Annotated in this window: 58 protein-coding genes; 20 read left to right on the forward strand and 38 right to left on the reverse strand. The window is 53.8% G+C overall.

What is annotated here, in order from left to right:
* The first annotated feature begins 282 nt into the window (after positions 1–282).
* The 5 genes from hexR (at position 283) to sseA (ending at position 6,095) form a co-directional block, all read left to right on the forward strand.
* Entirely contained in the window at positions 283–1,131 is an 849-nt protein-coding gene (gene hexR / locus AXE65_RS00025; protein WP_068386205.1) for a transcriptional regulator HexR, read from the forward strand.
* Positions 1,132–1,208: 77 nt separating this feature from the next.
* On the forward strand, positions 1,209–3,041 hold the full coding sequence (glmS, locus tag AXE65_RS00030) for a glutamine--fructose-6-phosphate transaminase (isomerizing) (RefSeq protein WP_068386212.1): 1,833 nt from the start codon (positions 1,209–1,211) through the stop codon (positions 3,039–3,041).
* 136 nt (positions 3,042–3,177) lie between these two features.
* Complete coding sequence (locus tag AXE65_RS00035) at positions 3,178–3,555, forward strand: DUF2726 domain-containing protein (protein ID WP_068386213.1); 378 nt, start codon at positions 3,178–3,180, stop codon at positions 3,553–3,555.
* Between the two features lie 11 nt (positions 3,556–3,566).
* A complete protein-coding gene (locus tag AXE65_RS00040) occupies positions 3,567–5,216 on the forward strand; it encodes a SulP family inorganic anion transporter (protein WP_068386215.1) in 1,650 nt (549 codons plus the stop codon).
* Positions 5,217–5,246: 30 nt separating this feature from the next.
* Positions 5,247–6,095, forward strand: a complete 849-nt coding sequence (gene sseA / locus AXE65_RS00045) for a 3-mercaptopyruvate sulfurtransferase (protein WP_068386217.1) — start codon at positions 5,247–5,249, stop codon at positions 6,093–6,095.
* 8 nt (positions 6,096–6,103) lie between these two features.
* Here the strand turns inward: sseA and AXE65_RS00050 are convergent, their stop codons facing one another.
* Complete coding sequence (locus AXE65_RS00050) at positions 6,104–6,349, reverse strand: glutaredoxin family protein (RefSeq protein ID WP_068386370.1); 246 nt, start codon at positions 6,347–6,349, stop codon at positions 6,104–6,106.
* Positions 6,350–6,470: 121 nt separating this feature from the next.
* Here AXE65_RS00050 and dacB point away from each other — a divergent pair, with 121 nt between their 5' ends.
* Positions 6,471–7,916, forward strand: coding sequence for a D-alanyl-D-alanine carboxypeptidase/D-alanyl-D-alanine endopeptidase (gene dacB / locus AXE65_RS00055; RefSeq protein WP_068386373.1), 1,446 nt, complete (start codon positions 6,471–6,473; stop codon positions 7,914–7,916).
* Here dacB and rlmKL read toward each other — a convergent pair.
* Positions 7,913–10,066 carry a bifunctional 23S rRNA (guanine(2069)-N(7))-methyltransferase RlmK/23S rRNA (guanine(2445)-N(2))-methyltransferase RlmL gene (gene rlmKL, locus AXE65_RS00060; protein WP_068386220.1) on the reverse strand — a complete coding sequence of 718 codons (2,154 nt, stop codon included), beginning with the start codon at positions 10,064–10,066 and terminating at the stop codon, positions 7,913–7,915. The two genes, dacB and rlmKL, sit on opposite strands and share 4 nt — an antisense overlap.
* A 299-nt stretch (positions 10,067–10,365) precedes the next feature.
* Between rlmKL and rmf the strand changes: the two genes are divergently transcribed.
* The 3 genes from rmf to AXE65_RS00075 all read left to right on the forward strand — a co-directional run bounded on the left by rmf (position 10,366) and on the right by AXE65_RS00075 (position 14,197).
* Complete coding sequence (rmf, locus tag AXE65_RS00065) at positions 10,366–10,581, forward strand: ribosome modulation factor (RefSeq protein ID WP_068386225.1); 216 nt, start codon at positions 10,366–10,368, stop codon at positions 10,579–10,581.
* A gap of 415 nt (positions 10,582–10,996) precedes the next feature.
* The gene (gene ggt / locus AXE65_RS00070) at positions 10,997–12,727 is read left to right on the forward strand and encodes a gamma-glutamyltransferase (RefSeq protein WP_204376489.1); all 1,731 of its coding nucleotides are present in this window, start codon (positions 10,997–10,999) and stop codon (positions 12,725–12,727) included.
* A gap of 333 nt (positions 12,728–13,060) precedes the next feature.
* Complete coding sequence (locus AXE65_RS00075) at positions 13,061–14,197, forward strand: DUF3426 domain-containing protein (RefSeq protein WP_068386227.1); 1,137 nt, start codon at positions 13,061–13,063, stop codon at positions 14,195–14,197.
* Positions 14,198–14,202: 5 nt separating this feature from the next.
* On the opposite strand, the gene AXE65_RS00080 is transcribed toward AXE65_RS00075, so the two are convergent.
* The 5 genes from AXE65_RS00080 to AXE65_RS00100 form a co-directional block, all read right to left on the reverse strand.
* The gene (locus AXE65_RS00080; protein WP_068386230.1) at positions 14,203–14,703 is read right to left on the reverse strand and encodes a type VI secretion system-associated protein TagO; all 501 of its coding nucleotides are present in this window, start codon (positions 14,701–14,703) and stop codon (positions 14,203–14,205) included.
* Positions 14,704–14,897: 194 nt separating this feature from the next.
* A complete protein-coding gene (gene scpB, locus AXE65_RS00085) occupies positions 14,898–15,578 on the reverse strand; it encodes an SMC-Scp complex subunit ScpB (RefSeq protein ID WP_068386233.1) in 681 nt (226 codons plus the stop codon).
* Positions 15,575–16,342 (reverse strand): segregation and condensation protein A, encoded by a 768-nt coding sequence (locus AXE65_RS00090; protein ID WP_068386236.1) that lies wholly within the window; start codon positions 16,340–16,342, stop codon positions 15,575–15,577. Before AXE65_RS00090 ends, scpB begins: the two co-directional genes overlap by 4 nt.
* Positions 16,335–16,961, reverse strand: a complete 627-nt coding sequence (locus tag AXE65_RS00095) for an L-threonylcarbamoyladenylate synthase (protein ID WP_068386239.1) — start codon at positions 16,959–16,961, stop codon at positions 16,335–16,337. The genes AXE65_RS00090 and AXE65_RS00095 overlap by 8 nt, the downstream gene beginning before the upstream one ends.
* Positions 16,958–17,842: a PHP domain-containing protein gene (locus tag AXE65_RS00100; RefSeq protein WP_068386241.1), complete on the reverse strand. Its 885-nt coding sequence runs from the start codon at positions 17,840–17,842 to the stop codon at positions 16,958–16,960. Before AXE65_RS00100 ends, AXE65_RS00095 begins: the two co-directional genes overlap by 4 nt.
* Before the next feature lie 66 nt (positions 17,843–17,908).
* Here AXE65_RS00100 and AXE65_RS00105 point away from each other — a divergent pair, with 66 nt between their 5' ends.
* Positions 17,909–18,505 carry a septation protein A gene (locus AXE65_RS00105; protein WP_068386247.1) on the forward strand — a complete coding sequence of 199 codons (597 nt, stop codon included), beginning with the start codon at positions 17,909–17,911 and terminating at the stop codon, positions 18,503–18,505.
* 3 nt (positions 18,506–18,508) lie between these two features.
* Complete coding sequence (locus AXE65_RS00110) at positions 18,509–18,799, forward strand: YciI family protein (RefSeq protein WP_068386250.1); 291 nt, start codon at positions 18,509–18,511, stop codon at positions 18,797–18,799.
* Positions 18,800–19,066: 267 nt separating this feature from the next.
* On the opposite strand, the gene AXE65_RS00115 is transcribed toward AXE65_RS00110, so the two are convergent.
* Positions 19,067–19,627, reverse strand: a complete 561-nt coding sequence (locus AXE65_RS00115; protein WP_068386254.1) for a nitroreductase family protein — start codon at positions 19,625–19,627, stop codon at positions 19,067–19,069.
* A 151-nt stretch (positions 19,628–19,778) separates the two neighbouring features.
* Here AXE65_RS00115 and AXE65_RS00120 point away from each other — a divergent pair, with 151 nt between their 5' ends.
* The 4 genes from AXE65_RS00120 to AXE65_RS14250 all read left to right on the forward strand — a co-directional run bounded on the left by AXE65_RS00120 (position 19,779) and on the right by AXE65_RS14250 (position 24,577).
* Positions 19,779–21,239 (forward strand): TrkH family potassium uptake protein, encoded by a 1,461-nt coding sequence (locus tag AXE65_RS00120; protein ID WP_068386256.1) that lies wholly within the window; start codon positions 19,779–19,781, stop codon positions 21,237–21,239.
* Between the two features lie 60 nt (positions 21,240–21,299).
* Complete coding sequence (locus AXE65_RS00125; protein WP_153015342.1) at positions 21,300–22,178, forward strand: DUF6685 family protein; 879 nt, start codon at positions 21,300–21,302, stop codon at positions 22,176–22,178.
* 6 nt (positions 22,179–22,184) lie between these two features.
* On the forward strand, positions 22,185–24,296 hold the full coding sequence (recQ, locus tag AXE65_RS00130) for a DNA helicase RecQ (protein ID WP_068386261.1): 2,112 nt from the start codon (positions 22,185–22,187) through the stop codon (positions 24,294–24,296).
* 158 nt (positions 24,297–24,454) lie between these two features.
* Complete coding sequence (locus AXE65_RS14250) at positions 24,455–24,577, forward strand: hypothetical protein (protein WP_275574846.1); 123 nt, start codon at positions 24,455–24,457, stop codon at positions 24,575–24,577.
* A 5-nt stretch (positions 24,578–24,582) separates the two neighbouring features.
* Here the strand turns inward: AXE65_RS14250 and vapC are convergent, their stop codons facing one another.
* The 3 genes from vapC to AXE65_RS00145 all read right to left on the reverse strand — a co-directional run bounded on the left by vapC (position 24,583) and on the right by AXE65_RS00145 (position 25,558).
* Complete coding sequence (gene vapC / locus AXE65_RS00135) at positions 24,583–24,984, reverse strand: type II toxin-antitoxin system tRNA(fMet)-specific endonuclease VapC (RefSeq protein WP_068386265.1); 402 nt, start codon at positions 24,982–24,984, stop codon at positions 24,583–24,585.
* Between the two features lies 1 nt (position 24,985).
* Positions 24,986–25,216, reverse strand: coding sequence for a type II toxin-antitoxin system VapB family antitoxin (gene vapB / locus AXE65_RS00140; RefSeq protein WP_068386268.1), 231 nt, complete (start codon positions 25,214–25,216; stop codon positions 24,986–24,988).
* Positions 25,217–25,375: 159 nt separating this feature from the next.
* Positions 25,376–25,558 (reverse strand): hypothetical protein, encoded by a 183-nt coding sequence (locus AXE65_RS00145; RefSeq protein ID WP_068386271.1) that lies wholly within the window; start codon positions 25,556–25,558, stop codon positions 25,376–25,378.
* Positions 25,559–25,739: 181 nt separating this feature from the next.
* On the opposite strand from AXE65_RS00145, the gene imm9 (AXE65_RS00150) reads away from it, so the two are divergent.
* From imm9 (AXE65_RS00150) to imm9 (AXE65_RS00170), 5 genes are all read left to right on the forward strand, one after another.
* Positions 25,740–27,386, forward strand: coding sequence for an Imm9 family immunity protein (imm9, locus tag AXE65_RS00150; RefSeq protein ID WP_068386274.1), 1,647 nt, complete (start codon positions 25,740–25,742; stop codon positions 27,384–27,386).
* A gap of 88 nt (positions 27,387–27,474) precedes the next feature.
* On the forward strand, positions 27,475–27,960 hold the full coding sequence (gene imm9 / locus AXE65_RS00155; RefSeq protein WP_068386278.1) for an Imm9 family immunity protein: 486 nt from the start codon (positions 27,475–27,477) through the stop codon (positions 27,958–27,960).
* Between the two features lie 155 nt (positions 27,961–28,115).
* On the forward strand, positions 28,116–29,717 hold the full coding sequence (gene imm9 / locus AXE65_RS00160) for an Imm9 family immunity protein (RefSeq protein WP_068386281.1): 1,602 nt from the start codon (positions 28,116–28,118) through the stop codon (positions 29,715–29,717).
* Positions 29,718–29,740: 23 nt separating this feature from the next.
* The gene (imm9, locus tag AXE65_RS00165; protein WP_068386284.1) at positions 29,741–30,223 is read left to right on the forward strand and encodes an Imm9 family immunity protein; all 483 of its coding nucleotides are present in this window, start codon (positions 29,741–29,743) and stop codon (positions 30,221–30,223) included.
* A gap of 83 nt (positions 30,224–30,306) precedes the next feature.
* A complete protein-coding gene (gene imm9 / locus AXE65_RS00170) occupies positions 30,307–30,846 on the forward strand; it encodes an Imm9 family immunity protein (protein WP_068386287.1) in 540 nt (179 codons plus the stop codon).
* 45 nt (positions 30,847–30,891) lie between these two features.
* Here the strand turns inward: imm9 (AXE65_RS00170) and AXE65_RS00175 are convergent, their stop codons facing one another.
* From AXE65_RS00175 to pocA, 27 genes are all read right to left on the reverse strand, one after another.
* Complete coding sequence (locus AXE65_RS00175; protein ID WP_068386289.1) at positions 30,892–32,520, reverse strand: NAD+ synthase; 1,629 nt, start codon at positions 32,518–32,520, stop codon at positions 30,892–30,894.
* Between the two features lie 2 nt (positions 32,521–32,522).
* Positions 32,523–34,541, reverse strand: a complete 2,019-nt coding sequence (locus AXE65_RS00180; RefSeq protein ID WP_068386292.1) for a transglutaminase TgpA family protein — start codon at positions 34,539–34,541, stop codon at positions 32,523–32,525.
* The gene (locus AXE65_RS00185; RefSeq protein ID WP_068386295.1) at positions 34,538–35,476 is read right to left on the reverse strand and encodes a DUF58 domain-containing protein; all 939 of its coding nucleotides are present in this window, start codon (positions 35,474–35,476) and stop codon (positions 34,538–34,540) included. Before AXE65_RS00185 ends, AXE65_RS00180 begins: the two co-directional genes overlap by 4 nt.
* Positions 35,473–36,387 carry an AAA family ATPase gene (locus AXE65_RS00190; RefSeq protein WP_068386379.1) on the reverse strand — a complete coding sequence of 305 codons (915 nt, stop codon included), beginning with the start codon at positions 36,385–36,387 and terminating at the stop codon, positions 35,473–35,475. The genes AXE65_RS00185 and AXE65_RS00190 overlap by 4 nt, the downstream gene beginning before the upstream one ends.
* Positions 36,388–36,428: 41 nt before the next feature.
* Positions 36,429–36,725, reverse strand: coding sequence for a type II toxin-antitoxin system RelE/ParE family toxin (locus tag AXE65_RS00195; RefSeq protein WP_068386298.1), 297 nt, complete (start codon positions 36,723–36,725; stop codon positions 36,429–36,431).
* Positions 36,713–36,991, reverse strand: coding sequence for a CopG family ribbon-helix-helix protein (locus AXE65_RS00200; RefSeq protein ID WP_068386301.1), 279 nt, complete (start codon positions 36,989–36,991; stop codon positions 36,713–36,715). The genes AXE65_RS00195 and AXE65_RS00200 overlap by 13 nt, the downstream gene beginning before the upstream one ends.
* Positions 36,992–37,047: 56 nt before the next feature.
* Positions 37,048–38,238, reverse strand: a complete 1,191-nt coding sequence (ccmI, locus tag AXE65_RS00205) for a c-type cytochrome biogenesis protein CcmI (protein WP_068386304.1) — start codon at positions 38,236–38,238, stop codon at positions 37,048–37,050.
* Positions 38,231–38,731, reverse strand: a complete 501-nt coding sequence (locus tag AXE65_RS00210; protein WP_079213969.1) for a cytochrome c-type biogenesis protein — start codon at positions 38,729–38,731, stop codon at positions 38,231–38,233. Before AXE65_RS00210 ends, ccmI begins: the two co-directional genes overlap by 8 nt.
* Positions 38,728–39,264 carry a DsbE family thiol:disulfide interchange protein gene (locus tag AXE65_RS00215; RefSeq protein ID WP_068386306.1) on the reverse strand — a complete coding sequence of 179 codons (537 nt, stop codon included), beginning with the start codon at positions 39,262–39,264 and terminating at the stop codon, positions 38,728–38,730. Before AXE65_RS00215 ends, AXE65_RS00210 begins: the two co-directional genes overlap by 4 nt.
* Positions 39,261–41,252 carry a heme lyase CcmF/NrfE family subunit gene (locus AXE65_RS00220; RefSeq protein WP_079213970.1) on the reverse strand — a complete coding sequence of 664 codons (1,992 nt, stop codon included), beginning with the start codon at positions 41,250–41,252 and terminating at the stop codon, positions 39,261–39,263. Before AXE65_RS00220 ends, AXE65_RS00215 begins: the two co-directional genes overlap by 4 nt.
* An 11-nt stretch (positions 41,253–41,263) precedes the next feature.
* The gene (gene ccmE / locus AXE65_RS00225) at positions 41,264–41,716 is read right to left on the reverse strand and encodes a cytochrome c maturation protein CcmE (protein WP_068386312.1); all 453 of its coding nucleotides are present in this window, start codon (positions 41,714–41,716) and stop codon (positions 41,264–41,266) included.
* Complete coding sequence (gene ccmD, locus AXE65_RS00230; RefSeq protein ID WP_068386314.1) at positions 41,713–41,901, reverse strand: heme exporter protein CcmD; 189 nt, start codon at positions 41,899–41,901, stop codon at positions 41,713–41,715. Before ccmD ends, ccmE begins: the two co-directional genes overlap by 4 nt.
* Positions 41,894–42,646: a heme ABC transporter permease gene (locus tag AXE65_RS00235; protein ID WP_068386318.1), complete on the reverse strand. Its 753-nt coding sequence runs from the start codon at positions 42,644–42,646 to the stop codon at positions 41,894–41,896. Before AXE65_RS00235 ends, ccmD begins: the two co-directional genes overlap by 8 nt.
* A 19-nt stretch (positions 42,647–42,665) precedes the next feature.
* Positions 42,666–43,334: a heme exporter protein CcmB gene (gene ccmB, locus AXE65_RS00240; protein ID WP_068386320.1), complete on the reverse strand. Its 669-nt coding sequence runs from the start codon at positions 43,332–43,334 to the stop codon at positions 42,666–42,668.
* The gene (gene ccmA, locus AXE65_RS00245) at positions 43,331–43,930 is read right to left on the reverse strand and encodes a cytochrome c biogenesis heme-transporting ATPase CcmA (RefSeq protein WP_068386323.1); all 600 of its coding nucleotides are present in this window, start codon (positions 43,928–43,930) and stop codon (positions 43,331–43,333) included. Before ccmA ends, ccmB begins: the two co-directional genes overlap by 4 nt.
* A gap of 132 nt (positions 43,931–44,062) precedes the next feature.
* Positions 44,063–44,605 carry an oligoribonuclease gene (orn, locus tag AXE65_RS00250; RefSeq protein ID WP_068386330.1) on the reverse strand — a complete coding sequence of 181 codons (543 nt, stop codon included), beginning with the start codon at positions 44,603–44,605 and terminating at the stop codon, positions 44,063–44,065.
* A gap of 8 nt (positions 44,606–44,613) precedes the next feature.
* Positions 44,614–44,856: a hypothetical protein gene (locus AXE65_RS00255; protein ID WP_068386333.1), complete on the reverse strand. Its 243-nt coding sequence runs from the start codon at positions 44,854–44,856 to the stop codon at positions 44,614–44,616.
* A gap of 74 nt (positions 44,857–44,930) precedes the next feature.
* Positions 44,931–47,537, reverse strand: a complete 2,607-nt coding sequence (topA, locus tag AXE65_RS00260) for a type I DNA topoisomerase (protein ID WP_068386385.1) — start codon at positions 47,535–47,537, stop codon at positions 44,931–44,933.
* A 289-nt stretch (positions 47,538–47,826) separates the two neighbouring features.
* Positions 47,827–49,836: a TonB-dependent receptor domain-containing protein gene (locus AXE65_RS00265; RefSeq protein WP_068386336.1), complete on the reverse strand. Its 2,010-nt coding sequence runs from the start codon at positions 49,834–49,836 to the stop codon at positions 47,827–47,829.
* 223 nt (positions 49,837–50,059) lie between these two features.
* Positions 50,060–51,109 (reverse strand): class II fructose-bisphosphate aldolase, encoded by a 1,050-nt coding sequence (gene fba / locus AXE65_RS00270; protein ID WP_068386339.1) that lies wholly within the window; start codon positions 51,107–51,109, stop codon positions 50,060–50,062.
* A gap of 340 nt (positions 51,110–51,449) precedes the next feature.
* Complete coding sequence (gene murB, locus AXE65_RS00275) at positions 51,450–52,463, reverse strand: UDP-N-acetylmuramate dehydrogenase (protein WP_068386341.1); 1,014 nt, start codon at positions 52,461–52,463, stop codon at positions 51,450–51,452.
* Complete coding sequence (locus tag AXE65_RS00280) at positions 52,460–52,924, reverse strand: low molecular weight protein-tyrosine-phosphatase (protein ID WP_068386346.1); 465 nt, start codon at positions 52,922–52,924, stop codon at positions 52,460–52,462. The genes murB and AXE65_RS00280 overlap by 4 nt, the downstream gene beginning before the upstream one ends.
* A complete protein-coding gene (kdsB, locus tag AXE65_RS00285) occupies positions 52,921–53,676 on the reverse strand; it encodes a 3-deoxy-manno-octulosonate cytidylyltransferase (RefSeq protein WP_068386348.1) in 756 nt (251 codons plus the stop codon). The genes AXE65_RS00280 and kdsB overlap by 4 nt, the downstream gene beginning before the upstream one ends.
* Positions 53,673–53,858, reverse strand: coding sequence for a Trm112 family protein (locus AXE65_RS00290; protein ID WP_068386351.1), 186 nt, complete (start codon positions 53,856–53,858; stop codon positions 53,673–53,675). The genes kdsB and AXE65_RS00290 overlap by 4 nt, the downstream gene beginning before the upstream one ends.
* The gene (gene lpxK / locus AXE65_RS00295; RefSeq protein WP_068386358.1) at positions 53,839–54,855 is read right to left on the reverse strand and encodes a tetraacyldisaccharide 4'-kinase; all 1,017 of its coding nucleotides are present in this window, start codon (positions 54,853–54,855) and stop codon (positions 53,839–53,841) included. Before lpxK ends, AXE65_RS00290 begins: the two co-directional genes overlap by 20 nt.
* Before the next feature lie 3 nt (positions 54,856–54,858).
* Positions 54,859–55,290 carry a flagellar polar localization protein PocB gene (pocB, locus tag AXE65_RS00300; protein WP_068386361.1) on the reverse strand — a complete coding sequence of 144 codons (432 nt, stop codon included), beginning with the start codon at positions 55,288–55,290 and terminating at the stop codon, positions 54,859–54,861.
* A complete protein-coding gene (gene pocA / locus AXE65_RS00305; protein ID WP_068386363.1) occupies positions 55,287–55,922 on the reverse strand; it encodes a flagellar polar localization protein PocA in 636 nt (211 codons plus the stop codon). Before pocA ends, pocB begins: the two co-directional genes overlap by 4 nt.
* Between the last annotated feature and the right edge of the window lie 81 nt (positions 55,923–56,003).

Consider the following 56,003-nt stretch of genomic DNA (forward strand, 5'->3'; position numbering starts at 1 on the left):
CAAAAATTGCCTGAACTCGTCAAATCCTTCTTCAGACAGCCAGAATGCCTATATATAAAAATGTGACTTTATTTTATGAAAATTTAGTATAATGCACGGTGTCCGTTTCACTCACGAAACCGATGCGGTCGTTCCTCTATTTTTGTTCTCCAAGAGGGGGTATTTCTTTCCCACGGTTTTTCATATCGCTCTATGCTGGCAAAAACGGGGTAACCCAACGACTGCAATAAAGTCTGTAGTATAACTACAAGCTCACTACCCGCCATCTTGGAGACATTGCGTGTGAACCTGCTGCAACAGATTGCCAAGGTGCAGCCTGCGCTGCGCAAATCCGAACGTAAAGTGGCCGAGCAAGTGTTGCAAGAACCGGCGGCGCTGCTGCACAGTTCAATGGCCGCATTGGCGCAGCGCGCAGGTGTCAGCGAGCCTACCGTGCTGCGTTTTTGCCGCGCCGTGGGTTGCAGCGGTTTTCTGGATTTTAAATTGTCGCTCGCACAAAGCCTTGCCGCCGGCGCGAGTTTTGCGCAGTTTGCGGTTAGCCCCGAGGATTCGGTGGCTGATTTTTCGCGCAAGATTTTTGATACCACGCTGCACAGCCTGATGGCGCTGCGTGAGCAATTGGATACCAAGGCACTGGAGCGTGCCATTGCGCTTTGTGCTAAAGCGCCGCGCATTGAGTTTTACGGTTTTGGCGCCTCCGGTGTAGTGGCCGCTGATGCGCAGCACAAATTTTTTCGTCTGCTGCTGTCGGCAGCCGCCTATTCAGATCCGCACATGCAGGCGATGAGTGCGGTGACGCTAAAGCCGGATGATGTGGCTCTGTGTATCTCGCAGTCCGGCCGTTCCAAGGATTTGCTGACCACCGCCCATCTGGTGCGTGAAGCCGGTGCAGGGCTGATTACCCTTTGCCCCGGGCAAACGCCGTTGGCTGAACTTGCCAGCGTTAATCTGGCCATTGAGGTCGAAGAAGACACCGAAATCTACACGCCGCTCACCTCGCGCATTGCTCATCTGGTGGTAATTGACGTGCTCGCCGTGGGGGTTGCCATGGCGCGCGGGCCGGATTTGGTGGAACACCTTAAAAGCGTCAAACGCAGTCTGCGCAGTCTGCGCCTTGCACCCAAGCGCTAAAACCTTCGTGCTTGCGCTACACTGCGCAGCTTTGTAAACGCTCAATGTTTAAAGAAAGTTCAAAGGAGTAGCGGTTTATGTGTGGCATTGTGGGTGCCATTGCCGAGCGCAATATTACGGCGATTTTGCTCGAAGGTCTGCGCCGCCTGGAATACCGTGGCTATGACAGCGCCGGTATTGCGCTGGTGGACGGAGAGGGTGCTTTGCGCAGAAGCCGTCGCAGCGGCAAAGTCGCCGCATTGGAGCAGGCGCTAAAAGAGCAGCCGCTCAGCGGCCAGCTTGGAATTGCCCATACGCGCTGGGCGACTCATGGCGCACCGACGCAGCGCAATGCCCATCCGCATTTTTCAGGCAGCGTGGCGCTGGTACACAACGGCATTATCGAAAACCACGAAGCACTGCGGCAGCGCCTGCTGGCGCAAGGTTATGCGTTTTCCTCAGATACCGATACCGAGGTTATCGCCCATCTGTTGACCGAACAGCTTAAAACGACGGCGGATTTGACCGATGCATTCAAAGCGGTGGTTCGCCAGTTAGAAGGCGCATACGGCCTTGCGGTGATTTGCGCCGCACAGCCTGACCGTCTGCTCGCTGCGCGCAGTGGCAGCCCATTGGTGATTGGCTTGGGGCATGGGGAAAACTTCCTCGCCTCCGACCCTTTGGCGCTGCGCCAAGTGACTGACCGCTTTATTTATCTGGAAGAAGGCGATTTGGCCGAAATTCAGCATCAGCGTGTGCAGATCTGGAATGCAGACGGCGAGCCGGTGAGGCGCGAAACGGTCGAATACCCGCAAGGCGAACAGTCCGCCGACAAAGGCGCTTATCGGCACTTTATGCTTAAAGAAATTCATGAGCAGCCCGCCGTCATGCAGCGCACGCTGGAAGGTCGCCTGCAAGAAAACGCCGTTTCGCTTGAAGCTTTTGGCAAAGGCGCAGCAGAATGCTTTGGCAAAGTCACCAACGTACAGATTGTCGCTTGTGGCACCAGCTTTAATGCCGGATTGGTGGCGAAGTATTGGCTGGAAGCGCTGGCCGGGATTAGCTGCCAGGTCGAGGTCGCCAGCGAGTTTCGCTACCGCGATACGGTCACGCCCAAGGACTGCCTGTTGGTCTGCATCTCGCAATCCGGCGAGACCGCCGACACCTTGGCTGCGCTGCGCAAGGCCAATAGCGGCGATTATCTCGCAACGCTCGCGGTATGCAATGTGCCGACCAGCTCACTGGTACGCGAGGCGGATTTGCACCTGCTTGCCCAAGCAGGGCCCGAAATCGGCGTCGCTTCGACCAAAGCCTTTACCACCCAACTGATCTGCCTGCTGCTGCTGTGCTTGGCCTTGGGACGCGCACGCGGGCACTTGGATAACGCGGTTGAAGCCGAACTGGTCGCCGAACTGCGCCGCTTGCCTGCGCGTGTCGGTGAAGTGTTGGCGATGGAAAAAAAGATCGCCCTGCTCGCCGAACGTTTTGCCGAAAAACACCACTGCCTGTTTGTCGGGCGCGGCACGCAATATCCGGTGGCGCTGGAAGGGGCGCTGAAACTCAAGGAAATTTCCTATATCCACGCTGAAGCCTATCCAGCGGGCGAGCTTAAACACGGCCCGCTGGCCTTGGTCGATGCCGATATGCCGGTCATTGCCGTTGCGCCCAATAACGAGCTGCTCGAAAAACTCAAATCCAACCTGCAAGAAGTCCGCGCCCGTGGTGGTGAGTTGGTGGTGTTTGCCGATGCGCACAGCGGCCTGGAAAGCAGCGAAGGCGTTTCTGTCCTGACACTGCCCGCCATCCATGACGGCCTCACCCCAGTGCTCTATACCGTGCCGCTGCAACTTTTGGCCTATCACGTCGCTGTGCACAAAGGCACCGACGTAGACCAACCGCGCAACTTGGCAAAATCGGTGACGGTGGAGTAGGGCGGTAGTTTATGAGCGAGAACATCGACATCTAATGCCAGGGCTACTTTCACCGATGCTATCAATCCTATTGTTTGGGATATTGCTGTCGCTTATCCCTGTGTTGATTAAAAGATGGCTTATCAGTAATGGAAAAATGGATTTTAACTATCGAGCCAAACGCATTATGACCAGCAATGAGGTGGAGTTTTTCCAAAGACTGCGGCGTGCCAATCCCGGCGGTTATGTTTTTCCACAAGTCGCTTTTTCCGCATTACTTGAACCATCGTCAAGAAATAAATGGGCAGCTTTTAAACATATCTCGCAAAAACGGGTGGACTACGCCATTTATAACAATCGACTTGAGCTGCTTTGTATTGTTGAACTGGATGACCGCACGCATCACCCGAAAAAAGATGCAGTGCGCGACGCGGCTTTTGCCAGTGCAGGTATTGTTACGCTGCGCTGGCAGGCGAGTAATAAGCCTGATGAAACGCAAATTCGTACGCAACTGGAACAATTTAAGGTTATCTGAGGCGGCATAACATGCTGGCGGTGCAGGAAGCGTGGCGGGCGGGGTTATTGGGCTGGCGGCATTGGCTGCGCAATCTGCTATCGGGTGTGGTGGTGGGCGTGGTCGCGCTGCCGCTCGCCATGGCCTTTGCCATTGCCTCGGGAGCCACGCCAGCGCAGGGTATTTATACCGCCATTATTGCAGGGGTGGTGGTTTCGCTCTGCGGCGGCAGCCGCTTTCAAATCGCAGGCCCCACCGGCGCTTTTATCGCCATTCTCGCCACCATTACCGCCAAGCATGGTATCGACGGCCTGCAAATGGCCACCTTAATGGCCGGAGCCATTTTGCTGGTGCTGGGCTTTGCGCGTTTGGGTTCGGTGATTCGCTTTATCCCGGACCCGGTCATCGTCGGTTTTACCGCCGGTATCGGGGTGATTATCTGGGTGAGCCAGTGGCGCGATTTTTTTGGCCTGCCGCAAACTCAAGGCGAGCATTTCCATGAAAGGCTCTGGCAATTGTTACAGGCACTGCCGCAGTTGCATCTGGCGACCACCTTGCTGGCCTTGGCCGCGCTGATGCTGGTGATCTTTAATGGCAAACTGCCGCTGCTGCGCCGCTTGCCCGCGCCTTTGGTGGCAATGGTACTGGTCGCTGGCGTTCAGGCGTTGTTTCAGTTCGAGGGCGTTGCCACCATCGGCAGCGCTTTTGGTGGCATCCCGCAAGGATTACCCAGTTTTAATTGGCCGCAAATCAGCCTAGCAAGGGTGATTGAGCTGATTGGCCCAGCCTTTGCCATTGCCATGTTGGGTGCGATTGAGTCGCTATTATCCGCCGTGGTGGCCGATGGTATGGCCGGAACGCGGCATGACTCCAATCAAGAGCTTATCGGCCAAGGGCTTGCCAATTTGACAACACCCTTGTTTGGCGGTTTTGCCGCGACCGGCGCATTGGCGCGTACGGCCGCCAATATCAAAAACGGCGCGAGCGGGCCGCTGTCTGGCGTATTTCACAGCCTGACCCTGCTGCTGATTTTGCTGGTGCTCGCCCCGCTCGCCGCCGATATTCCGCTCTGTGCGTTGGCCGCCATTTTGTTTGTGGTCGCTTGGAATATGAGCGATTTTGCCCACTTTAAACACATGCTGCGGCGCGCCCCTCGCGCGGATGTGGTGGTGCTGTTGGTGACTTTTTTATTGACCGTATTCAGCGATTTGGTGCTGGCGGTCAATATCGGCGTGATTTTGGCGATGCTGTTGTTTATGCGGCGGATGGCCGCATCGGTTGCCGTACAGCAGCAGGAGCGCGGCGAATTGGCCGCTGAATTAGGGCAAGAGCTACCGCCCGATGTATTGGTCTACAGCATCGAAGGGCCGTTGTTTTTTGCCGCCGTGGAAAGCATGGAGCGTGCGCTGGCGCACAGTCCAGGTACGCCCAGGTGCCTGATTATCCGCCTGCGCCGCGTACCCTTTATGGATATCACCGGCCTTGCCAGCCTGGAAGACATCATTAGCGATTTAAAACGCCACGGCGCGGCGGTTAAACTCTGCGAAGCCAATGCTCGTGTGCTGCGCAAGCTCGGTAAGGCAGGGATTTTGCAAAGCCTCGGCAGCGAGCATTATCACGCTGATTTACCCAGCGCACTTGCCAGCCTGCAAGCGGCAGAGAGCGAACCCCACACCCCATAAACGCCTGATGATATTGCCCAAGGAGACCTCATGTCTTTGCCTGACCTGATTGATTGCGACTGGCTCGCCGCCCACTTGGCTGAACCGGATTTATTGGTATTCGATGCCAGTTTTTACCTGCCTGATGAAGGCCGTGATGCACGTGGCGGCTTTTTGAGTACGCATATTCCCGGCGCCCGTTTTTTTGACATTGAAGTGTTTTCTGACACTGATACGGATCTTGCGCATATGGCACCCAGTGCTGGGCGTTTTGCGCGCCTCGCCGGTGAGCTGGGTATCAGCAACACAAGCCGCGTGGTGGTGTATGACCAAAAGGGGCTGTTTTCTGCCGCGCGGGTTTGGTGGCTTTTGCGTTTATTCGGCCATGAACAAGTCGCCGTACTGGACGGCGGTCTGCCTTTGTGGTCAGCCGGTGGACGCAAAATTGTCAGCGGCGCGTCCATCCCTGCGCCTAAGGTGAGCTTTCTGCCCAAATTGAACGCCCGCTTGCTGCGCGGCTTGGGCGATATAGAGGTCAATCTGCACAGCAAAGCGGCGTTAGTGCTCGATGCACGCAGCGCCGAACGCTTCGCCGGAGAGGCCGCTGAACCGCGTCCTGGGCTTGCCAGTGGGCATATCCCGGGCAGCCGCAATCTGCATTACACCAAGCTGCTGGATGAAAACGCCTGCTTTAAATCCGCCGAAGAACTGCGCAGCCTGTTTATCGCCCTGGGGGTGGAACAAACGCGTCCGGTGATCACCAGCTGCGGCAGCGGCATTACCGCCGCCATCTTGAACCTGGGGCTGCATCTGGCGGGTTTCGAGATGGGCGCGCTCTACGACGGCTCTTGGGCCGAATGGGGCAGCCGCGAAGATATGCCGAAGGAGCAGGGCGCTTAGCCCTGCACTTAGCCTTGCAAAAAATCCTGCAACATCGACGCATCAAACGGCCAGCCAAGCTCTGCGCCGGTTTGTGCGTTGCGCAGTACAGGGATGCGGGTGCTGTAGCGCTTAAACCATTCGGGATATTCGCTGATGTCAATCAGCTCGACCGTCAAGCCTTGGCTTGCCCAAGGCATCAGTAGGTTTTCGGCCTGTTCGCATAGGTGACAGCCCAAGGTGCCGAACAGTTGACAGCGTGGAAAGTAAGACATCAAGGCAACCTGTGGCAAGCGATAAAAGGTTTGATAAATGTTTGCAGCAAGCCATAAAAAAACCAAAAAAGCGAGAATAATGTATCGTTTACCGCTTTTTCCGTACCAAGGATTGGAAACTATGCCCGATAAATTGCGTCGCCTGCTGCTCGCCTGCTCGTTTTTTCTGCTGCCTTTGCTGGCATTACCCACTCTGGCGGCAAATAGTCCTCTGCCTGCCTCGCTAAAACAAGCACTGGCTAAAGCCAAGATTGCTGAGCAGTCGCTTGCCTTGGCGATTGTGCCGCTCGAAGGAGGCGGTAAGGCGCGTTTTTTTAATGCGGATAAGCGGATGAATCCAGCTTCGACCATGAAGCTGGTGACGACTTACGCGGGGCTGGAATTGCTCGGTCCTGACTATCAATGGCGAACTGAGTTTTATACCGATGGCAGGCTTAAAGACGGCGTGTTGTCCGGCAATCTTTACCTTAAAGGAGGCGGCGACCCAAAACTCAATTTGCAGCGCCTGTGGCTGCTGCTGCGCGATTTAAGGACGGCTGGAGTCAAACAGGTCAAGGGTGATTTAAGGCTGGAGCGCACTTACTTTCGCCACTCGACATTACCGGAATTTGATGACGATGGCGGCGATCCGCTGCGTCCGTTTTTGGTCGAACCGGATGCGCTTTTGATTAACTTTAAAGCGGTGCGGTTAGTGGTGCGAGCGGAAGCTGGCAAGATCTATCTGCATATGGATCCGCCCTTGGCTTCGGTGCCTATGGTCAATCAAGTCAAGCTGTTACCGGCTAAAAAAAATTGTCCGGCACCTTTAATCAGCTTTCATCTGCGTGAACAAGAAGGGACGACTTCCCTGTTGGTTAAAGGGCAATTGGCAGAAGGTTGCCGTACCGAGTTTTACCTGTCGTTGCTTGACCATCCAAACTACGCCTTTGACGCGGTACGTGCGCTGTGGCAGGAAATGGGTGGCACGATTGAGGGAAAAAACGGCTCTGGGCTGTTGCCAGAGCCGCATAAACGGCGTTTGCTGTCGCGCAGTTTTTCGCCGGATTTGACCGAAATCATCCGCGACATCAACAAATACAGCAATAACACCATGGCGCGGCAGCTTTTTTTAAGTATCGGCGCGCAGCTCCATGGCAATGAGGAGACGCATGACCAGGCGGCGAACCGGGCTATCCGCACTTGGCTCACCAAGAAAAACATTAAAACCAATCACTTGTTGATGGAGAACGGTTCGGGGCTGTCGCGTAATGAGCGCATCAGCGCGGCGGAACTGGCCGCTATTTTGCAGGCCGCCTGGAAAAGCCCGTATGCGGCTGAGTTCATCAGCTCGCTGCCTTTGGTCGCCATCGACGGCACCATGAGAAAAAGGCTGCGCGGCACGGCGCTGGCCGGGCAGGCGCATATCAAAACCGGAGCACTCAACAACTCACGGGCGATTGCCGGTTTCTGCCGCGACAAGAACGGCAAGAGCTGGGCGGTCGTGGCGATTTTAAATGGCCCTAAGCTGTGGAACGCCTCGACCGTGCTCGACCAAGTGCTGCTGGATGTTTACCAGCAGAGAATTTAACCGGCAGTGAAACGGTGCGTCTGATGGATTTTTCGGTTGCGGGCAAAGTCAGCGGGCAGCGTTTGTGCCGTGATATTTTCAACCTGGTAGCGCTGCGTTAAGCCTTTATCCAGGACAAATCGGCGGAAGTTGTTGGAGAAATACAACACGCCACCTTTAGCGAGGCGCGTCATGGCAAGGTCAATCAGCCGGACATGGTCGCGCTGCACATCAAATACGCCTTCCATGCGCTTGGAGTTGGAAAAAGTCGGCGGGTCAATAAAGATCAAATCGTATTCGCCGCGATCCTCGGCCAGCCAGCCCATCACTTCGGCTTGCACCAGATGATGCGGCCCGGCCAGACCGTTGCGGGCAAAATTGCGCACCGCCCAATCCAGATAGGTTTTTGACATATCCACGCTGGTGGTGCTGCGCGCGCCGCCTTTTGCCACATGCACGCTGGCTGCGGCGGTGTAGCAAAACAGATTTAAAAAGCGCTTGCCTGCCGCTTCCCGCGCCAATCGCAAGCGCAACGGACGGTGGTCGAGAAACAGGCCACTGTCTAAATAATCGGTCAAGTTGACCAAGAGTTTGACCGCGCCTTCTGTGACCTCAATAAAAGACCCCGCCTGGCCTTTGCGCTGATACTGTTCCAAGCCGCGTTGGCGCTTTCGCTGTTTAACGACTAATTTATCCGCCGTTACATTCAGCACGCTTGGAATAGCCGCCAGCGCTTCGGCAAAGCGCGTTTCGGCGCGGGTTTTATCGACCGAGGCGGGCGGCGCGTATTCCTGCACATGCAGCCAATCGCGGTAAATATCCAGCGCCAGTGCGTATTCCGGCATATCGCTGTCATACAGGCGATAGCATTCAATGCCTTCGCGCTTGGCCCAGCTCCCCAAAGTCTTTAGATTTTTGCGCAAGCGGTTGGCAAACATCTGCGCCCCGCCGCTAAGCGCTAGCGGCGTGGCGGGCGCTTCAGCGGTTTTAGTGTTCTCGCGGTAAAAGTATTCAGGCTCGACCTTAAAGCGCAGCAGTTTGCACGGCAACGCGCCGTTATACAGCGCATATTGCTTGTGGCTGCGCATGCCCATTTGTTTGCCGAGTTCGGGGTTGCCGGTTAAAACCGCCGCTTCCCAGCCGAGGCAATGTTCGCGTAGTCGCTCGCCCAAATGTTGGTAGAGAAAGCCAAGGCTTTTCGCTTCACCCAGTCGCTCGCCATAGGGTGGATTGCAGACTACCAGAGCGCGTTGCCCTTGGTCTGGATGCGGCGCAAAACGCGACAAATCGCCCTGATAGACCTTAACCCAATGCGCGACGCCCGCACGCTCGATATTGGCCCGCGCCGGTGCCAGCAGGCGCGGGTCGGCCTCATAGCCGCGAATCCACAAAGGCGGGCGGGCAAGCCCGCTGGCGCGGCGCTCTTTGGCTTCTTCCAACAGTGGCTGCCAAATGGCCGGTACATGTGAAAGCCAAGCCGAGAACCCCCAGTGCTCGCGGTTAAGTCCGGGCGCACAGTCAGCGGCCATTAGCGCCGCTTCAATCAACAAAGTGGCTACGCCGCACATCGGGTCAGCCAGTGCACCGCCTTCAGCGGCAATGCGCGGCCAGTCGGCACGCAGCAACAGGGCGGCGGCGAGGTTTTCTTTAAGCGGCGCTGCGCCTTGTTGCAAACGCCAGCCGCGTTGGTGCAGGCTCTGTCCGGCCAAATCAATGGCGAGCGTGGCTTGCCCGCGTGAAAGGTGCAGATGAAGGCGTAGATCCGGCTGCTGGCGGTCTATCGATGGCCGCTGCCCGCTGGTTTCGCGGAACTGGTCAACCACGGCATCTTTAACTTTCAGCGCACCGAATTGGCTGTTCTCAATCCCCGCACCTTGGCCGGAAAAATCCACCAGAAAACGGCCATTAGCTGAAAGGTGTTCGGAAAAATCCACGCGGCGCACGCCTTGGTAGAGTGCCTCTACCGAATCCACCGGAAAACGCGAAAGCACCAGCAGCACGCGGCTGGCAAGGCGCGACCACAAACACAGGCGGTAGGCTGTCTCCAGGCTGCCCATGCCTTGTACGCTGGCGGGCAGTTCACGCGGTGCTTGCAGGCCAAGGGTTGCCGCTTCCACGGCCAGCAGGTTTTCCAGCCCCTTGGGGCAGGTGAGGATAATTTCAAACGACATGGCTGGCTCGCAGGAGAAGACCTAAAAATAGTTTGTGACAAAAATCACCGAGGCCTATTTTGGCAGAAACGCGCGCTGATGACCCTCCCACAAGTCCAGATAAACCAGCATCTTCGATTTTCAGGGTCGCTTTTTACTGATTTTAAAATAAAAAAGCACCTGCTTAGACTAAATGGTTTATTCCAAAGTCCGCCTTAATTGGCTAGAACGGCTCTTGCTGTCGCCTGTTTTTGGAAGTCCCGCCTGAACCTAATGCAGTCGGGTAAGACGGCAGTTTAATCAGCAAAAGGAAAGTACCGATGAAAAGACTCAAACGCGACCCTTTGGAAAGGGCCTTCGTTCGTGGTTATCAATTTGGACTGCACGGTAAATCGCGCGAGCTTTGCCCGTTTACCTTGGTGGATGTGCGCCAGGCCTGGCTTAACGGCTGGCGCGAAGGGCGCAGCGACCAATGGGACGGCCTTAAAGGTGCCGCTGCTGTCCATCGTCTTAATGAGGTCAACGCCGTTGGCTGATGTTTTTCCTTTGCACCCGTGCCCGTTTAGCTAACGGGCACTTTCTTTTAATTCCCTTCGCTTTACCCCACTCCTTGTTTTTTGCCAGTACTTGCCATTGGCTGCAGCTGCGCCATACTGCCGGTTTATCGCCGTAACTTATATAAGGAGAACTCAAATGCAGTGGATAGGGTCTGCTCCCACTTCAAACGTGGCCACGACGGAGGCAGATTTTTCGCGCAGCAAGGCGCGAGAAGCGAAATTTGCTCATGCAAATGAGCGACGAGTAACACAGCGGCGCGCAAAATCTGCCCCGTCCCTTCGGGCTGCGCCCAAAATTTCGCCATACGTTGTTGCAGCATTTGCCAAGGTTGTACACATTGGCTGCATGCTGCGCCTAGTCTGGCGAAATTTTGAGCAGCAGCGCGGCTCGCGTTTGAAGTGGGAACAGACCCTTGCACGCAGTGCTTTGGTCTTGAGCCTGCTCGCTCCCGTGACTTTTGCCGCATCCCCAGCGCCGGTTGCAGGAAAAAATGGCATGGTGGTTTCCGCGCAACATCTGGCCTCAGAGGTTGGCGTGCAGGTGCTTAAAAATGGCGGCAATGCGGTGGATGCGGCAGTCGCCGTGGGTTATGCACTCGCCGTGGTCTACCCAACGGCAGGCAATCTGGGCGGCGGTGGTTTTATGACCATCCGCTTTAAAGATGGCAAAACCACTTTTTTGGATTTCCGTGAACGCGCCCCGCTCGCCGCCAAAAAGGATATGTACCTGGATGAAGCGGGCAATCCCATCGATGGCGCCAGTACCGACAGCTACCTTGCCGTAGGCGTGCCCGGTTCAGTCGCAGGTTTTGAACTGGCGCGGGAAAAATACGGCAGCAAAAGCCGCGAGGAACTGATTGCCCCGGCGATAACACTCGCGCGGGGTGGTTTTGAATTAAAGCCAGGCGATATTGCTTCCTTGGCAGAAGGTAATGAGCGCCTCGCGCAAGACCCGGCGGCAGCGAAAGTTTTTCTACCAAGGAAGCGGCCTTTGCAGGTAAGCGAGCGGTTAATTCAAAAGGATTTGGCAAGCTCCCTTAAAGCCATTGCTGAGGGCGGTGCTCAAGCGTTTTATCAGGGCAAGATTGCCGATTTAATAGTCGAAGCGAGCCAGAAAAATGGCGGCATTTTGAGCAAGCAAGACTTTATCGACTACAAGGTGCGTGAACTTAAGCCGGTCGAATGCAGCTACCGCGGCTATCAGATAGTCTCCTCGCCACCGCCTTCTTCCGGTGGTTTGGTGATTTGTGAAATTCTCAACGTGCTGGAAGGCTATCCGCTGGCACAAATGGGCTACGGCTCGGCAGAAGCGACCCGTTTGATGGTCGAGGCCATGCGCCATGCCTTTGTTGACCGCAACAGCGCACTGGGCGATCCGGATTTTGTCAAAAACCCGGTGGATAAACTGATCAGCAAGGACTACGCCGCCGAAATACGCACGCGCATCAACCCGCACCATGCGACTGAAAGCGCCACGCTTACCCCGCCGAATTTCAGCGAATCCAACGAAACGACCCACTACTCCATCATCGATAAAGAAGGCAACGCGGTCGCCGTCACCTATACGCTAAACGGCGCGTTTGGTACGGCCAAAATGGCTGAAGGCACGGGTATTTTGCTCAATAACGAGATGGACGACTTTACCGTTAAAGTCGGTGTGGCCAATCTCTATGGGCTGATTCAGGGCGAAGCCAATGCCATTGAACCACGCAAAACGCCGCTGTCGTCGATGAGCCCTACTGTGGTTTCCAAAGACGGCAAGCCGTTTATGGTGATCGGAAGTCCCGGCGGTTCGCGCATTATTACCATCACACTCGAAGCCATTATCAACGTGATTGACCACGGCATGAATATCCAGGAAGCCATCGACGCACCGCGTGTTCATCATCAATGGCTGCCGGATGTGGTACATATCGAGCCGCGTGCCTTGTCGCCGGATACCCGCATGATTTTAAGCGGCATGGGCTACCGCGTTAGCGAGGATAAGAACTGGCCGATTTGGGGTGAGGCCGCGGGTATTTTGGTCGGCGGTAAAGACCTAAAAAGCATCGAAGCAGGCGGTGACGACCTGTATTACGGTGCCATCGACTCTCGCGCCGAGGCCGGAGCCGCGGCAGGTTATTGACCCCTAGGCGCTTAAGTATTGGGGTCTATTCCCGCTTCAAACGTGGCCGCGACGGAGCCAGATTTTGCGCGCAGCAAGGCGCGAGGAGAGAAATTTGCTCATGCAAATGAACGACGAGCAACACAGCGGCGCACAAAATCTGGCCCGTCCCTTCGGGCTGCGCCCAAAATTTCGCCATACGTTGTTGCAGCACTTGCCAAGGTTGTACACATTGGCTGCATGCTGCGCCTAGTCTGGCGAGATTTTGAGCAGCAGCGCGGCTCGCGTTTGAAGCGGGAACAGACCCCAGTGGCGTGCTAAAGTGCACGCTGCATTTTACTAACCTCTTTGCCGATGACCGACAGTTTCGTCACCCGCTGCCCGCATTGCAGCACACGCCTTCGCGTCACCTACGAGCAAATCAGCGCCGCTGTCGGTCTGGTGCGTTGCGGTACTTGTTTTCGCACTTTTAATGCGCATGAGCATTTGCTGAAAGGCAGTGGTGAAGTGGCCTCTGCCGGTATGGACGAGCTGCTGATTGACGATGACCTCGATTTGCACGGTTTGGGGCTGGACGACCTCAATCTGGACGAGGAACTGGCGCAAATTGAGGCGCAAGAGCAGGCATTCAGCAAGGAGTTGCTCAATTTAAGCCAGCAAATTGCAGGCAATGACCGAGACCCAGCGGCTACCGATGACGATGATGCCTGGGCCGAGGCGCTGCTGCGCGAGGAAGGAGAGGACGTTTTATCGTCACTGTCTGTGCAAGGGAAGAGCGATGAGACCCCGTCGCCCTGGTTGCCTTACAAGGAGAGTCTGGACTTTGAGCGCACTGCTGAAAAACCTCCCATTGCTTTGCAACAGCGCCGTCGCAGCAACGCAAAGGCTAAACCTAAACCTAAACCTAAACCTAAACCTAAACCGCAGCCTAAACCGCCTTTGTTTGAACAAGACGGTTTTACCGAAGCGACAGCAGTGGATGAGCCGCTGCTGCCGATGCGAGCACCAAGGCGCAAGCGTACAGCAGTCTGGGCGTTGCTCAGTGTGGCCGCGCTGCTGACAGTTATCGGGCAATATGTGTTTTTCCAGTTCGACAGCTTGGTACGCCAAGAGCGCTACCGTTCCTTATTTAAGGCAGTTTGCTTGACTGTCGGCTGCAAAGTGCCGGACCAAATAGACATCAGCCAAATTCGCAGCAGTAATCTGCTGGTACACAGTCACCCGCAGTTTAGTGGTGCGTTGATGGTCGATGTCATCCTCTATAACCGCGCCGATTTTGCGCAGCCGTTTCCCCTGCTGGAGCTTGAGTTTTCCAATTTGGCCGGTCGTCCTGTGGCTAGTCGGCGTTTTACCCCGTCGCAATACTTGGCAGGTAGCATGCAAGGCAAACTGCAAATGCCGCCGCAAACCCCCATCCATATTGCATTGGAAATCCAAGCCCCCAGCAAGGAGGCGGTCAATTACCGCTTAAACGTACTGCCGCCTGAGTGATTTCTTTAGCGGCAGTCTTTGCTGATGTTGGCGAGCGCACTTTCTGCGCCATCCAAATGAAACACCGCGTTAATCGGTTGTCCCCGCCAAGGCTTGACATGCACTGCCAGTTTTTTGCCGTCTTGTATGCGTTGCACAAACAATGCCGTGTTGTTTGGCAGTGAGGTAATGGTTTTTTCGCCGATGACATCCCACAGGGCGGTGTCACCGGGTTCGTCATCAATGGCATGGGAGACGGCAACCGACTCATCACCCAAGAATTTGTTCCAATTAATCAGTAGCTGCGCCTTTTTATTTTGACAGCGCACAATCAGACGGATTTTTTTCTTGTCATGCGGCCCGGCTTGTATCAAACCATCCAGTTCCGCTCGGTAGATTTGTTCAAGCGTCAGTGGGTCAGTAGTTTTGCTGACCCTCCATTCTTGACTGTGTGGATGCTGGCTGTTTGCCAGCGTTTCACAGGGTGGCAACAGACAAAATAATAGGGCGCAGGTGGTTTTTTTCATTGATACCGTCCTGAGGTCAATTTTTAAGGCAGAAAAACCCCTTTCAGCATAAATCGTACCGTTGTTGCCGAGGTAGTTGCAGACAGGGGATAACGGGGGTTGGCAAACGACCGCCGCAGCCAGCGACTTAAGCGGCTGTTTGGATGGAGCACCATTGTAATGATGCGAAGGTCGATGAAAAGGCTTTCCAGCGGTTAATCGGATTCATTGCTGGATAAATCCTCAAAATCGGTTTTGAGGTTTTGCTCCATCTGGTCGAGTTCCGTCAGCAGACTTTTAAAGGACAGTTCACTGCGTTCATGGCCTTCTTTGGGCAAAGGTTTGCTGATGATGCAAGTTTGGCTTGGCATTGGCGGAGGTGGCAGGACGTCCATTTGGGGCAATTCGGCTAGGCTTTTTAGGCCAAAGTAGTCGAGAAAAATTTTTGTTGTGGCGAGCAATTCCGGCTTGCCAGGTACGTCACGCTGGCCGACCACGCTAATCCACTGCCGCTCTTGCAGGGTTTTGATCATCGAACTGTTTACTGTCACGCCGCGAATATCTTCAATTTCCCCACGGGTGATGGGGCCGCGCCAAGCAATCAGCGCGAGGGTTTCCAGCAGTGCACGCGAATAACGCGGGGCGCGTTCTTCCGTTAAGCGCGCCGTCCAAGGCGCAAAACAGGCGCGAATTTGCAGACGAAAGCCACGGGCGACTTCCACCAGTTCAACGCCGCGCCCTTCGCACGACTGAGCAAGCAGCAATAGTGCCGCACGGATTTGCGCCGCTTCTGGTCGTTCCTGTTCATCAAATAATTCGCGCAGCTTTTCGGCCGAAAGCGGCTCATCGCTTGCCAGCAAAAGGGCTTCCAAAATGGCGGGCAAGGGTTCGTTCATTGGCTTTTTGTGCGCAGATGAATGGTGGAAAACTCGGCATTTTGCACCAGTTCCACCAAGGATTCTTTAACCAATTCAAGCAGCGCCATAAAACTGACGACCAAACCCAAGCGGCCTTCGCTGGCACTGAGTAATTCGTTAAAGGGTACAAAAGCGCCGCCGCGTAAACATTGCAACAGTTCGCTCATGCGCAGCCGCACCGACAGCGCCTCGCGGCTGATCTGGTGATGGGTTAAGTGTTCGCTACGCTGGATGACCTCAGCCAATGCCGCGAGCAAGGTATCCAGTGTGACCTCTGGCAGGCGTTTGCGGCGCTCAAAAGCGGGAGCGGGCAGCTGCGCCAGGATAATCTCGCGTTCAAGGCGTGGCAGTGCGTCCAGTAATTCGGCGGCTTGCTTGCACTGTTCGTACTCTTGCAGACGGCGGATCAGTTCGGCGCGTGGGTCTTCTTCGTCGTTTTCCGGCGGCGGGCGCGGCAGCAGCAGACGCGATTTAATTTCCGCGAGCATCGCCGCCATGACCAAATATTCGGCGGCCAAATCCAGTCGCGCCGCCTGCATCAGTTCGACGTAGGCCATGTACTGGTGGGTAATTTCGGCGACCGGTATATCCAAAATATCGATGTTTTGCTTGCGGATTAAATAGAGCAGTAAATCCAGCGGCCCGGCAAAGGCTTCGAGAAAAACTTCCAGCGCATCCGGCGGAATGTATAAATCCTCTGGCAGTGCGGCGAGTGCTTTGCCGTAGACACGCGCTTCAATCATCAGCAAAAGGTGCTGGGTCGCCGCAGCCGATGCGCAGTAGTCGCGCCTGCCCTTCGCTTAAATCAATTACGCTGGAAACCTCGGTGCTGCCGTAACCGCCGTCGATAATTAAATCGACTTGATGCTCCAGCATTTGCCGCATTTCGTAAGGGTCAAAAAGCGGTAGCGGTTCATCCGGCAAAATCAGGCTGGTGCTAAACATCGGCTCGCCCAGTTCAGCCAAGAGTGCCTGTGCGATGGGATTGCCCGGGATGCGCAGACCAATGGTGCGGCGCTTGGGATGTTGCAAAATACGCGGTACTTCACGGGTAGCGGCAAGAATAAAGGTGTACGGGCCGGGCAGGTTGTTTTTCAGTAAACGAAAAGCGGCGGTATCCACGCGGGCAAACACGCCCAATTGCGACAGGTCGCTGCAGGCAAGCGTCAGATTATGCTTGTCATCCAAACGGCGCAGGCGGCGGATGCGTTCCAGCGCGTTTTTATCGCCAATGCGGCAACCCAGTGCGTAGCAGGAATCGGTGGGATAAATCAGCAAGCCCCCTTGGCGGACCATTTCTGCCGCTTGATGAATGAGCCTTGCTTGCGGGTTGTCGGGATGGATTTGGAAAAACTGGCTCAAGAGACCTCCAATGGCATATGAGGTTTTGCCGGCAGCCGCTCGGCAAGATAAGGCCAAAGCGGCGTTAAATCGGCGGCAGGCGTTCGGTACAGCCCTAATTCGCAGTAATCGAGCGACGCGTGAAAATCACTGCCGGCGCTTGCCAGCAGGCCAAATTCGCGGGCGAGACCTGCGAGCGTACCAAGCTGCTGTTCACCTTGCATACCGCATGCGACTTCCAGCGCATGACCGCCCGCCGCGCAAAAATCGCTAATCAGCCTGCGCCGCTTACTGCGTGTTAACGGATAGTGACAAGGGTGCGCCAGACTAATCCAGGCACCGGCGGCGTGCAGTGCAGCCATTGCATCATCGAAAGGCGGCCAGTGCTGCTTGACATCGCAGACTTTGCCCGCGCCCAGCCATTTATGGAACGCCTCGCGGCGATCACGGGTAAAGCCTTGTTGTACCAAGTAATCGGCAAAATGCGGCCGCGCCGGAGCGTTGTCTGCCGGTGCCTTTTGACAGGCGCGAGCGCCTTGCAAAGTCCCGGGCATGCCGCGAGCGGCAAGGCGGCGGTCGATTTCTTCAGCGCGTTGCCAGCGCCCTTGCTGCAAATCCTGCAAGCACTGCGCAAATAAAGGTGCGTTGGCATCAAAGCCATAGCCCAGTAGATGCACCGTCATCCCGCGCCACAGGCAAGAAAGCTCCACGCCGTCCACCAGTTGTACGCCCAAAGACTGCGCTGCCGCTCGTGCCTCGGCCAGCCCGCCGGTACTGTCATGGTCGGTTAAGGCCAAAAGCTTGACCCCTCGCTCGGCCGCTCGCGCGACCACAGCGGCAGGCGCAAGTGCGCCGTCGGAGGCGGTGCTGTGACAGTGCAAATCAAACGGATGCAAAGGCATGGAACTTGGGTCTGGATAAGGGTTTGCTATTATGCGTGCTCTTGTCTTGGCAAAGGTCGTTTATTCGTGAAACAACTGTTGGATTTTATCCCGCTGATTTTGTTTTTTATCGTCTACAAAATCGAACCGCGCAGCATAGAGCTATTGGGGCAATCACTGACTTTCGGTGGGATATTCAGCGCCACTGCGGTATTGATTGCAAGTTCCCTGCTGGTCTACGGCGCTTTGTTTATCCGTTATCGCAAGCTCGATAAAGGCCAGTGGCTCACCTTAATCGGTTGCCTGGCCTTTGGCGGATTAACCCTTGCGCTGCACGATGAAACCTTTTTGAAATGGAAAGCGCCCATCGTCAATTGGCTGTTTGCCAGCGCGTTTGCCCTAAGTGCTTTTATCGGTGACAAGCCCATCGTCCAGCGCATGTTGGGGCATCTGGTCGAACTGCCCGCAGCGCTTTGGTTGCGGCTTAATATGGCTTGGGTGCTATTTTTCTTGATTAGTGGCGCGGCCAATCTGTTCGTGGCCTTTACCTTTGACAGCATCTGGGTGGACTTTAAAGTCTTCGGCAGCCTCGCCATGACCTTAGTGTTTCTGCTGGGTCAAGGTGTCTTCCTCGCCCGCCATATGAAAGGTGCGCCAGTTTCACTCGAAAAAAACAAGGAATAATCCATGCTCTATGCCATTGCCGCACTGGATGCGGCTGATTCCAGTGAAAAACGCCTCGCGGCCCAGCCGGCACATATTGAACGCCTTTTGCAATTAAAAAACCAAGGCCGCCTGATCATGGCAGGCCCCTTGCAATCGGGCGACAGTAGTGAAGCGCCCGCCTGCGGCAGCTTGATCGTCGCTGAATTTGACTCGCAGCAAGCCGCGCAAGACTGGATAAATGCCGACCCCTACTTTGTCGCTGGGGTTTACGCCAAGGCCAAGGTGCGGCCTTTTCTTAAACGGCTGCCGTAAATAGGGTCTGTTCCCGCTTCAAACGCGAGCCGCGCTGCTGCTCAAAATTTCGCCAGACTAGGCGCAGCATGCAGCCAATGTGTATAACCTTGGCAAATGCTGCAACAACGTATGGCGAAATTTTGGGCGCAGCCCGAAGGGACGGGCCAGATTTTGTGCGCCGCTGTGTTGCTCGTCGTTCATTTGCATGAGCAAATTTCTCTCCTCGCGCCTTGCTGCGCACAAAATCTGGCTCCGTCGCGGCCACGTTTGAAGCGGGAACAGACCCTAAGCGCCTGTCCAATCGCTGACAAAATCCGCTGTATCGAGTAGCGCTGGGCTGCGCCGTTCACCGATGACGGTGCCGAGATAAATAAAGCCGACGATGCGCTCGTGTTCGTCCAATCCAAGCCCCTGCATGACAGCGCTTTCATAAGCCAGCTCGCCGGTTCGCCAAATCGCGCCGATGCCTTGCGCATGCGCGGCCAGCACAATGGCATGCGCCGCGCAACCGGCTGAAAGCAGTTGCTCGATTTCGGGCATGCGCGGCGAATGCAATCGGGCAATCACCACCACCAGCAACGGTGCCCGCAACGGCGCACTGCGGGCGCGCGCAAGCACTGCGCTGCTGGCGTTCGGGTCTTTTTGCAGCAGTGCCTTGGCGAATAAATCCCCCAACCGTTCGCGTGCTGTCCCTTCAATACAAACAAACCGCCAAGGCCGCAGCCAACCGTGATCCGGCACATGCAATGCGGCCTGAAACAAGGCTTCGCGCTGCGCCAGCGTAGGCGGCGGCTCAGTCAAACGATTTTCCGATACTCGCCCATGCAGTGCAGTCAAGGCTTCCATAGTGATCTCCGGTTAAACAGACCCGCGCATCATAGCCTCTCCCGCATGCGAGCGAGAGAAAGCGCCCGGGCAGGGGAGAGGGTGTGTCGCATGTGCCTTAAGCCTGCGGCACAGTTAGAATGGCGAGCTTTTAGCGGGCGTGAGCGCTGTTATGCCTTTGCCGATTTTGCGGCTGATAGGATTTGTTATCGGCATTTTTTTGCTCGCGCTGGCGGCGAGCTTGCTGGTGCCGATAGGCTGCCTTTTGTGGTTTGAACGCTGGACGGAACTCGCGGGTTTTTTCCATGCGGGTCTTATCACGCTTTCGGCCGGGCTTGCACTTACCCTGCCTGGCCGCCCGAAAGGGGTCAAGCTGCGTCCGCGCGATTTGTATTTTTTGACCGTCAGCAGTTGGCTTTGCGTGGGTCTGTTTGCGGCTTTGCCGTTTTGTTTTGCAGACGCGCTTGAGCTTGACTTTACTGATGCGTTTTTCGAGAGCATGTCCGGTATTACTACCACCGGTGCGACGGTGCTTTCCAATCTTGATAGCGTATCGCCCGGTATTTTGCTCTGGCGCTCGCTGCTGCATTGGCTGGGCGGGATTGGCTTTATCGGCATGGCGGTCGCCATTTTGCCGATGCTGCGTATCGGCGGCATGCGCCTGTTCCAGACCGAATCCTCGGATCGCTCGGATAAGCCGCTGCCGCGCTCGTATCGGGTGGCGCAGTACATCGTTGGCATTTACAGCGTACTGACGCTGTTGGCTATGCTGGCTTTTTATTTAGCTGGCATGCGTCCGTTCGATGCCATTAACCACGCCATGTCGGCGATTGCCACCGGTGGCTTTTCCACCTCGGACCAGTCGCTGGCGCATTGGACAGCGCCTGCCGTGCATTGGGTTGCGGTAGTGGTGATGATTTTGGGCAGCCTGCCGTTTGCCCTCTATGTGGCAACGCTGCGCGGACGGCTTCTTGCGTTGCTAAAAGACCAGCAGGTACGCGGCCTGTTCGGGTTGCTGCTCGCCAGTTGGCTGGTGCTTGGCTTGTGGTACGGGCTAACGCGCAATCTGCCGTGGACGGATGCGCTGCGCCATGTCGCGCTCAATGTCACTTCGGTGGTGACTACAACAGGTTTTTCGTTGGGCGATTACAGCCTGTGGGGCGGTTTTGCGCTGATGCTGTTTTTTTACTTGGGCTTTGTCGGTGGCTGCTCGGGGTCTACTTCCGGTGGCATCAAGATTTTCCGTTTTCAGGTGGCCTTGATTTTGCTGAAAGCCAATTTGCGCCAACTGATTCACCCCAACGCCGTGATCCCGCAGCATTACAACGGCCAGCCAGTGGATGAAGAAATCGTTCGCTCCATTTTGGCTTTCTCGTTTTTTTTCAGCATCTGCATTGCGGTGATTGCGCTGGGGTTGGCGCTGCTGGGGGTTGACTGGCTGGCCGCGTTGTCTGCCGCGGCGGCTTGTGTTTCTGGCGTAGGCGCAGGTCTGGGGGAACTGGTCGGCCCTTCCGGCAACTACGCCAGCCTGCCAGTGGCCGCTAAATGGCTGCTGTGTGCCGGTATGTTAATCGGGCGGTTGGAAGTGATTACCGTGCTGGTATTACTATCGCCTACGTTTTGGCGGCATTGATTGTTTTCTGGCAGAATGCTGCCTCTTTTTTAGTTTGTTTTTTAGGACTTTGGTATCGTTTTGAGCGGCTCCGTCCCCAGATTTACCCATTTGTTGGGCAGTGTTGGTAGTCTGCTGGGTTTTAGCGATTATCGCCTACGGCAAATTTATCAACGCGCGGCTCTTTTGCGCTTGCCATTTACCCCACCCCCGCCGCTTTCCCCCAGTGTTTGGTGGCCGCAAACGGGCTTGACCTGTCTTGCCAGTTTGCCGCGTGGTGCTTTATCCGGCCCGGTACAAGAGGACAAAGCGGCGGCTCATCGCGCACTGGCGAGATTGGTCGATGAAACCCATGAAACCTATGCAAGCCTTGAACTGCGCAAGATTGACGGACTGGCCGGCTCGCCAGGCGAGCCATTTGCGCATCTGGAGGACTTGGTCGCAAGTCATCCATGCCGCCGTTTTCGCATCCTCAGCTATCAGGACTTTGAGCGCGTTATCAGCTTGGCATTGCCACGCTTTCTGGCGGGTGAAAGCACCCGCTTATTGACGGCTGACTGGCTGGGCGGACGGCTGTTTTGGGCGGGCGAACGACAACGTGAAGCCTTGGCTTGTGCCGTGGTTTATGCGCGGGTGCGTGGACTTTCCGTCAGCCTGCCCGCACAAGTGACGCGCTATCGACTTAATCAAGCGGGATTATGCGCATTCCAAGAGCAGTATCACGCGCTGTGGATGCCGCCACAGGCATGGACTAGCGCGGGATTTATGCATCTACTGCTGGAAAACCATATCCCTTATGCACGACTTACCAAGCTGCATCCAGACTATCAAGAAGTCCTGCTGTTGCCCCGCACGCGAAGGCGCAGCAATGCACTGGGCTTGGGACTGCTCAAGGCCGGCGCTTTTGATGCTGTAGAGTGGCTTGCCAAGTGGGTTGCCGCACAAGCGTCCATTGACTGATTGACCATGTCTAAGCCCAGCGCGGCCTTACGCACGCTTAAAGCGGTTTTTGGTTACGAACAGTTTCGCGGGCAGCAGCAGGCAATTATTGATTGCTTGCTGGCCGGGCAAGACGCGCTGGTGTTAATGCCAACCGGTGGTGGCAAATCGCTTTGTTATCAGCTTCCCGCGCTACTACGTGATGGTCTTGCCGTGGTGGTTTCGCCGCTGATTGCGCTAATGGCTGACCAAATCGCCGCACTGGATGAACTCGGCGTATCGGCGGTAGCGCTTAATTCCACACAAAGCGCCGAGCAGCAGCGCGAGATTGCCAAGCGGCTACGCGAGGGGACGATCAAACTCCTCTATTTGGCACCGGAGCGGCTGGTTCAGCCGCGCATGCTGAGCTTTTTGCAATCGCTTGAGATTGCGCTGATAGCCATTGACGAGGCGCACTGCGTTTCGCAGTGGGGGCATGATTTTAGGCCGGAATATTTACAGCTTGGCCCGCTTGCGCAGTACTTTAAGCACGTGCCGCGTATCGCATTGACGGCGACCGCCGATAAGCGCACGCGTGAGGAAATCGCCACTCGCCTGCAACTGAATAACCCACAGCGATTTGTGGCGAGTTTTGACCGTCCGAATATCTTTTACCGCATTGTGCCGAAAACCAAATCCGCCCAGCAGTTGCTGGATTTTCTCAAAGGGCGCAAGGGCGAGGCGGGTATCGTTTATTGCCTATCGCGCAAAAAAGTGGAAAACACCGCCGAAATGCTGGTCAAAGCAGGCTACCCTGCACTGCCTTATCACGCCGGATTGGAAAGCGACGTGCGCGCGGCCAATCAGCGGCGTTTCTTAGCCGAAGACGGGCTGATTATGGTGGCGACCATTGCCTTTGGCATGGGTATCGACAAACCCAATGTGCGCTTTGTCGCGCATCTGGATTTGCCCAAATCCCTCGAAGCCTACTATCAGGAAACCGGTCGCGCTGGACGTGACGGCCTGCCCGCTGATGCCTGGATGGCCTACGGCTTGAGTGACGTGATTTTCCTCAAAGAACGACTGCAACAATCCGAAGGCAGCGAAGCGCACAAACGCCTTGAACAGCACAAGTTAAATGCCATGTTGGGATTGTGCGAGATGGTCGGCTGCCGTCGCCAAGCGCTGCTGGCCTATTTCGATGAACAACTGGCCAAACCTTGCGGACACTGCGATAACTGCCTTGAGCCGCCGCAAACCTTCGATGCCACCGAAGCCGCGCGGCAAGCCTTGTCTGCCGTCTACCGCAGCGGCTCGCGCTACGGTGCCAATCATTTGATTGAAGTACTGCGCGGCAGCCGCAGCGAAAAAGTCAAAAACGCCGGACACGACAAGCTCTCAGTATTTGGTATTGGCAAGGCGCTTTCTGATGAACAGTGGCGCTCGCTGTTTCGCCAATTAGTCGTTAAAGGCTTGGTGGATATTGACGACAGCGGCTACGGCGGACTGCGCTTGACCGAAGACTGCCGCCCATTACTGCGCGGCGAGGTTAGCTTGGCACTGCGCCGTGAAAATGCCGATAAAAAACGGCATACCGACAGCCGCCACCATGCCCTGATACAACCGCAGCAGCAAGCCGATTGGGACAAACTGCGCCGCCTGCGCAAACAACTGGCCGACGAACACGGCGTGCCGCCCTATGTCATCTTCCACGATGCCACCTTGATCGACATGCTGGAACAAAGACCCAAAACGCTTAGCCAGATGGCGCTGATTTCAGGCGTCGGCGCACACAAGTTAGAGCGCTACGGGCAGGCGTTTTTACAAGTGCTCAATGGCGGAGAAGTGACCATTGACTTGCGCTCTGAACTTATCCGCTTAGCCGAACAGGGCATGCCGCCCGGACAAATCGCCGAACAACTTAAATGCAGCGAAAAAACACTGTGGCGGTTGCTCAGCGAGGCCATCGGCAAGCAGCAATTAACCTTACAAGTGCTAGGGGTAACGCCTGCTTTATTGGAGGCGATACAAGATGCCTTTCTCGAAGGTGACGGTGAACTGCCTGCCGTCTCCACCCTTGCGCCCCATTTTGCTGAACAAGTGCCGGAAGGCGTGTTGCACTGCATCCGCTCGGCGCTGCAAGCGGAACTGGCGGGCTAACCGTTCCGCCATAGCCCGTGTGCTTGATTATCCGTTTATTCGCTTCAATCGTTTAACTTGCCTTTTGTCTGCTTGTTATGCATTAAAACTAATCACTGCTATCCTGCTTTTGATAATACTGCCCGTAATGAAATATAAATAAGTAAGGAGATATAAAAATGAAACATAAACAAGTAAGGGTCAGCATGTCGATTGAAGTCATTGGGCTTCGTAATTTTGTTGACGTATTTTTAATTAGAAAAATAGCTTCTACACAACAATGTATTTTGAGTGTTGCTTGAAGACTTCACTGCGCCCAATTCTCTATTCGTATTCCTGATACTCGTTGAAACTCCCGAATATTGTTGGTCACCACAATCAACCCACAAGAGCGTGCGTGCCCGGCGATCATTTGGTCGTATGCACCGATGGGCGTTCCTGATTTTTCCAATTCTGCGCGAATCTGTGCAGTATGAAACGCGGCTTTCTCGTCATAATCCAATACAGACAGCCGTCTGGTAAATCCTTCAATATCACGCAAATTTCGCTCCGGTTGTGCGGATTTTTCTGCCCCATACATGAGTTCCATTACGGTGACAGAGGATACGCACAATCGCCCTTGCTGCTGTTGAAATTGCGCACGCGCGGCAGCGGGGCGATTCTTGATGACGTAAATGGCAATGTCGGTATCCAGCATGTACTTGAGCATGCTAAAAACCTTCCCGCACCTGCGGCATGGGTTGATTGCGAGTCTGCATAAAATCGTCGCTGACGCCTTGCGCATCAAACCACGAATCCCACGCGGTGTCCGCTGGAACAATGAGGCGGGCAGTACCCAATGGGATGATGTCAACTTTTTTGACCGAATCAGGCAGTGCTACTGCCTTGGGCAGCCGGACGGCCTGGCTTTTGTTGCTTTTGAATACGCTGGCCTGTTCCATGATGCACCTCTGCGAGCTGTTGATGTGGAGTGTGGGCGATAGCCAAGGATATGTCAGTAGGATATACCAGTTTCACTGGCTACAACCATTCAGCATAGGCGCTCACATCAATCATCGGTACTGTGCCACCAAACACAGCGGTAAACGGCAAATCCAGCACTACGACCAGGGCTTGCCGCCGTCTATACCGAACACGACAACCAGCAAAAAGGCAAAGCCGCCCACTGGTGCTACGCTTACGATCCCTTTATCTGGCACGTCCACATCCTGCCGCTGCACAAAAAGCTGCGCCAGCAGATGGCTAGCGCTTTGCACCGCGTCAACAGGCGCTGACCAGCGCATTTGCCACTATCACACCAACCATATGGGCACACTACGGGAGTTGACTTCTATCATGGTTTTGTGTTTTTTATGACAACACAAAATTACAAAATCCACCTCTTTGCCTATTTGTTAGGTGCTGCCATCTTACTTTTGAGAACACTACCCGCAATGAAATATAAACAAGTAAGGAGATATAAAAATGAAAGCTAAACAAGTAATGGCCTGTGTGTCGAGATGTGGTGGAGTCGATAATCTTTATTTGTTTATCGACAGAAAATCAATTGAAAAAAAACTAAATGCTCATATTGAGTCTATTTTGCCAAGAATCAACACTGAAGGCCTGGCGGGATGGGGGCTGGATTTAATTGTTAATTTCCAATGCACAGACTTCATTGTGATTGATAATAATATCGGGGAATCCAAGGGGGATTCTACAGAAACACAATGCCCAATTTGTGGTGATGACTGTGGTGATGACATGGAATCTTGTGATGATGACATGGAATCCAATAAGCATTCTACAGAAACAGAGCGCCTGTTTTCAAAAAAATACGAAGCTTCAATTATCATCCCCATTCCCGATAATACGCAAGCGCCTTATGGCATGTGGCCTTACGAAAGTTGGAAAATTGGAGATTTTTCTCCAGCAAGCGGCACCGACTGCCATCTTTTGGATCCTGAGTATGATCAATATTCCGGTCTTGAACAATATATTCTTGTTTCAGCAATCAAGGCGATAGACTTTGGCTTCAGCAAAGGTTTCACTTGTGCCGGGAAGGAAATAATCTTTTCAAGATTGATAGACGCTCCCATACTGATCCCCGCGGATAGGGGGAACGCAATAAAATATAAACAAGCAAGGGTGCGCATGGAGATTGAGCTCCCCGGGCTTGATGATGTTGTTGACATCGATTCAATCAACAACAAACTAAATGCTTATGTTGAGTCTATTGCGCCAAGCATAAACATTGAATGCCTGTCGGGGTGGATGCTTGTTTTTCACGTTAATCACTTCTGCGTAGACCTTATTGCGGTTTATAAAAAACTTTCGAGGGATTCTGCAGAAAAAGAATACATCATTCCAATTGCCATCCCGCTCCCCGATAATACGCAAGCGGCTTATGGCATGCTGCCTGGTGAAGATGGAAAAACTGGCTCTTTTCGTCCAGTAGAAAGCAACCACTTCTATCCTTTGGATCCTGAGTATGATCAATATGACAATCTTGAACAATATATTATTGAGTCAGTAATAAAGGCGATAGACTTTGGCCTCAGCAAAGGTTTCGTTATTGGCAAGGAAATAAGCTTTAGAGGATTATCTGCGATTATTAATCCCGCATTTCCCCTTTCTCGCAGTCAAGTCGTACTAAAATATCAGCAAGTAAGGGCCCGCATGTCGATTGAAGTCCAAAGGCTTGGTCATTTTGCTGACATGGAGTCAGTTGGCGAAAAAATAGACGCTTATGTCGAGTCTATTTTGCCAAGAATAAACATTGAAGATTTGCCTGGCTGGAGGCTGTTTTTACTCACTGATTACCTGTGCACAGACTTTATTGGGATTGATGAAAAATTCAAATGGTATCCTTCGGTTAAAGAATGCGGGATTTCGATTGTCATCCCCATCCCCGACAATACGCAAGCGCCTTATGGCATACTGCCTGACAGAGATGTAAAAATTGGCTGTTTTCGTCCAGCAAGAAGCAACTACTCCCATGTCCTGGATCCTGAGTATGAGCAATATGTCAGTCTTGAACAATATATGGTTGCGTCAGTAATCAAGGCGATAGATTTTGGCTTCAGCAAAGGTTTCGATTGTGATGGGGGGAAAATAAAATTTCAAGATTGATGGCTGCCCGCACATGACTCTCCCCTCATATGGCCTTTCGGCGGCGAGGGGATTTTTTGGTAAATCGTAAAAAATAATGGAGTACGTAATGAAATACGAACGATTCAAATTCCACACGCGGACTCATGAAATCACTGGGCTTTATCCTTATGCTGACATGTACTCAATTGAAAAAGAAATAAATACTTATTTTGAGTCCATTTTTCCAAGAATAAACACTGAAGACCTGTCGGGATGGAGCCTGGCTTTCTTCATTTATTACCGATGCACAGACTTCATTGCAATTGATAAACAATTTACACGGTGTTCTTTAGATAAAGAGTGCGAAATTTCAATGTACATCCCCATCCCCGATAATAGGCAAGCGCCTTATGGCATACCGCCTATCGATGATGGAAGTATTGGCTCTTTTCATCCGGCAATAGAAAAGATCTGGCATCTTGCGGAACCTGAGTATGATCAATATGTCAGTCTTGACCAATATGTTCTTGCGGCAACAATCAAGGCGATAGACCTTGGCTTTAGCCAAGGTTTCACTTTTTATCGGAAAAAAATAAAATTTCAAGATTTATAATGACTCGCACGTGAATATCCCCTCATATCGCCTTTCAGCGATGAGGGTTTTTTGGGGTAAAGCTATAAAAATGGCAGCCGCAGCAAAAGCGCATCGGCCATCCGCTTATCCTTCAAACCGTTAATGTCACTGTTCTATCATATAGGGAATACGTAATGGAAAATAAACAAGTAATGGTCCGCATGAGGGAAGATGAACACCATGGGGTCTATGGGGTTCGTAATTTTGCTGACCTGGATTCAATTGGCAAAAAAATAGAAAATTATGTTGAGTCTATTTTGCCAAGAATAGACATTGAAGGCCTGGCGGAGGGATGGAAGCTAGACTTATTTATTGATTGCGAATGCACAGACCGCATTGCAGTTTATAAAAAATTTTATCAGAAGACTGAAGATAAAATATACGGGATTTCAATTGACATCCCCATTCCCGATGAGACGCAAGCGCCTTATGGCATGCCGCTTGACGAAGATGGGAAAATTGGCCGATTCTATCGAAAAGATATCGGTCTCTACCATCTTTTGGAACCTGAGTATGATCAATATGTCAATCTTGAACAATATATTCTTTTGTCAGCAATCAAGGCGATAGACTTTGTCCTCAGCAAAGGTTTATATTCTGATGGGAAAGAAATAAAATTTTCAAGATTTATAGAGACTCCCGCATTAATCCCCGCGCATCGGGAGGATGTAATAAAATATAAACAGGCAAGGGTGCGCATGGCGATTGAAGTCCCCAGGCTTGGTAATTTTGTTGACATCAATTCAATCAACGAAAAAATAAATACTTATCTTGATTCTGTTCCGGAAAGAATAAACACTGAAGACCTATGGGGATGGGGGCTGATTTTCCGCATTAATGCCTTCTGCATAGACTCCATTGCAGTTTATAAAAAAATGTGGACAAATGCACACGGTAAAGAATATATCATTCCAATTGCCATCCCCCTCCCCGATAATACGCAAGCGGCTTATGGCATGCCGCCTGGCGAAAATGGAAGAAGTGGCTGTTTTCTTCCAGTAGAAAGCGACCACTTCTATGCTTTGGATCCTGAGTATGATCAATATGTCAATCTTGAGCAATATATTATTGAATCAGCAATCAAGGCGATAGACTTTGGCCTCAACAAAGGTTTCCCCCGTGATGGGAAAGAAATAAAATTTTCAAGATCCTATGCTTCAGAATTACCCACCCTTGGCAGGAATTTCGTAATAAAATATAAGCAAGTAAGGAGCAGCATGCCGATTGCAGTCCAAAGGCTGCGTCATTTTGCCGACATCAATTCAATCAACAAAAAAATAAATGCTTATGTTGAGTCTATTTTGCCAAGAATCAACATTGAAGACCTGTCGGCGGGATGGCGGCTATCTTTAATCACTGATTACCTGTGCACAGACTTCGTTGGAATTGATAAAGAATTTAAATGCTATCCTTCATTTAAAGAATACGGGATTTCGATTGCCATCCCCATCCCCGATAATACGCAAGCGGCTTATGGCATGCCGCCCGGCGAAGATGGAAAAATTGGCTGTTTTCATCCAGCAAGCAGCAACTGCTCGCATCTTCTGGATCCTGAGTATGATCAATACGATGATCTTGAACAATATATTGTTGCCTCAGCAATAAAGGCGATAGACTTTGGTTTCAAAAATGGTTTCGATTGTGATGGGAAAAAAATAAAATTTCAAAAATTATGGCGGCTCGCACATAACTCTCCCTTCATATCGTCTTTCAGAGACGAGGGGATTTTTGCTTAAGCGTAAAAATAAGGGAATCCGTAATGAAACATAAACAAGTAAGTGCACTCATGTCGATTAACGTCCCCGGGCTTGATGATTTTGTTGTCATGGACTCAATTGGCAAAGAAATAAATGCTTATATTGAGTCTATTTTGCCAGAAATAGACATTGAAGACCTATCAGGTTGGAGGCTGACTTTCGACATTAATTCCTTCTGCACTGACCTTATTGCGATTTATAAAAAATTTTGGTGGTATCCTTCAGATCGGGAATACGTCATTTCAATTGCCATCCCCATCCCTGATAATACGCAAGCGCGGTATGGCATGCTGTCTGGCACAAATGGAAGAGTTGGCTGTTTTCGTCCAGTAGACAGTAACCACTTCTATGCTTTGGATCCTGAGTATGATAAATATTTCAGTCTTGAGCAATATATTCTTGCGTCAGCAATCAAGGCGATAGACTATGGCCTTGCCAAAGGTTTTACTTGTGGTGCGAAGAAAGTAAAATTTCAAGATTTATAGCTGCTCGCACATGACTCTCCCCTAATATCGTCTTTCAAGGGCGAGGGGATTTTTGCTAAAGTGTAAAAATAAGGGAATCTGTAATGGAACATGAACACATAAAGATACACACGCGGTTTGACGTCACCGCGCTTTGTGATTTTGCTGACATGGACTTTGTTGACGAAAAAATAAAGATCCATGCCAAGTCGATCTTGCCAAGAATAAACATTGAAGACTTCGCGGGATGGAAGCTGGTTTTCGACATTGATTTTAGATGCGCAAACTTCATTGGAATTGATAAAAAAATAAGACGGCTTGAATCAGGGCCATATGATTCATTTAAATATAAAGAGTACGTCATTTTAATTGCCATCCCCATCCCCGATAATACGCAGGCACCTTATGGCATACCGCCTGTCGAAAATGGAAGTCTTCGCCCTTATAGTTCAGGGATACCCAGGCGCAAACCTGTTATGGAAGTTGCAGGAAAAAGTACGCGCTTCCGTCTTTTGGATCCGGGCTATAATCAATATGTCAAACTTGAACAATATGCTCTTGCCTCAGCAATCAAGGCGATAGACTTAGCCTTCAGCAAAGGTTTTACTTTGGGCGGGAAGAAAATAAAATTTCAAGATTTATAGTGAATCGCACATGACTCTCCCTGCATGACTATTGTGGCAAGCGGTTTATTCTAGCTGCCAGCGGCAAGAGAGCGGATAGCGGCGGTCTTTGCCGAAGGCGCGTTTAGTGATGCGGGTGCCGATGGCGGCTTGGCGGCGTTTGTATTCGCTGAGGTCGACCCGTTGCAGTACGTGGCGCACCGTTTCGGCCTCAAAACCCGCCAGGACAATATCGGCGGCGCTTTGGTCTTGCTCAATATAGCGCTCAAGGATGGCATCGAGGATGGGGTAGGGCGGCAGCGAGTCTTCGTCTTTTTGCCCGGGGGCGAGTTCCGCTGAGGGCGGACGGTCAATAGTGCGCTGCGGGATAATCGGCGAGAGGCTGTTGCGATAGCGGCACAATTCAAATACGCGGGTTTTCGCCACATCTTTAATCGGCGCAAAGCCGCCTGCCATATCGCCGTAGAGCGTAGCGTAGCCAACCGCCATTTCACTTTTATTGCCGGTGGTAAGCAGCAGTTTGCCGCTTTTGTTCGATAGCGCCATCAACAGCGTGCCACGGCAACGCGCTTGCAGGTTTTCTTCGGTAGTGTCCTTGGCAAGACCTTCAAATAGCGGCTGCAAGCCCTGCTGGAACGCCTCGACCATCGATGCAATCGGGATGACCTGATAATTCACGCCGGCAGCGCGAGCTGTTGCCTCAGCATCTTCCAAGCTGATGGAGGAGGTGTAGTGGTAGGGCATCATCACTGCCTGAACTTGGTCTGCGCCCAGCGCATCGACCGCCAGTGCCAGTACCAGCGCCGAATCAATACCGCCGGATAAGCCCAGCAGTACGCCGTTAAAGCCATTTTTTTGCACATAGTCGCGCAGACCCAGTACCAAGGCTTGATAGATACTGGCCGCCTCAGAGGGCAGCGGGGCGATTTCAGCGGGTTTGGGGATCAGTCTTTGTCCGTTCCAGGCAAAATCCAGCACGTGCAAGCCTTCGCTAAAAGCGGGCGCTCGATAGCAAAGCGTGCCATCGCTATCGACCAGACAACTGCCGCCGTCAAACACCAGTTCGTCCTGTGCGCCGATCAGATTGCAGTAGACAATCGGCATATCGCCTTGCTGTGCGCGTTGTTTTAGCAATTGTTCGCGTTCGAGTTGTTTGCCGATATGAAAGGGCGAGGCGTTTAGCGTGAGCAGTAGTTTGGCTCCGCTGTCCCTCGCTTGTTGCATCGGCTTGTTGTGCCAGAGGTCTTCGCAGATCGCGATCGACAGTGGGATGCCTTTTACGGCAAAAGTGCAAGGCTGCTCGCCTGCATTGAAATAGCGCTGTTCATCAAATACCTGCTCGTTCGGCAGATATTGTTTGTAGTAGCGGCTAAAAAACGCCTCGCCTTGAATAATCGCTGCACAGTTATAACGCTTATCTTCGGTTGCCTGCGGATAACCAAGGATGAGTGTTATCCCGCGAACTTCAGCGAGCAGGCGCCGGGTGGATTGTTCAATGCGCGTTTGCATGGCCGGGCGCAGCAGCAAGTCTTCTGGCGGATAGCCGGTTAATGTAAGTTCAGGGAAAACAATCAGATCCGCCTGATATTGGTCACGCGCGATCTTTGCCGCTGTAATCACCCGTTCGGTATTGCCTGCAATATCGGCGACCACAAAATTAAGTTGAGCCATCACAACGCGCAGATGGGATTGCATGATCAGTTCCTGTTTAAAGCGGGCAAAGGTTGCACCTTAACTTTGCGGCGCACGCCTGCCAAGGCACCGCGCAAGGTTTTAAGGCTGCGCTTAAGGCGGGCGGTATTGAGCGGCTTGGCGGCGTACTGATGGGCTTCATAAGTGTCAATAAAGTCGGCTATTGGCCTTGCGGCTGCGGGCAGGGCGGCGGCTGCGCGAGTGGCAAAATGGCGCGGCGCTTCGCCTTGCGCGCGCTTAACACCCTGTGCGGCGAGTAGCTGCTCAAAACGGATAAAGGCACGCTGGCAGGTGTTTTTTCGCCCTTGCCAAGGCTTGAACAAGGCAAGCACCAGCATCGCCAAAAACAGTGCAAAAGCGCCGCCGATCGCCAGCAGGGCTGTTCTGTCAAGACGGCTTAGCAGTTCCAGTCGTTGTTCGTTTCGATAGCCCAGCACCCAAAGCTGCCAGTCGTATTGCAAGTCTTCTGCGAGCAGGCGCAGTTGATTAAGCCAGGCAATCGAGCGGTAGCGCTGCGAGGCGGCAATGCCACTGCCTTGCGGCAAGGTTTCGCCCGCAAGTGCGGCTTCAAGGCCACGCTCAATCCGCTCGGGGGCTACCGCAAAGGTGGGGTCAATGCGCCGCCAGCCTTTTTGTTCGTGCCAGTATTCGACCCAGGCATGCGCATCGTACTGACGTACCTGTAAAAAGCCGGCGACTTCGTTCCATTCGCCGCCCTGATAGCCGCTGACCATCCGTGCAGCTATACCGGCAGCACGCAGCACAAAGACGCTCGCCCCGGCGTAGTGGGCGCAAAAGCCATTTTGTGTGTCGAATAAAAAGCTGTCGATGCTGTCTTTGCTTAAGGCTTCCGGCGTTAGCGTGTAGCGGTAGGGCGCTTGTTTAAAGCGAGCGAGCAGGTCGTTCACTAAGGCCTCGGTATCGCTTGCGTGTGTCTTGCGCAAGGCTTCGGCCAAGGCGCGGCTGCGCGGATTGCCGTCTTTTGGCAGGCGTCGGCTGATGTCAAGGGCGCGTTCGTTGTCGGCGTGCCTTTCTGCGTACGGCCAACTGCTGGCACGGTAGTGCAGTGGGCGGTCGATAAGGTTGGGGTATTCCACGCGAAAATCAGCCGTTTGGCGCAGTTGTGGCAGGTGGATTTGACCCAGTTCGAGCATCGGCAGCCAATTCTGGTAAGAGGGCTGCAAGGTCATCTGGTAGTCAATACGCGAGCCTTTGGGCTGCCAAGGCGGCACTTGCCGCGAGGAAGCGGCAAAACGTGACTGCGACCAGCGCTTGCCGTCGAAGTTGTCAAGCGTAAGGGCGCGCCAGTACAAAAGCGGTTGCGGCGGTGGCAGGCCATCGTTAAAACGGGCGCGAAAAACCAGCTCATCGGACAGCGCAAGTTCGGCAATATCGCTCACGTCCATGCTGTTGGAAAGTCCGGTTAGCCCTTTACCGCCTGCCATCGGCAGTACCCAAAGTGGGGAAAACCTTGGGAAGAACACAAACAAAAGCAGCATCAACGGCAGCGCCTGCGCCAGCATCAGGCTGCATAGTTTGAGTGCCTGCCAAGGTTTGGCAGAAAAACGTGGGTGCTGCAAACCACAGAGCGCCGCCAGCAGTGCCAGCAAGGGCAACAGGCTGTAGAGCGTGAAAAGAAGACCATCTTCAAACAGCCAAGCCGTCACCAGTACAAAAAAGCCGAGCAAGATCAATACCTGTGCGTCACGGCGGCTGTTCAGTTCCAGCAGTTTGATAAAAAAAGTGGCGACCAGCAGCAAGGCGGCGGCATTCAGGCCAATCAGCGTATCGCGTGATAAATACACGCTAAAGCCAATAAGAACGACCAGCGCAAGGCGCAGGGTGCGTCCCGGTAAGCGTGCACGCATGCGGTAAATCTGTATCCGCCAGCAGGCGCAGCCCAGCCAGAGAAACAGCGTCCACAGTGGGATATGCGAGCCATGCGGGGCAATCACCAGCGCTTGTGCAAATAACAGCCAGAACAGGCCGCTACGGCTTAGGCTGTCATCGATTTGGGATTTCATGGCGCTCTCCCATACAGGGCGAGTGCTTGCAGGCAGATGGCGCGGTGACTGTCACCGTGGCCGGCAGGGATGTCTTGATCCGGCAGGCGCAGGCCAAAAGGCTCTGTGCTATCACAGCGCTTAAGCACTTGATGGCAGAGCAGTGACAGGCGCGTTTCGTGGTCGCCTTGCAGCGCGGAAAAATCCAGCCAAGGCTGTGCGCCTTGCAGCGCGCTAAATTCTTTAACCAATAATTCGCCGCCGCGCGAGAAGGCTTTCCAGTGAATACGTGCCAGCGAGTGACCGGGCTGCCAGTCGCGCAGCCCTTGGAAATCATCCACCCCGATGCCCGCGGCTTGCTGCTCGCCCTCGCTATCGGCGCTGCCAGTGGATAGTGGGCAATCGCCAGCCAGCGGGCGTGGATAGACCAGTACACGCTGCTCCAGGCGGACATGGCTCCAAACCCGCCAAAGCCCGAGCGGGAACAGGCTTTCTATCAGCAGAGGCTCTGGCTTAAGCCAGCCGCGCTGATCGGCCGGATATTCCAGTTCCAGTCGGATGCTGCCCGCGGCGGGTACGTCCAATAGTTGCAGGGTGTTTTTATCAAAGCCAATGCGAATGGCTTGATGGGCGCGTTTATGGCTCAAAAGGCGTACACGAAAACTCACCAGGCCACCGGCAAATACGGGCGGGTTGGCTTCGGCACTGATCGTTAGACCGCTTAAGTTTCGAAAGCTGTGCAGCAGGGTGATAAAAAACAACGACAGCAGCAAAAAGACCAGCCCATAAGCAAGGCTGTGCTGGTAATTGATGCCGACTAGCAAAATCAGCAGCAATGTCAGCAAAAATGCCAGTGCAAAGCGGCTCGGCAGGACAAAAATACAGCGTTGCGACAGCGTGATTTGTGCGCCTTGGGGGCTTCTGCCGTTAAGCCAATGGCGCAAACGCGCCTTCACAGTACCGGTACTTCGCGCAGCAGCCACTGCACCAATGCGCCGCTTTGCCCATGCACGGCGGCGCTATCGCGCAGGCGATGTGCGGTGACTGCGGGCAGTACGGCTTGTACGTCTTCTGGAATAAGGTAGTCGCGGCCGGCGAGAAACGCCCAGCCACGTGCGGCAGCGAGCAGTGCCAAGGCGCTGCGCGGGGATAATCCCAGCGCAAATTGCGGGTGACTGCGCGTCGCGGTAACGAGGCGCAGCAGGTAATCAATCAGCGCTTCGCTGGCGCGCACTTTTTGTACGGCATCTTGCAAGGCGGCCAGTTGTTGATGATTGAGCAGTGGCTGTATGTCTTCCAGCAAATCACGGCGAGATTGACCCAGCAGCAGGGATTTTTCCACGGCAAGCGACGGGTAGCCCAAGGACAGGCGCATTAAAAAGCGGTCGAGCTGCGATTCCGGTAGCGGGAAAGTGCCGCCCTGATGGGTCGGGTTTTGTGTGGCGATCACAAAAAAGGGCTGTGGCAGCGGGCGGGTTGCGCCTTCAATGGTGACTTGACCTTCTTCCATCGCCTCAAGCAGCGCACTTTGGCTTTTTGGTGTGGCGCGGTTGATTTCATCGGCGAGCAGCAGTTCGGTAAAAATCGGCCCGTCGTGAAAGACAAACTGGCCGCTGTTTTTATCGAATACGGAAGTACCCAAAATATCGCCGGGCAATAAATCGGAAGTGAACTGTATCCGCGCAAAAGAAAGCCCCAGCACCCGAGCAAGGGTATGGGCAAGAATGGTCTTGCCCATGCCGGGTTGGTCTTCGAGCAATAAATGCCCGCGCGCGAGCAGGCAGGTCAGTGACAGGCGAATTTCGGTTTCTTTACCCAAAATCACCTTGCCAGCGGTTTTAAGACAGTTATCAAGCAGGTTTTGCATAATCATTCCCTGCCGCTTTACTTAAACAAGTAAAGCGGCGACTACAAAATAAATTCCAATTTTAAGTATTGCTTGACCAATAAAATCTGCACAACGCCATTTTTGTAACGGTAAACCACGACAAAGGCACGGCCGATATAAGGGATAACCCATTTTCGGTATTCGGCCTCCATCTCCTCAATCGGCCTGCCTGCTTCCGGGTAACTGGCGATGGTATGGATGCCACCGCGTATCAGTTTGATGGCACGTCTGGCCGCATCCGGGTTTTTTTCTTGCAGAAAATCATGACAACGTTTGATACCCAGCAAGGCGCTGCGCGTCCATATCAGACGTGACATTTAGGTATCTCCACAGGCTCTCCTGCTTCCAATCCGGCAAGCCAGGCATCGGCTTCGGCATGAGTTAAGTGCAAATCACTGACACTGTAATCCATCCAGGCCTTGAGCGCTTCTTGCCTTAATTTTTCTTTTTCCCCTTCGCGCTGCGCGTATTCACGGATGGCTTCACGAATCATCCAGTTGACGCTGCGCTTTCTGGTATTTGACAACAACTCCAACAACTCTTTGGTGTCTTCTTCCAGTTTGACTGCGGCTACGTTGACCATAATCCCGTCTCCCCTTAGAACGAACGCATGCAGTGATAAAAAACACGGCTGCGTTTTTAATTTATGTCTTTCTGTTCAATAACCAACTCCTGTACTGCTTGGCTCTGAGTGTGTGCAGATATTACCTTGCTTTGGGCGAACCATTCACCTGTTGTAGGGCTGCCATTTTTGGAAATTCGCGCCAGCACTTGCCATTTCCCAAAGGCCGAAGGTTTTAGCTCAGGCAGCATGGCATCGGCATCAGTAAAGGTTATTTCTACTGGTAAATCAGTCACTTGCAGGCGCTTGACGGCTAGCGGCATGTTCGGGGCGCCGTCACCTGCGGCGCGAATAAACACAAACAGGCTGTCGCCAGGCGCGACTTTGTCCTTAAGGCTTGGCGCAAGTTTTACGCGCACAGCCAGGGCGAAGTCTTGATGCGCTGTAACGGATCCGCTTTGCAGCTTGTCACGGGCGCGGGCAATGCCACCTTCGATCGCTTGCCGCGATGGGTCGCCTGCCGGTAAAAGCAGGGCAAGGCGCTGCCAATAGCCGATGGCATCCTGCCAGCGGCCTTGCTCAAAGGCGGCGATACCCAAAAGGCCAAGGCTGCTCATCTCATTAGCGTCGGTTTGCAACGCTTCATCGGTTAATGACTGGGTAGCGGCTGACCATTGTTTATCGGCAGCAAAATAAAGCGCCTCGGCCCATTTGCCGAGCACTTCGGGGGCACGATTGGAGAGTTTGGCCGCTTGTTCAAAGGCACTGGCGGCCTGCTTTGGTTGTTCCGCCGCCATATAGGCGCGTCCCAGCATATACCAGCCTTGCACGGCAGCAGGTTGCAGCTCGGTAATGCGCTTAAGGCGGCCTAACATCTCTTGCACCGTTGCAGGAGGCTCTGCCAGTTCACGGGTTAGCGCAAGCTGCGCACTGGCTCCCCAGTGCAGGTAGAGCGCCAAGGCAAGCAGCGGCAATAAGGCCGCGCTAAGCAGGATAAGGGTGCGGCCACTGTGTCCCGCTGCGGGCGGGGTGGGGTGGGGGGAGCTGTCTGCGAGCAGGGCGCGGGCGGCTTCGGCTTCGGCTTGGCTCAGTTGTTCGGGCGAGAGCAACTGGCTGCGCAGTTCGCCTAGACGCTCGTGATAAAGCGCAAGATTCGCGGCCTGCCTGCTGTGTTCTGTGCTTACCGGCAGGCGGCGCAGCACGGGCAGCAGTACCACGGCGCAGGCAAGCAGTATCAGCACAGCGGCGGCAAGCCAAAAATCAAGCATCGGTTGTTCCCTTAAGCAGCGCAGTGAGCCTTGCCTGTTCGGCAGCAGAAAGCGCGGTACTTTGTGGCGGCGCAGGCTTGCGGCGAATAATTAACGCGCCGAGCACAGCAGAACCTAACAATAAAAGCAGCGCAGGACCAAACCAGAGCAGCCAAGTATGTCGATTAAGTGCCGGTTTATAGCGGACAAACTCGCCGTAGCGGGAAACCATATGCGCAGTGATTTGCTCATTGCTTTGCCCTTCATCCAATAAACGGCGGATTTCACGGCGCAAGTCGGCGGCAATCGGCGCGTTGGAGTCGGCAATATCCTGGTTTTGGCACTTGGGACAGCGCAGTTCGCGGGTGAGTTGGTAAAAGCGCAGTCGCTTGCTTTCGTCGGTAAAGTCATCGCTCTCTATGGCGCTGTACGCAGGCAGTGCGAAAAACAGTAACAGGGCAAAGAGCCATCCTCTTCCCGATAAATGGGGGCGGGGTGTAAACAGGCGCTTCATGGCGCGGCCTCGTCCAGCAATTTTTGATAGAGCGGGGCGAGTTGTTGTTGCCAGATGTTCATATCAATCACGCCAATATATTTGTGGCGGATGATGCCTTGACTATCGATAAAAAAGGTCTCCGGTGCGCCATAGACGCCAAGGTCAAGACCTAGCGTGCCGTTTTCGTCGCGGATATTCAGTTGATAGGGGTTGTGGAACTCTTGCAGCCAGCGCACCGCGTCTGCGTTATCGTCTTTGTAATTGACGCCGATAATGCGCACGCCTTGCTGTGCCAATTGGTTCAGTTGCGGATGCTCGACACGACAAGCAATGCACCAGGTCGCCCAGACATTAAGCAGTGCGGGCTGGCCTTTTAGGTCCTCTTGGGTCAGCAGCGTTTCATCGGTCACTTGCGGCAGGGAAAACTTGGGCACGGGCTTGCCAATCAGTGGAGAGGGCAGCTCGCTTGGGTCAAGGTACAGGCCGCGCCAGAGCAGCAGGGCGAGCGCGATAAACAGCAAAAGGGGTGCGAGCAGCAACAGGCGTTTCATGCGGCGGCCTCTTCTTCGGTTTCTTTGTGCCTGCGGGCTTGTTGGGCAGGCGCTCTTGCGGTTTTGCGCGTTCGATAGCGTTTATCCAGCGCCGCCAAAAGTCCGCCCAATACGGTTAAAAGTCCGCCCAGCCAAATCCAGCGCACATAGGGTTTAACCTGCACGCGCAGCGCCCAAGCTCCATCCTCCAAGGGTTCGCCCAAGGCGACATAAAGGTCACGCAGTAGCCCGGCATCGATGCCCGCTTCGGTCATTGGCATACCTTGCACCCGGTAAAGGCGTTTTTCCGGATAAAGCACGCTGATTTGCCGCCCGCCTTGGCTGATGCGGATACGGGCGCGTTCGGCGCTGTAGTTCGGGCCTTGTTGATCTGTGGTGCCTTCAAATAAAAAACGGTAGCCGGCAAGCTGAACCGACTCGCCCGGTGCAAGGCGCACATCACGTTCTTCGCTGTACTGCGAGGACAGCACCACGCCCAGCGCACAGACCAGCAAACCGAAATGAGCCAGTTGCATGCCCAAGTAGCTGCGCGAGAGTTTGCCAAAGCCGCGCAGCAATCCGCTGTGGCGGGTTTTTTCAAAAATATCACGCAGTGCCGAAAGCAGAACCCAGGCACCGAGCAAGCAAACGGCGAGCGTGGCAAAGTGAAAATCGCCCAACAAAAACGCCGCCAGCAAACCTGAAACACTGCCGCCAAGCAGCACCGGCGCAAGCATTTTGCCGAGCCAACGCATGGGCGTATCTTTCCAGCGCAGCAATACGCCGACGCTTAGCGAGAGCAATAACAAGCCCATCAGCGGCAAAAACATCGCATTGAAATAGGGCGGGCCGACCGATAGCTTTGCGCCGCTTAATGCATCAAGCAGCAGCGGGTAGAGCGTGCCCAGCAAAATCATCGAGCAGGCGGTAATCAAAATCAGGTTGTTGATTAACAGGCCGGTTTCCCGCGACAGTAGAGTAAAGGTGCTTTGCTGTTTGACTTGTACGGCACGAAACGCAAATAACGTCAGTGAGCCGCCGATCACCAGCAGCAAAAATATCAGGATAAACAGGCCGCGCTCGGGGTCGTTGGCAAAGGCATGTACCGAAGTTAAAACGCCGGAGCGCACCAAAAATGTGCCGAGCAAGGACAGCGAAAAAGTGGCAATGGCGAGCAGCACCGTCCAGTTTTTAAACAGGCCGCGTTTTTCCGTCACCGCCAGCGAATGGATTAACGCCGTGCCCAGCAGCCAAGGCATAAAGGAGGCGTTTTCCACCGGATCCCAAAACCACCAACCGCCCCAGCCCAATTCGTAGTAAGCCCACCAGGAACCCAGCACAATGCCAAGCCCTAAAAATCCCCAAGCGAGCAAAGTCCACGGGCGTGACCAACGCGCCCAAGCGGCATCGAGCCGCCCGCTAATCAGCGCGGCAATGGCAAAGGCGAAAGCCACGGAAAACCCGACGTAACCCATATAGAGCATCGGCGGATGAACAATCAGGCCAAAATCCTGCAATAGCGGGTTTAAGTCGTTACCGTCCAGCGGATGGTGAGGTAAAAGCCGCACAAAGGGATTGGAGGTGGCGAGCAAAAACAATAAAAAGCCGCTGCTAATCATGCCCATCACCGCCAGCACCAAGGCACGCATGCTCTCTGGCAAGGGCTGCGAGGCAAGCGCGCAGGCGGCGGTCCAGCCGGACAAAATCAGCGCCCAGAGCAGCAGCGAGCCTTCGTGTGCGCCCCAAACCGCGCTGAATTTGTAGTACCAGGGCAGCGCCGTATTGGAATGGCTGGCAACGTAGCGAACGCTGAAATCGTCATTTAAAAAGGCAAGTGTGAGCACGGCAAAAGCGAGCAGCACAAAGCTGGCTCCTGCCAACGCGAGCGGTCTGGCCAGGCGAATTAACGGCAAAGCGCCGCGTAGTGCGCCTATTAACGGCAGAGTGGCTTGTATCAATGCAAGGCACAAAGCGAGTATCAGCGCCAAATGGCCTAGCTCTGGCAGCATCAGCGCAGTGTTCATGGCTTGGCCTCGCCGCTGGGTAGCCGCCCGCTTTCCTTAAGGGCTTTGCTCACTTCTGGCGGCATATAGGTTTCATCGTGTTTGGCGAGGATTTGTTCGGCGACCAATACGCCCTTTGCGTTAATCCGCCCCAGCGCGACCACGCCTTGGCCTTCGCGGAATAAATCCGGCAGGATGCCTTGATATTCGATGGCAAGGTCACTTGCGTAATCGGTGACGATAAAGCGCACGGAAAGTGATCCTGCCTCTCGTTTGAGCGAGCCGTTTTTTACCATGCCACCGGCGCGAATACGGGTATCGTTCGGCGCTTCGCCGCTGGCGATTTGCGTGGGCGTGTAAAACAAATTGATATTTTGCGAAAGTGCGAGCAGTGCCAGTGTTAGCGCCAAACCCAGCGCGGCGACCAAGCCTAGCATAATCAGCAGACGTTTTTTACGGACGGCGTTCATAAGCTTGCTTCTTGCCTGGATTGTGCGCGGCGCTGGCGGCGAGCCGCATCACGGCAGTAATCGCGTAAAAAGCGTTTTTTTGCGAAAAACGGCCATAGCGCATTGATCAGCAGCACGAGAAGGCCGATGGCGTAGGCCGTCCACACATAAACGCCGTGTCCACCCATACTGAGCCATTCAAACATCGGCTTGGTTCCTCGCTAATTCTTCAGTGACCCAAGCCGTGCGCTGCTCACGGCGCAGTAATTGCAAACGCATACGCGCCAGTAAGGTGACGGCAAAAAAACAGTAAAAGCCCAGCACGCTAAGTAGCAGCGGCAGCCACATGGCAGGCGGCATGGCGGGTTTTTCAGTCAATTTAAAGGTGGAGGGTTGATGCAAGGTGTTCCACCACTCGACCGAATATTTAATGATGGGAATATTGATCACGCCGACCAGCGCGAGCAGTGCACAGGCTTTGCCTGCCGCTGCGGGCGAACGGATGGCGCTGCTGAGGCCGATAATACCTAAGTATAAAAACAGCAAAATCAGCATCGAAGTTAAGCGTGCATCCCAAACCCACCAAGCGCCCCAAGTCGGTTTGCCCCAAATTGCGCCGCTAACCAGCGCCAAAAAGCACATGGAAGCGCCAATCGGCGCGGCTTCTTTTAACGCAATATCGGCCAGTTTGATTTTCCAGACTAAAGCAATCAGCCCGCTGATGGCTAAAAACAGATAAACCGATTGCGCCAAAATCGCCGCAGGTACGTGCAGGTAAATAATGCGAAAACTGTTGCCCTGTTGGTAATCCGGCGGCGCAAAAAAAAGTCCCCAAGCAAGACCTGCGCTAAGCAGCAAGGCCGCAAGCAGTGCCAGCGGCCAAAGCCAAGCCGCGCTTTTGCGGTAAAACCCTTTGGGCGAGGCCCATTGATGTAAAAAAGTCCAGTTCATCAGGTCAATATCTTCTTTTTTACTGCGACAGGCTAATCGACAGTGCCGCCGCAATGGCAAACGGGCACAGTGCCAGTGCCAATAGGCAAAGACTGGCGAGCAGCAGCAGTTGCCCGCTTGCTGGCAAGCCTTGCAAGTTTGCCTGTACTGCGCCACTACCTAAAATCAGCAGCGGGATATAAAGCGGCAAAACCAATAAAGAAAGCAATAATCCACCACGCTTAATACCTAAGGTCAAGGCTGCGCCGACCGCGCCCAGCAAGGATAAAACCGGCGTACCCAGCAGCAAGGAGAGCATCAATACCGGCAGGCAGCGCCCCGGCAGTCCCAGCATCAGCGCCAAAAGCGGGGCGAGCAGCATCAGCGCAAAACCGGTACAAAGCCAGTGCATCAGCACTTTGCCCAGCACCAGCAGCGGTAGTGGCTCGCGGCACAGCAGCCATTGTTCCAACGAGCCATCTTCATGGTCGCTACGAAACAGACCATCTAACGACAACAGCACGGCGAGCAAAGCGGCAAGCCAGAGCAATCCGCCGCAAAGTTCTTGCAATAACGCGCTTTGCGGCCCTAACGCGAGAGGGAATAAGCCAATGACCAAGGCAAAAAAGAGCAGTGGATTGGCAAGTTCCGCCGGACGGCGAAAGCTTAAGCGCAGCTCACGTAGCAATAATGCAAAAAACAGGTTCATGCCAGGACCTGTTCAGCCAGCATCAGTTCAAAATAAGCGGCGGGTTTTGCGCCAAGGTCGTGATGCGTGGTTAATATCACCGCACCGCCTTGTTCGCAGTGCTGCACCAGGAGACGTTCCAGTTCGCAGGTATTGCTGCTATCTAAGGCGGTAAAGGGTTCATCCAACAGCCAAAGGGCGGGGCAGGGCAGATGCAACCTGGCCTGCGCGATGCGTTGCTGTTGCCCTGCGGAAAGCTGCGCTGCGGGAACATCTTCAAAACCTTGCAGGCCGACTTTTTTAAGTGCTTCTCTAATCTGTAACGCGCAGGCAGGGGCGTGCAGTGCGGCGAGAAAGGCGAGGTTTTCTTCTGCTGTTAACAAGCCATTAACGGCGTTGCTGTGACCCATCCATAAGCAGTCTTCGCGCTTAACCTGGCCGCTGTCCGCTTCAAGCAAACCGGCCAAAATACGCAGCAACGAGCTTTTGCCGCTGCCGTTTTGTCCGCCAATGCGCAGCATTTGTCCGCCGTAGAGAGCAATATCCAAATGCGCAAACAAAAGCCGCCCATCACGCTCGCAGGAGAGCTCAGTTGCTTTAACAAGCGGATGGGTCACAGGCTAAATCCCAAGAACTTGCAGTGAACGGCAGGGAAAAAACAGTGGCGGATTATACCGATGCCACAGAGCCCTTCGTTTGGCATTTTGTCGCAGAGTTTCCCTCGCCCATTGATCGGAGAGGGGTTTTTATCAGAGTTTCAGCAGATGCTTACGGTAATGGGCAAGTTCTGCAATGGATTCGCGGATGTCGTCTAACGCACGGTGGGTGCCTTGTTTTTGCAAGCTGTCTTTAACCCTGGGCGCCCAAAGTTCGGCGAGGATTTTTAAGGTGGAGACATCCAGATTGCGGTAGTGAAAGTAATCGGCAAGCCTTGGCATATAACGCACTAAAAAGCGCCGGTCTTGGCCGATGCTATTGCCACACAAAGGCGATTCGCCGGATTTAACCCATTGCTTTAGAAAAGCGATGGTTTGCTCTTCAGCATCCAAAGCGCTGATGCGACTTTGTTTGACCCGTTCGGTTAAGCCGCTTTGCCCGTGGGTTTGCGTGCACCAATCGTCCATTTTGGCAAGTTCAATGTCGCTTTGATGGATGGCGATGACTGGACCTTCGGCCAGCAGGTTTAGCTCGCTATCGGTGATTAGGGTCGCGATTTCGAGGATAACGTGCCGCTCGGGGTCAAGGCCGGTCATCTCCAAATCCAGCCAAATCAGTGGATGACTGCTGCTCATAAGGTTTCCTAGTGCAGCACGTGCGGGATGTTTTCGTCGTCATTGTCTGCTGGCTGATGGCCAAGCACTTGCGCGGCCATCTGCACGCCGGTATCAATCATCGCGCGGGCAATTTCGCGGTGCTGGCCGCGCAGGAAATTGATGGTTTTTCCGGAAAAGGAGAGTGCCAGCAATATTTCATCCTTCTCGACATAGCGAAGTGCAATGCGACCATCGTTTAGTTCAACGATTTCAAGGGTGGCTGTGGACATGGATGTCTCCGTTTTGAGCAAAATTATTGGTAAGTATAGCCTTTCCCCCGCCTCTATCCCGCCAGCGGGTGAGGTTAGCGCTTGTCTTCGACTTGCCAGCGGTCTTTGACATAAGTCGCCCGCCAGCCGCTGGGTTTGCCGTTTTCTTCGGTCTGTACGTAATGTTCTTTGCTTTTGCGGCTAAAGCGAATAATCGCCGGGCGACCGTCTGGGTCAGCTTGCGGCGCTTCGGTGAGATAGCGGTATTTTTCATCCAGCTCATCTTTGTGCGGCAGTAGTTCACGCACCAGTGGCGCACGGGTTTCACGGTTTTTCGGGAAACCGCTGGCGGCGAGGAATAATCCCGCCGCGCCGTCGCGCAGCAAATAAAAGTCATCGACTTTCTCGCAGCGCAACTCCGGCATGCGGATGGGCTCGGCCTTGGGCGGGGCGGCTTCACCGTTTTTCAGTAACTTGCGGGTATTTTTGCAGTCGCTGTTGGTGCAGCCAAAGAATTTGCCAAAGCGGCCGGTTTTTAGCTGCATTTGGCTGCCGCATTTATCGCATTGAAGGCTCGGCCCTTCGTAGCCTTTGATACGGAACTGCCCTTGCTCGATTTGATAACCGGTGCAGTCTGGGTTATTGCCGCAGATATGTAGCTTGCGCGTCTCATCCAGCAGGTAAGCGTCCATGGCTGAGCCGCATAGGGTGCAGCGTTTTTTGCCGCGCAGTACGCGCGATTCGGACTCGCCTTCGTCATCGGCGGCAATTTCATCGCCGGGCACCAGGTTTTGCGTGGCTTTGCAGCGTTCTTTCGGTGGCAGCGCGTAGCCCGAGCAGCCTAAAAAGACGCCGGTTGAAGCGGTGCGAATCATCATCGGACGACCGCATTCCTTGCAGGCAATATCGGTGAGCGTCGGTTGATTGCTGCGCATGCCGCCGTCTTTGGCTTCGGCATGCGCAAGTTTTTGCTTAAAGCCTTGGTAGAACTCATCGAGCAAGTGCTTCCACTGCCGCTGCCCGCCCGCGACATCGTCAAGCTGGGTTTCCATATTGGCGGTAAAGCTGTAGTCCATTAAATCGGCAAAACTTTCATTGAGACGTTCGGTGACGATGTCGCCCATTTTCTCGGCATAAAAACGCCGGTTATGCACGGTGACGTAACCGCGCTCCTGGATGGTCGAGATAATGGCCGCATAGGTGGAAGGGCGGCCAATGCCGCGCTTTTCCAACTCGCGCACCAAGCTTGCTTCGGAATAACGCGCAGGCGGCTTGGTAAAGTGCTGGCTGGGGTCGAGTTTAAGCAGTTTGAGCACATCGCCCTTGGTGATTTCCGGCAAAATGCCGTCTTCGCCGGATTTGGCGGCAGGCGGCAGCACTTTGGTAAAGCCGTCGAATTTAAGGATGCGTCCTCTGGCACGCAGTTCAAAATCCGCCGCTGTCACACTCACGCTGGTGGACAGGTATTCGGCAGGCGGCATTTGACAGGCCACAAACTGCCGCCAAATCAGTTCGTACAGGCGTTCGGCATCACGCTCCATAGCGCCCAGTTGCCCGGGTTTAAGGCTGACCGAAGACGGACGGATGGCTTCGTGCGCTTCCTGTGCAGCGGCCTTGCTGGAGTAGAAATTGGGTTTTTCCGGCAGGTATTTTTTGCCGTATTCATCTTGGATAAAGCCGCGTACCTGATTAAGTGCATCCTCTGACAGATTGGTCGAGTCGGTGCGCATATAGGTGATATGGCCGGCCTCGTACAGGCGCTGCGCCAGCGTCATGGTTTTTTTAACGCCAAAGCCCAAACGGCTGCTTGCCGCTTGTTGCAGGGTCGAGGTAATAAAAGGCGCATTGGGCTTGGTTTTAACCGCTTTATCTTCGCGCTCGCTCACCTGGAAGCTTGCTTTTTGCAGCTTCGCTAATGCCGCTTTGGCCTCGCTTTCATTTTTCGGGCGAAACGCCGCGCCCTGTTGCCGCGCGACTTCAAAGCGCACCGCTTCGCCGTTTTTCGTCTGCAAATCGGCGTGCAGTTCCCAGTATTCCTCGGGGATAAAGGCGCGGATTTCCCGTTCGCGCTCTACCACCAGTTTCACCGCGACCGACTGCACCCGCCCGGCGGAAAGCCCGCGGGCAATCTTCTGCCACAGTAAGGGCGAGACCATAAAGCCGACCACGCGGTCGAGAAAGCGCCGCGCCTGCTGCGCGTTGACGCGGTTGATATTGAGCTCGCCCGGCTCGGCAAAGGCGGCTTTGATGGCCTTTTGTGTGATCTCGTTAAACACGACGCGGCGGTAGCGGCTTTCATCCCCGCCGATGGCCTCGCGCAAGTGCCAGGCGATGGCTTCCCCCTCGCGGTCCAAGTCGGTTGCTAGATAAATGCAATCGGCACTTTTGGCGAGGCGGCGCAGTTCGTCGATGACTTTTTCCTTGCCAGGCAAAATTTCATACTGCGCCTGCCAGCCGTTTTCCGGGTCTACCCCCATGCGCGTAAAAAGCTGGCGTTTGGCTTTATCTTGCGTGCTGGCGGCTTCTTTTTTGACGCTAGTTTTTTTATCAGGTTTTTTATCAGCGGTGCGGCTGGCCGAACCACTGGTCGGCAGGTCGCGGATATGGCCGATACTGGATTTGACCACATAGCCCGTGCCTAAATATTTGTTGATGGTCTTAGCCTTGGCCGGAGACTCGACGATAACCAGCGATTTGCCCATAAATAAGAAAAATTCCCAAAAAACCGATAGGCCGCCCGGCAGACGGCCAGTGAAGGCGGCTATATATAGTGTGAACTGCGCCAAGGTCAAGCGCGGGGCGCTGAAGTCACTCAAACGCGAGTGGAAGCGTCACTGGCAATCGATGGATTTTTGATAAACCTGCCACTATCTTGTAGTGGTTAATTTCCAAAAAAACCAAGCGGGGCATTCGAGTTATAAAATACTCTGCAATAAAAAAGCGCCTGTGCAGGGCAGGCGCTTTTAGGTTTTTTCTGAAATAAAGCTCTTATCAGAACTCCATCGACAGACTCAGCCAATAACGACGACCGTCGTAGGTGCGATTGTGGTCATCTTTGTTGACCTGCTTGTCAAACAGGTTATAAACAGCCAGTCCCAAGTTGAGGTTTTGGCTCAGCTTATAATTGCCGCCCATATCCACCAGGGTAATGGATGGCGTTCCCTCAAGACTGCTGTCTTCGGAACGTCCACGCATATTGGCGTGCGTCCACAGACTCAAAGGCGCGCTAACCGCGTAATCGAGCGATCCGTTAAGCATATGGCGCGGCGTATCGTTTAGCGGGTTACCTTTATGGCTGCCGGTTTTTTGTTCCGATTCGCTGTAGGTGTAATTACTGCTAAAACGCAGCGCAGCGGTCGCTTGCCAGTTTAATGTGGCTTCAATACCACGCAGATTGGCTTTATTGACATTGATGGGTTTTTGCGTAAATAAATACGCTACGCCCTCAACGACACAGTTTCCGGTAATAACATGTTTATCTTTATTAAGTTTAATACCGTCAGTGTCTTCACAGGTTCTGATATTAGTGATACGGTTTTTAAATTCGGTATTAAAGAAGGTTAAACTGCTATTTAAGTTTTCGCGGTTATTCCAAACAATACCGATTTCTTCGCTGATGCTTTTTTCCGGCTTAAGGTCGGGATTGCCTTGAATCATCCCGCCGCGCGAAGGGTCGTCAGTACCACCGGTGACTTGCCCCCAGTCGGCAACCGCCTGGCGCAAGCTCGGCGCTCTAAAGCCGCTGGAAATGCCGCCTTTAAGCGTCCATTGCTCGCTGCTATGCCATACGCCATAAAGGCGTGGGGTAAACTGATTGCCGTAGTTTTCATCACGGGTTATGCGTGTACCGCTGGTCAGTGAAAAGTTATCGGTAATGCTCCATTCATCTTCGGCAAATAACGCCAGTTGCCAACGCTGCAATGTATTTAAGCCATTAGGCAGTTTATTGCCTTGGTCGGTCAGCTTTTCGTTAATGCCACTGATACCAAAGGTCGCTAAATGGTTGTCGCCCAGTAGGGCGGTCATTTGGCTGGAGGCTTCGGTATTTTCAATGGTCATCTTTCTGCCGGGGTTTTTGCTGGTTTCCCGTTGCAGGTAGGTATTGGTGGTTATTTGGTCAAAACGGCCATTGTGGGTTAAGGCAAAACTGTCTTTGTCGTAGCGGCTTCTGCTGTGTGGATTAGGTTTGTCGTTTCGGTTTTTTTCAGCAGTGGTGCGACCGGCATGACTGATACGTTTTTGCCGGGTTTGACCCAGTTCCAGCACGAAATCATGATGCTCGCCCGCGGCAAGGTTGAATTTGGCCGTGCCAGAGACGGTTTCTTGATGGCTGAAACCGCCCACGAAGGTATCTTCGCTGCGGTGCGAACGCTGGCCATAAAGCTGCACGCCGAATACCTCATCGACCAGTGGCCCGCCGAGAAACACTTGCTGCTGAAACATATTGCCGGAATGCGAGGCATCCTGCGCGGTGCCTTCTACCCGCGCCGAAGCGTTCCACTGCCCTGGTACTTTGCGCGTGATGATATTGATAACGCCGCCCATTGCCTCGGAACCGTAGAGCGAAGACATCGGTCCGCGTACCACTTCGATGCGTTCAATCGCGCTAAGCGGCGGTAAAAAGCCCTGCTCAATGCCGCCGAAGTCGGAGTTGGGGCGGGTTTCGCGCGCATTCTGGCGGTGCCCGTCAATCAGTATCAGCGTGTAGTCGCCGTCCATGCCGCGGATATGGATGTCGCTATTGCTGCCGCCGCCACTGATGGCAACGCCCGGTACGTCGCGCAGTACATCGGTCACGTCGCGGTAGGCTTTTTTCTCCAACTCTTCGCGCTCAATCACGCTGATGGAAGCGGGGGCATCTTCGACCGCCTGCTCAAAACCGGCGGCAGTAACAACGACCGATTGCAAAACGGTGGCGTTTTTTTCCTGCGCTATTGCGCCAATAGGTAATGCGGCCAAAAACAAAGGAAGCAGTTTTGGCGCAAAGGGTGGGCGATACATTAAACAGTCCTTGAGTGCTACGAAAGATCAAATGGACTTGGTTATTCCACCAAGTCGCGCAGCAATAGCAAAGACTGTGCCGCCTGTTTAAAAAAGCAGTTTATCGGCGGCTTTAACGAAAACTTAATGCCCTGCTTAATGGGCGATAGGCCAATTTTTTGACGACGGGTATTTTTGTTTTAGCCTCCCTCTCTCATTGATGGGAGAGGGAAAAACTTAAAGGTTAGAGTTCCCCGCTGGCATAACGTTTAAACATGGCTTCCAGTGACAGCGGTTTGATTTTGCTGGCCATTCCTGCGCAACCAAAGGCTTGGTAGCGTTCAAGGCAGATCGCTTTCATGGCTTTTATGGTTTCTTTTAGGTATTTGCGCGGGTCAAATTCCGCCGGATGTTCGCTTAAGAAACGTCGTACCGCGCCGGTGGAGGCGAGCCTTAAATCGGTATCGATATTAACCTTGCGCACGCCGTGTTTAATCCCTTCGACAATTTCTGCAAGCGGTACGCCGTAGGTTTCTTTTATCGCGCCGCCGTGTTCGTTAATCACCGAAAGCCAATCTTGCGGCACGGAACTGGAACCGTGCATTACCAAATGCGTATTAGGAATGCGCTGATGAATTTGCTTGATACGCTCAATCGAGAGTACGTCGCCGGTCGGCGGACGACTGAATTTATACGCGCCGTGACTGGTGCCGATGGCAATGGCGAGCGCGTCTACCCGGGTTTCTTTAACAAACTGCGCGGCTTCTTCCGGATCGGTTAAAAGCTGGCTATGGTCGAGCGTCCCGATTGCGCCGATACCGTCTTCTTCACCGGCTTGACCGGTTTCAAGCGACCCCAAACAGCCGAGTTCCCCTTCTACCGAAACCCCGCAAGCATGCGCAAAGGCTACCGTTTGGCGGGTGACGGCGACGTTATAGGCGTAGTCCGCCGGGGTTTTGCCATCGGCTTTTAGCGAGCCATCCATCATCACCGAGGAAAAGCCAAGCTGGATGGAGCGCTGGCACACATCAGGGCTGGTGCCGTGGTCTTGGTGCATGCACACCGGAATGTGCGGGAACTCTTCAATCGCCGCCAAAATCAAATGACGCAAAAACGGCGCACCGGCGTAGCTACGCGCCCCGGCGGAAGCCTGCACGATAACCGGTGCATCACAGGCAGAAGCGGCTTCCATAATGGCGCGCATTTGCTCCAGGTTATTGACATTAAAGGCGGGTACGCCGTAGCCGTATTCGGCAGCGTGGTCGAGCAATTGGCGCAAACTGATTAGAGCCATCAGGGGTCTCCCGAAGCAGGCTTAGGCGGGTTAAAGGCGCATATTTTGCCGAAACTCGCACCGATTGCCAAACTGGCGTTAGCCGGTGAATGCAGACCAGGTCAAAATCGCCGCTTTATTTAAAAGAAAAGAAAGCAAGATAATGCATAACCTGCATATGCTTTTATCGCCTTGCCTTCTTCTGATACGGCTTGCGCTATTTGTATTAATTTGCATCAAGCCGCCAAGTACAGGCTGAAATGATTATTCAAGGGTTTAATATTAATAAACCGGTGTTTTAAAGCCGAGGAAGATTTTAAAAATAGAGTCAATCTTAATTTTAAGATATTTGACCTGCAACTTACCAAATCGTCGGTTCAATCTCCAGCAAGACATTAAATTTATCCTTAATGTCTTGCTGGATACGGTGCGCCAGTTGCAGTAATTCACCGCCGCTTGCCCCACCGTAATTCACCAGCACCAGCGCTTGCGCCTGATGTACACCCACATGGCCAGTGCGATAACCCTTCCAGCCGGCCTGCTCAATCAGCCAGGCGGCAGCGAGTTTTATTTGACCGTCTGGCTGCGGCCAAGCACTCAGTTTGGGATATTGTTGTTTAAGCTGTTCGGCTTGCTCTGCACTGATTATTGGATTTTTAAAAAAACTGCCGGCATTACCCAGTTCGGCCGGGTTTGGCAATTTTTCTTGGCGGATGGCACAAATGACACGGCTTATATCTTCTGGCGTGGGGTTTTCGATATTTAAATCAACAAGTCTTGCGCGAATATCGCCGTAATTAAGCTGTAATTGGGGCTTCTGTGATAAAGCAAAGCGAACGCGCAAAATAAGCCAGCGCCCGGGTTGTTGTTTAAACAGACTGTCACGATAGGCAAAGCGGCATTCTTCGGCAGAAAAACGCTGCACTTGGCCGCTTGCAAGGTTAAGTGCATCCAAACTGTGGCAGTGATCTTTTAATTCCACGCCATAAGCGCCGATATTTTGTATCGGTGCTGCGCCTACGCTGCCGGGGATTAGGCTTAGGTTTTCCAGTCCATAGGCATTTTGTGCGAGCGTCCATTGCACAAAATCATGCCAAGGCTCGCCCGCTACGGCCTCAATCAACACGCGCTCGTTGTTATTGAGGATAATCCGTAATCCACGGCTTTGGATATGTAATACCAGCGCGTTAATATCAGCGGCTAATAATAAATTGCTACCACCGCCCAAAATACGTACGGGTAATCGTTGTTTATGGGCAAAGGCGAGTGCTTGCTGGATTTCTTGTTCGTGGCTGACGCTTGCAAAAAATCGCGCTTTGGCTTTTAGGCCAAAACTATTGTAAGCACTCAGGCAGACTTGTTCGCGGATATTCACAGGCGCTGTTTAACTTCTGCCAGCAGGGCGCGGCTGCCGGCTTCGATTAAATCCAGCACTTGCTCAAAACCCGCTGCGCCGCCTTGGTAAGGGTCTGGCACGTCAAATGGAGTTATTTGATAGCGGCGCAAAAATAAATCGATTTCTGCTTTGGCGTTATTGGGTTTGAGCGCTTGCAAGTCACGCAAATTGCTGCCATCCATCGCCAAAATCAGGTCAAAGTCGTAAAAATCCCCGCGCTCCACCTGCCTTGCGCGTAGCTTGGACAGGTCATAACCGCGTGCTTTGGCCGCTTGCTGGCTGCGCTTATCCGGCGCACTGCCGCTATGCCAGGCGCTGGTTCCGGCGGAATCTACATGCACTTTAGAAAATAATCCGGCCTCTTTAATCCTCTGCGTAAATACGCCATCGGCGGTCGGTGAACGGCAGATATTACCCAGGCAAACAAATAGGATGTTCATGCGGCCTCCAATAACTGACGCATTTTTTGCAAATCTTCCAGCGTATCAATACCTGATGGTGGCGATACCAGCGCTTGCGCGACATGGATTTTTGCACCGTGCCAGAGCGCGCGCAGTTGTTCCAGCTGCTCGCACTGTTCCAGTTCACAGCTTCCCCAGTAGGTAAAGTCTTGCAAGAATTTGGCGCGGTAGGCGTAGATGCCGATATGTCGCCACCAACGCCTATCTTCTGGCAGATGTTCGCGGCTTTTGGCAAAAGCATCACGCGGCCAAGGCAGTGGGGCGCGGCTAAAGGTTAGGGCAAAGTTTTTTGCATCCAGGCTGACTTTGACGCAATTGGGGTTAAACAGTTGTTCGACGTTTTCTATCGGCTCGGCCAGTGTGGCGATGCTGGCAGCCGTATTTTTTTGCAGATTATCGGCGACTTGGTCAATCAGCTCTGGCGGGATTAGCGGCTCGTCGCCTTGCACGTTGACGATAATTTCATCATCCGGCAAAGCGAGCAGGCGGGCGACTTCAGCAAGGCGTTCGGTGCCGGAGTGGTGCGCGTCACTGGTTAATAGCACCTCTGCGCCAAAGCGCTGGCAAGCGCTGAAAATGCGCTGGTCATCGGTTGCAATCAGCACCCGCGCGGCGCGGCTCTGGCAGGCTTGCTGGTAAACGCGCTCAATCATGGGTTTGCCGGCAATATCTAAAAGAGGTTTGCCGGGCAGGCGGGTAGAGGCATAACGCGCCGGGATAACCACCATCATTTGGCGAGGCGCTCGTCCGTGGTTAGGGTTCTGGCCTCGCTTTCCAGCATGATGGGAATGCCGTCTCGGATGGGAAACGCAAGTCCGGCGGCTTTGCTGATCAGTTCTGTTTTATCTTTGGATAAATGCAGCGGCGCTTTGGTGATGGGGCAGGCGAGAATATCAAGCAGTTTCGGGTTCATTGGAGCCTCCTTTAATCAGCCGCGCCAATTGTTGGTCAAACCAAGTGACAAAAGCCTTTGAGGGCACGGCTTCAACTTTTAGATACCAGTAATTTTGCAGGGCAAAGGGGGCGCATTTTACCGCGTCTTTTTCTGTCATCAGCAAGGGTAAATCGGGCGAAAACAGTAATTGTTCGGGGCGCAGTCTGGCGTGGTCGGGCAGTGGATGGCGGATAGGTCGCCAGTTCAGTGCTTCCAATGTGTGAAAAAACCGTTCGGGATTGCCGATGGCGGCCAGTGCGTGCAGCTTTTGCCCCGCTGGAAAATAACCAAGCGGTTCACTACGCCCAGTTTGCAAATGAACCAGTGCAACCGGTTTAAGGCTTAACGCAAAACCGGCTTCGCTGTCCTCATTGGCGCCGTTAATCAAGCAGGCATCGACGCTTTTAAGCCGCTTAAGCGGTTCACGCAAAGGTCCTGCCGGCAGGCAGCGGCGATTGCCAAGGCCGCGCGCGTGGTCAATCAGCAGCAGTTCCAAATCCCGCGCGAGACGGTAGTGTTGCAGGCCATCGTCGCTCAAAATTAAATCCAGCGGCTCTTGTTGCAGCAACGCTTGCACGGCGCGTGGGCGGTTGGGGTCAATGATCAGTGGCACGCCGGTGCGTTTAACCAGCATCAGCGGTTCGTCCCCACAGTGTTTTGCACTGTCTTGCGTAGTGACGCGAAAGGGCAGGGCAGGCGGCTTTGCGCCATAACCACGGCTGACCACGCCGACGTGCAGCCCCTGCTTTCGGCAGTGTTCGATCAGCCAGAGAATCAGCGGTGTTTTGCCGGTGCCACCCACTGTGATATTGCCCACTACGAGCAGCGGCAACGGCGGGCGGTAAACCCCCTCGCCTCGCAAAAACCGCTGCCTCCTGCGCCTGACAGCCGCGCGGTACAGCCCTTCCAGTGGGCGCAGCAGATGCAGCGCCGGATGCCCGTTATACCAAGCCGTTTGCAGCCATTGCGAGAGCATGGATTAACGGCTGCTTTCGACCGTGGTAATGCGCAGTTTGCTAAAGCCTAAACGCGCCGCTGCATCCATTGCCGTGACTACGGCCTGATGGCTGCTGGCCGCATCAGCACTGATAATCAATGGCAGAGCGTTGTCGCCATTGGATTCACGGCTTAGCGCTTCGAGCAGTGTGGCGAGGTCATGCCGTGCCAGCACCTTGCCATTTAAGCTGTAATCGCCGCTCGCGCTTACGCCGACCTCCAGTTGCTTGCCGCTGTTTTCTGCCGGAGCGCCGCTGCTCGCCTCTGGCAGATCGATGCGCAGTTGCGCCGGACGGCTGAAGGTGGTCGAAACGACAAAAAACAACAACAGTACAAAGATGACATCAATCAGCGGGGTTAGATTGAGGAACACTTCCTCGCGGGCGACATTGCCCCGATGGCGACGGAATTTCACGCTCTGCCCGCCTTGTTAAAGTCCGCCTCGCGCTCGCCTTGCATCACTTCAACCAGCTTATTGGCATCTTGCTCCATAGCAATGACCAGCTCATCCACCCGGCGGGTTAAAAAGCGGTGAAAAAAGACCGCCGGAATCGCCACAATCAAACCGGCTGCTGTGGTAATCAGCGCCTTGCCGATACCGCCCGCCAGCACCGGCGCGTTAATCATGCCGCCTTCCATAAAGCCGCTAAAAATCTCAATCATGCCGATAACCGTACCCAGCAAGCCCAAAAGTGGGGCAATCGCACCCACCGTGCCGAGTGCGCTTAAGTAACGCTCCAATTCGTGGATAACGCTGCTGGCGGCCTCTTCGATGCACTCTTTCATCACCTCGCGGCCATGTTTGGCATTGGCAAGACCGGCGGCGAGCACCTGCCCCAGCGGTGACGAAGCGCGAAGCGTTTTTAACATGGCGGCGGTGGGTTGTCTGCCGCGCACCTGCTTCCAAATCTCAGCCAACAAATCCGGCGGCGACACGCGCGACGGGCGCAGCGTCCACAGGCGTTCAGCCACAATAGCCATAGCCGCGACCGAACAAAGAATAATGGGCAGCATCAGCCAACCACCCGATTTAATCAGCTCCCACACAGATCGCTCTCCCCTTTGGCAGATTAAAAACCGCGCGACTTTAGCACAGGTGTGAAGGCTTTGTTCTTCTTTGCACGGCAG

This window comes from Ventosimonas gracilis (assembly GCF_001580025.1).
GTDB classification, from domain to species: Bacteria; Pseudomonadota; Gammaproteobacteria; order Pseudomonadales; family Pseudomonadaceae; genus Ventosimonas; species Ventosimonas gracilis.

What these genes read in the sequence shown, in the direction of transcription:
- glmS (WP_068386212.1), top strand. Translation starts at nt 1,209, where the DNA reads ATGTGTGGCATTGTGGGTGCCATTGCCGAGCGCAATATTACGGCGATT.
- AXE65_RS00035 (WP_068386213.1), top strand. Translation starts at nt 3,178, where the DNA reads ATGGATTTTAACTATCGAGCCAAACGCATTATGACCAGCAATGAGGTG.
- AXE65_RS00040 (WP_068386215.1), top strand. Translation starts at nt 3,567, where the DNA reads ATGCTGGCGGTGCAGGAAGCGTGGCGGGCGGGGTTATTGGGCTGGCGG.
- sseA (WP_068386217.1), top strand. Translation starts at nt 5,247, where the DNA reads ATGTCTTTGCCTGACCTGATTGATTGCGACTGGCTCGCCGCCCACTTG.
- AXE65_RS00050 (WP_068386370.1), bottom strand. Translation starts at nt 6,349, where the DNA reads ATGTCTTACTTTCCACGCTGTCAACTGTTCGGCACCTTGGGCTGTCAC.
- dacB (WP_068386373.1), top strand. Translation starts at nt 6,471, where the DNA reads ATGCCCGATAAATTGCGTCGCCTGCTGCTCGCCTGCTCGTTTTTTCTG.
- rlmKL (WP_068386220.1), bottom strand. Translation starts at nt 10,066, where the DNA reads ATGTCGTTTGAAATTATCCTCACCTGCCCCAAGGGGCTGGAAAACCTG.
- rmf (WP_068386225.1), top strand. Translation starts at nt 10,366, where the DNA reads ATGAAAAGACTCAAACGCGACCCTTTGGAAAGGGCCTTCGTTCGTGGT.
- AXE65_RS00075 (WP_068386227.1), top strand. Translation starts at nt 13,061, where the DNA reads ATGACCGACAGTTTCGTCACCCGCTGCCCGCATTGCAGCACACGCCTT.
- AXE65_RS00080 (WP_068386230.1), bottom strand. Translation starts at nt 14,703, where the DNA reads ATGAAAAAAACCACCTGCGCCCTATTATTTTGTCTGTTGCCACCCTGT.
- scpB (WP_068386233.1), bottom strand. Translation starts at nt 15,578, where the DNA reads ATGAACGAACCCTTGCCCGCCATTTTGGAAGCCCTTTTGCTGGCAAGC.
- AXE65_RS00090 (WP_068386236.1), bottom strand. Translation starts at nt 16,342, where the DNA reads ATGATTGAAGCGCGTGTCTACGGCAAAGCACTCGCCGCACTGCCAGAG.
- AXE65_RS00100 (WP_068386241.1), bottom strand. Translation starts at nt 17,842, where the DNA reads ATGCCTTTGCATCCGTTTGATTTGCACTGTCACAGCACCGCCTCCGAC.
- AXE65_RS00110 (WP_068386250.1), top strand. Translation starts at nt 18,509, where the DNA reads ATGCTCTATGCCATTGCCGCACTGGATGCGGCTGATTCCAGTGAAAAA.
- AXE65_RS00115 (WP_068386254.1), bottom strand. Translation starts at nt 19,627, where the DNA reads ATGGAAGCCTTGACTGCACTGCATGGGCGAGTATCGGAAAATCGTTTG.
- AXE65_RS00120 (WP_068386256.1), top strand. Translation starts at nt 19,779, where the DNA reads ATGCCTTTGCCGATTTTGCGGCTGATAGGATTTGTTATCGGCATTTTT.
- recQ (WP_068386261.1), top strand. Translation starts at nt 22,185, where the DNA reads ATGTCTAAGCCCAGCGCGGCCTTACGCACGCTTAAAGCGGTTTTTGGT.
- AXE65_RS14250 (WP_275574846.1), top strand. Translation starts at nt 24,455, where the DNA reads ATGAAACATAAACAAGTAAGGGTCAGCATGTCGATTGAAGTCATTGGG.
- vapC (WP_068386265.1), bottom strand. Translation starts at nt 24,984, where the DNA reads ATGCTCAAGTACATGCTGGATACCGACATTGCCATTTACGTCATCAAG.
- vapB (WP_068386268.1), bottom strand. Translation starts at nt 25,216, where the DNA reads ATGGAACAGGCCAGCGTATTCAAAAGCAACAAAAGCCAGGCCGTCCGG.
- AXE65_RS00145 (WP_068386271.1), bottom strand. Translation starts at nt 25,558, where the DNA reads ATGCGCTGGTCAGCGCCTGTTGACGCGGTGCAAAGCGCTAGCCATCTG.
- imm9 (WP_068386274.1), top strand. Translation starts at nt 25,740, where the DNA reads ATGAAAGCTAAACAAGTAATGGCCTGTGTGTCGAGATGTGGTGGAGTC.
- imm9 (WP_068386278.1), top strand. Translation starts at nt 27,475, where the DNA reads ATGAAATACGAACGATTCAAATTCCACACGCGGACTCATGAAATCACT.
- imm9 (WP_068386281.1), top strand. Translation starts at nt 28,116, where the DNA reads ATGGAAAATAAACAAGTAATGGTCCGCATGAGGGAAGATGAACACCAT.
- imm9 (WP_068386284.1), top strand. Translation starts at nt 29,741, where the DNA reads ATGAAACATAAACAAGTAAGTGCACTCATGTCGATTAACGTCCCCGGG.
- imm9 (WP_068386287.1), top strand. Translation starts at nt 30,307, where the DNA reads ATGGAACATGAACACATAAAGATACACACGCGGTTTGACGTCACCGCG.
- AXE65_RS00175 (WP_068386289.1), bottom strand. Translation starts at nt 32,520, where the DNA reads ATGCAATCCCATCTGCGCGTTGTGATGGCTCAACTTAATTTTGTGGTC.
- AXE65_RS00180 (WP_068386292.1), bottom strand. Translation starts at nt 34,541, where the DNA reads ATGAAATCCCAAATCGATGACAGCCTAAGCCGTAGCGGCCTGTTCTGG.
- AXE65_RS00190 (WP_068386379.1), bottom strand. Translation starts at nt 36,387, where the DNA reads ATGCAAAACCTGCTTGATAACTGTCTTAAAACCGCTGGCAAGGTGATT.
- AXE65_RS00195 (WP_068386298.1), bottom strand. Translation starts at nt 36,725, where the DNA reads ATGTCACGTCTGATATGGACGCGCAGCGCCTTGCTGGGTATCAAACGT.
- AXE65_RS00200 (WP_068386301.1), bottom strand. Translation starts at nt 36,991, where the DNA reads ATGGTCAACGTAGCCGCAGTCAAACTGGAAGAAGACACCAAAGAGTTG.
- ccmI (WP_068386304.1), bottom strand. Translation starts at nt 38,238, where the DNA reads ATGCTTGATTTTTGGCTTGCCGCCGCTGTGCTGATACTGCTTGCCTGC.
- AXE65_RS00210 (WP_079213969.1), bottom strand. Translation starts at nt 38,731, where the DNA reads ATGAAGCGCCTGTTTACACCCCGCCCCCATTTATCGGGAAGAGGATGG.
- AXE65_RS00215 (WP_068386306.1), bottom strand. Translation starts at nt 39,264, where the DNA reads ATGAAACGCCTGTTGCTGCTCGCACCCCTTTTGCTGTTTATCGCGCTC.
- AXE65_RS00220 (WP_079213970.1), bottom strand. Translation starts at nt 41,252, where the DNA reads ATGCTGCCAGAGCTAGGCCATTTGGCGCTGATACTCGCTTTGTGCCTT.
- ccmE (WP_068386312.1), bottom strand. Translation starts at nt 41,716, where the DNA reads ATGAACGCCGTCCGTAAAAAACGTCTGCTGATTATGCTAGGCTTGGTC.
- ccmD (WP_068386314.1), bottom strand. Translation starts at nt 41,901, where the DNA reads ATGTTTGAATGGCTCAGTATGGGTGGACACGGCGTTTATGTGTGGACG.
- AXE65_RS00235 (WP_068386318.1), bottom strand. Translation starts at nt 42,646, where the DNA reads ATGAACTGGACTTTTTTACATCAATGGGCCTCGCCCAAAGGGTTTTAC.
- ccmB (WP_068386320.1), bottom strand. Translation starts at nt 43,334, where the DNA reads ATGAACCTGTTTTTTGCATTATTGCTACGTGAGCTGCGCTTAAGCTTT.
- orn (WP_068386330.1), bottom strand. Translation starts at nt 44,605, where the DNA reads ATGAGCAGCAGTCATCCACTGATTTGGCTGGATTTGGAGATGACCGGC.
- AXE65_RS00255 (WP_068386333.1), bottom strand. Translation starts at nt 44,856, where the DNA reads ATGTCCACAGCCACCCTTGAAATCGTTGAACTAAACGATGGTCGCATT.
- topA (WP_068386385.1), bottom strand. Translation starts at nt 47,537, where the DNA reads ATGGGCAAATCGCTGGTTATCGTCGAGTCTCCGGCCAAGGCTAAGACC.
- AXE65_RS00265 (WP_068386336.1), bottom strand. Translation starts at nt 49,836, where the DNA reads ATGTATCGCCCACCCTTTGCGCCAAAACTGCTTCCTTTGTTTTTGGCC.
- fba (WP_068386339.1), bottom strand. Translation starts at nt 51,109, where the DNA reads ATGGCTCTAATCAGTTTGCGCCAATTGCTCGACCACGCTGCCGAATAC.
- AXE65_RS00280 (WP_068386346.1), bottom strand. Translation starts at nt 52,924, where the DNA reads ATGAACATCCTATTTGTTTGCCTGGGTAATATCTGCCGTTCACCGACC.
- kdsB (WP_068386348.1), bottom strand. Translation starts at nt 53,676, where the DNA reads ATGATGGTGGTTATCCCGGCGCGTTATGCCTCTACCCGCCTGCCCGGC.
- AXE65_RS00290 (WP_068386351.1), bottom strand. Translation starts at nt 53,858, where the DNA reads ATGAACCCGAAACTGCTTGATATTCTCGCCTGCCCCATCACCAAAGCG.
- lpxK (WP_068386358.1), bottom strand. Translation starts at nt 54,855, where the DNA reads ATGCTCTCGCAATGGCTGCAAACGGCTTGGTATAACGGGCATCCGGCG.